Source organism: Streptomyces sp. JN8, from assembly GCF_055808075.1.
Genome location: NZ_CM147852.1, coordinates 3,478,622 through 3,533,827, shown reverse-complemented (window position 1 = coordinate 3,533,827; position 55,206 = coordinate 3,478,622). Strand labels below are relative to the sequence as shown.

General features: G+C 72.3%; 58 protein-coding genes (2 of these 58 only partly in view). 42 read left to right on the top strand and 16 right to left on the bottom strand.

From position 1 onward, the window contains the following. The 10 genes from secY to truA all read left to right on the top strand — a co-directional run. Positions 1-977: the 3' portion of a preprotein translocase subunit SecY gene (gene secY, locus ACY0MR_RS15255; protein WP_030318644.1), read on the top strand. It extends 343 nt beyond the left edge of the window; the window shows 977 of its 1,320 coding nt (coding positions 344-1,320); its start codon lies beyond the left edge, outside the window; its stop codon occupies positions 975-977. Beyond that, a complete protein-coding gene (locus tag ACY0MR_RS15250; RefSeq protein ID WP_055598862.1) occupies positions 977-1,624 on the top strand; it encodes an adenylate kinase in 648 nt (215 codons plus the stop codon). Before secY ends, ACY0MR_RS15250 begins: the two co-directional genes overlap by 1 nt. A gap of 95 nt (positions 1,625-1,719) precedes the next feature. Next, positions 1,720-2,571, top strand: coding sequence for a type I methionyl aminopeptidase (gene map / locus ACY0MR_RS15245; protein ID WP_030318640.1), 852 nt, complete (start codon positions 1,720-1,722; stop codon positions 2,569-2,571). Between the two features lie 226 nt (positions 2,572-2,797). Continuing rightward, positions 2,798-3,019, top strand: coding sequence for a translation initiation factor IF-1 (gene infA / locus ACY0MR_RS15240; protein WP_003956442.1), 222 nt, complete (start codon positions 2,798-2,800; stop codon positions 3,017-3,019). A gap of 62 nt (positions 3,020-3,081) precedes the next feature. Further along, entirely contained in the window at positions 3,082-3,195 is a 114-nt protein-coding gene (rpmJ, locus tag ACY0MR_RS15235; RefSeq protein ID WP_003956441.1) for a 50S ribosomal protein L36, read from the top strand. 190 nt (positions 3,196-3,385) lie between these two features. Next, positions 3,386-3,766 (top strand): 30S ribosomal protein S13, encoded by a 381-nt coding sequence (rpsM, locus tag ACY0MR_RS15230; RefSeq protein WP_015035595.1) that lies wholly within the window; start codon positions 3,386-3,388, stop codon positions 3,764-3,766. Between the two features lie 66 nt (positions 3,767-3,832). Then, positions 3,833-4,237, top strand: coding sequence for a 30S ribosomal protein S11 (rpsK, locus tag ACY0MR_RS15225; protein ID WP_003956432.1), 405 nt, complete (start codon positions 3,833-3,835; stop codon positions 4,235-4,237). Between the two features lie 127 nt (positions 4,238-4,364). Beyond that, positions 4,365-5,387, top strand: a complete 1,023-nt coding sequence (locus ACY0MR_RS15220) for a DNA-directed RNA polymerase subunit alpha (protein WP_024755423.1) — start codon at positions 4,365-4,367, stop codon at positions 5,385-5,387. 177 nt (positions 5,388-5,564) lie between these two features. Continuing rightward, positions 5,565-6,029, top strand: a complete 465-nt coding sequence (gene rplQ, locus ACY0MR_RS15215; RefSeq protein WP_015035596.1) for a 50S ribosomal protein L17 — start codon at positions 5,565-5,567, stop codon at positions 6,027-6,029. A 93-nt stretch (positions 6,030-6,122) separates the two neighbouring features. Next, a complete protein-coding gene (truA, locus tag ACY0MR_RS15210) occupies positions 6,123-6,980 on the top strand; it encodes a tRNA pseudouridine(38-40) synthase TruA (protein ID WP_473561179.1) in 858 nt (285 codons plus the stop codon). Here truA and ACY0MR_RS15205 read toward each other — a convergent pair. Further along, a complete protein-coding gene (locus ACY0MR_RS15205) occupies positions 6,951-7,985 on the bottom strand; it encodes a hypothetical protein (protein WP_473561177.1) in 1,035 nt (344 codons plus the stop codon). The genes truA and ACY0MR_RS15205 overlap by 30 nt on opposite strands. A 56-nt stretch (positions 7,986-8,041) precedes the next feature. Between ACY0MR_RS15205 and ACY0MR_RS15200 the strand changes: the two genes are divergently transcribed. From ACY0MR_RS15200 to glmM, 4 genes are all read left to right on the top strand, one after another. Beyond that, complete coding sequence (locus ACY0MR_RS15200) at positions 8,042-9,664, top strand: ABC-F family ATP-binding cassette domain-containing protein (protein ID WP_473561175.1); 1,623 nt, start codon at positions 8,042-8,044, stop codon at positions 9,662-9,664. Between the two features lie 256 nt (positions 9,665-9,920). Further along, positions 9,921-10,364: a 50S ribosomal protein L13 gene (gene rplM / locus ACY0MR_RS15195; RefSeq protein ID WP_055641831.1), complete on the top strand. Its 444-nt coding sequence runs from the start codon at positions 9,921-9,923 to the stop codon at positions 10,362-10,364. Between the two features lie 44 nt (positions 10,365-10,408). Further along, positions 10,409-10,921 carry a 30S ribosomal protein S9 gene (gene rpsI, locus ACY0MR_RS15190; RefSeq protein ID WP_015035601.1) on the top strand — a complete coding sequence of 171 codons (513 nt, stop codon included), beginning with the start codon at positions 10,409-10,411 and terminating at the stop codon, positions 10,919-10,921. A 120-nt stretch (positions 10,922-11,041) separates the two neighbouring features. Continuing rightward, entirely contained in the window at positions 11,042-12,400 is a 1,359-nt protein-coding gene (gene glmM / locus ACY0MR_RS15185; RefSeq protein ID WP_388792723.1) for a phosphoglucosamine mutase, read from the top strand. A 99-nt stretch (positions 12,401-12,499) separates the two neighbouring features. Here the strand turns inward: glmM and ACY0MR_RS15180 are convergent, their stop codons facing one another. Next, on the bottom strand, positions 12,500-13,462 hold the full coding sequence (locus ACY0MR_RS15180; RefSeq protein ID WP_388792725.1) for a DUF389 domain-containing protein: 963 nt from the start codon (positions 13,460-13,462) through the stop codon (positions 12,500-12,502). Positions 13,463-13,464: 2 nt separating this feature from the next. Then, on the bottom strand, positions 13,465-14,433 hold the full coding sequence (gene coaA / locus ACY0MR_RS15175; protein ID WP_361847329.1) for a type I pantothenate kinase: 969 nt from the start codon (positions 14,431-14,433) through the stop codon (positions 13,465-13,467). A gap of 205 nt (positions 14,434-14,638) precedes the next feature. On the opposite strand from coaA, the gene ACY0MR_RS15170 reads away from it, so the two are divergent. The 8 genes from ACY0MR_RS15170 to ACY0MR_RS15135 all read left to right on the top strand — a co-directional run bounded on the left by ACY0MR_RS15170 (position 14,639) and on the right by ACY0MR_RS15135 (position 23,039). Further along, positions 14,639-15,394: a hypothetical protein gene (locus ACY0MR_RS15170; RefSeq protein ID WP_473561171.1), complete on the top strand. Its 756-nt coding sequence runs from the start codon at positions 14,639-14,641 to the stop codon at positions 15,392-15,394. A 40-nt stretch (positions 15,395-15,434) separates the two neighbouring features. Continuing rightward, a complete protein-coding gene (glmS, locus tag ACY0MR_RS15165; RefSeq protein ID WP_361847323.1) occupies positions 15,435-17,282 on the top strand; it encodes a glutamine--fructose-6-phosphate transaminase (isomerizing) in 1,848 nt (615 codons plus the stop codon). Between the two features lie 7 nt (positions 17,283-17,289). Then, positions 17,290-17,658 (top strand): holo-ACP synthase, encoded by a 369-nt coding sequence (locus ACY0MR_RS15160; RefSeq protein WP_073910599.1) that lies wholly within the window; start codon positions 17,290-17,292, stop codon positions 17,656-17,658. A 222-nt stretch (positions 17,659-17,880) separates the two neighbouring features. Then, on the top strand, positions 17,881-19,335 hold the full coding sequence (locus ACY0MR_RS15155) for an NAD(P)H-hydrate dehydratase (protein ID WP_473561169.1): 1,455 nt from the start codon (positions 17,881-17,883) through the stop codon (positions 19,333-19,335). Between the two features lie 519 nt (positions 19,336-19,854). Continuing rightward, positions 19,855-21,003, top strand: coding sequence for an alanine racemase (gene alr, locus ACY0MR_RS15150; RefSeq protein ID WP_392861861.1), 1,149 nt, complete (start codon positions 19,855-19,857; stop codon positions 21,001-21,003). Between the two features lie 10 nt (positions 21,004-21,013). Next, on the top strand, positions 21,014-22,180 hold the full coding sequence (locus tag ACY0MR_RS15145; protein ID WP_388792734.1) for an alpha/beta fold hydrolase: 1,167 nt from the start codon (positions 21,014-21,016) through the stop codon (positions 22,178-22,180). A 33-nt stretch (positions 22,181-22,213) separates the two neighbouring features. Next, positions 22,214-22,714, top strand: coding sequence for a tRNA (adenosine(37)-N6)-threonylcarbamoyltransferase complex ATPase subunit type 1 TsaE (gene tsaE, locus ACY0MR_RS15140; protein WP_361857710.1), 501 nt, complete (start codon positions 22,214-22,216; stop codon positions 22,712-22,714). A gap of 133 nt (positions 22,715-22,847) precedes the next feature. Beyond that, positions 22,848-23,039: a hypothetical protein gene (locus ACY0MR_RS15135; RefSeq protein ID WP_361857713.1), complete on the top strand. Its 192-nt coding sequence runs from the start codon at positions 22,848-22,850 to the stop codon at positions 23,037-23,039. A gap of 127 nt (positions 23,040-23,166) precedes the next feature. Here ACY0MR_RS15135 and ACY0MR_RS15130 read toward each other — a convergent pair whose 3' ends face one another. Then, entirely contained in the window at positions 23,167-23,709 is a 543-nt protein-coding gene (locus tag ACY0MR_RS15130; protein WP_404079704.1) for a L,D-transpeptidase, read from the bottom strand. A gap of 120 nt (positions 23,710-23,829) precedes the next feature. Here ACY0MR_RS15130 and tsaB point away from each other — a divergent pair, with 120 nt between their 5' ends. The 8 genes from tsaB (at position 23,830) to ACY0MR_RS15090 (ending at position 29,748) form a co-directional block, all read left to right on the top strand. After that, a complete protein-coding gene (gene tsaB, locus ACY0MR_RS15125) occupies positions 23,830-24,486 on the top strand; it encodes a tRNA (adenosine(37)-N6)-threonylcarbamoyltransferase complex dimerization subunit type 1 TsaB (RefSeq protein ID WP_388792736.1) in 657 nt (218 codons plus the stop codon). A gap of 23 nt (positions 24,487-24,509) precedes the next feature. Next, entirely contained in the window at positions 24,510-24,980 is a 471-nt protein-coding gene (gene rimI / locus ACY0MR_RS15120) for a ribosomal protein S18-alanine N-acetyltransferase (RefSeq protein ID WP_361857736.1), read from the top strand. Continuing rightward, positions 24,970-26,073 carry a tRNA (adenosine(37)-N6)-threonylcarbamoyltransferase complex transferase subunit TsaD gene (gene tsaD, locus ACY0MR_RS15115; protein ID WP_388792738.1) on the top strand — a complete coding sequence of 368 codons (1,104 nt, stop codon included), beginning with the start codon at positions 24,970-24,972 and terminating at the stop codon, positions 26,071-26,073. Before rimI ends, tsaD begins: the two co-directional genes overlap by 11 nt. After that, a complete protein-coding gene (locus ACY0MR_RS15110) occupies positions 26,070-26,324 on the top strand; it encodes a hypothetical protein (protein WP_148005788.1) in 255 nt (84 codons plus the stop codon). Before tsaD ends, ACY0MR_RS15110 begins: the two co-directional genes overlap by 4 nt. A 146-nt stretch (positions 26,325-26,470) precedes the next feature. Beyond that, the gene (locus ACY0MR_RS15105; protein ID WP_388792742.1) at positions 26,471-27,313 is read left to right on the top strand and encodes a polysaccharide deacetylase family protein; all 843 of its coding nucleotides are present in this window, start codon (positions 26,471-26,473) and stop codon (positions 27,311-27,313) included. 126 nt (positions 27,314-27,439) lie between these two features. Beyond that, a complete protein-coding gene (locus ACY0MR_RS15100; RefSeq protein WP_361857727.1) occupies positions 27,440-27,805 on the top strand; it encodes a YciI family protein in 366 nt (121 codons plus the stop codon). A gap of 81 nt (positions 27,806-27,886) precedes the next feature. Continuing rightward, positions 27,887-29,092, top strand: coding sequence for an RNA polymerase sigma factor (locus tag ACY0MR_RS15095; RefSeq protein ID WP_473561796.1), 1,206 nt, complete (start codon positions 27,887-27,889; stop codon positions 29,090-29,092). A gap of 20 nt (positions 29,093-29,112) precedes the next feature. Further along, the gene (locus ACY0MR_RS15090) at positions 29,113-29,748 is read left to right on the top strand and encodes a hypothetical protein (protein WP_392861865.1); all 636 of its coding nucleotides are present in this window, start codon (positions 29,113-29,115) and stop codon (positions 29,746-29,748) included. Positions 29,749-29,900: 152 nt separating this feature from the next. On the opposite strand, the gene ACY0MR_RS15085 is transcribed toward ACY0MR_RS15090, so the two are convergent. After that, the gene (locus ACY0MR_RS15085) at positions 29,901-31,091 is read right to left on the bottom strand and encodes a THUMP-like domain-containing protein (RefSeq protein WP_473561164.1); all 1,191 of its coding nucleotides are present in this window, start codon (positions 31,089-31,091) and stop codon (positions 29,901-29,903) included. 129 nt (positions 31,092-31,220) lie between these two features. Here ACY0MR_RS15085 and ACY0MR_RS15080 point away from each other — a divergent pair, with 129 nt between their 5' ends. The 4 genes from ACY0MR_RS15080 to groL all read left to right on the top strand — a co-directional run bounded on the left by ACY0MR_RS15080 (position 31,221) and on the right by groL (position 34,625). Next, complete coding sequence (locus ACY0MR_RS15080; protein WP_473561162.1) at positions 31,221-32,147, top strand: polysaccharide deacetylase family protein; 927 nt, start codon at positions 31,221-31,223, stop codon at positions 32,145-32,147. Further along, complete coding sequence (locus tag ACY0MR_RS15075) at positions 32,144-32,344, top strand: hypothetical protein (protein ID WP_473561160.1); 201 nt, start codon at positions 32,144-32,146, stop codon at positions 32,342-32,344. Before ACY0MR_RS15080 ends, ACY0MR_RS15075 begins: the two co-directional genes overlap by 4 nt. Before the next feature lie 212 nt (positions 32,345-32,556). Continuing rightward, positions 32,557-32,865, top strand: coding sequence for a co-chaperone GroES (gene groES / locus ACY0MR_RS15070; protein WP_017239619.1), 309 nt, complete (start codon positions 32,557-32,559; stop codon positions 32,863-32,865). Positions 32,866-32,996: 131 nt separating this feature from the next. After that, the gene (gene groL, locus ACY0MR_RS15065) at positions 32,997-34,625 is read left to right on the top strand and encodes a chaperonin GroEL (RefSeq protein ID WP_361852075.1); all 1,629 of its coding nucleotides are present in this window, start codon (positions 32,997-32,999) and stop codon (positions 34,623-34,625) included. A 113-nt stretch (positions 34,626-34,738) separates the two neighbouring features. Here groL and ACY0MR_RS15060 read toward each other — a convergent pair whose 3' ends face one another. From ACY0MR_RS15060 to ACY0MR_RS15035, 6 genes are all read right to left on the bottom strand, one after another. After that, positions 34,739-35,437, bottom strand: coding sequence for an ester cyclase (locus ACY0MR_RS15060; protein ID WP_473561157.1), 699 nt, complete (start codon positions 35,435-35,437; stop codon positions 34,739-34,741). 74 nt (positions 35,438-35,511) lie between these two features. After that, entirely contained in the window at positions 35,512-36,534 is a 1,023-nt protein-coding gene (locus tag ACY0MR_RS15055) for a hydroxyacid dehydrogenase (protein ID WP_473561155.1), read from the bottom strand. Positions 36,535-36,551: 17 nt separating this feature from the next. After that, positions 36,552-37,409, bottom strand: coding sequence for a carbohydrate ABC transporter permease (locus ACY0MR_RS15050; RefSeq protein ID WP_392861872.1), 858 nt, complete (start codon positions 37,407-37,409; stop codon positions 36,552-36,554). After that, on the bottom strand, positions 37,406-38,305 hold the full coding sequence (locus tag ACY0MR_RS15045; protein WP_473561152.1) for a carbohydrate ABC transporter permease: 900 nt from the start codon (positions 38,303-38,305) through the stop codon (positions 37,406-37,408). Before ACY0MR_RS15045 ends, ACY0MR_RS15050 begins: the two co-directional genes overlap by 4 nt. A gap of 4 nt (positions 38,306-38,309) precedes the next feature. Continuing rightward, complete coding sequence (locus ACY0MR_RS15040) at positions 38,310-39,638, bottom strand: ABC transporter substrate-binding protein (protein WP_361852090.1); 1,329 nt, start codon at positions 39,636-39,638, stop codon at positions 38,310-38,312. Positions 39,639-39,759: 121 nt separating this feature from the next. Continuing rightward, on the bottom strand, positions 39,760-40,857 hold the full coding sequence (locus ACY0MR_RS15035; protein WP_404079405.1) for a substrate-binding domain-containing protein: 1,098 nt from the start codon (positions 40,855-40,857) through the stop codon (positions 39,760-39,762). Positions 40,858-41,066: 209 nt separating this feature from the next. On the opposite strand from ACY0MR_RS15035, the gene ACY0MR_RS15030 reads away from it, so the two are divergent. Continuing rightward, a complete protein-coding gene (locus ACY0MR_RS15030) occupies positions 41,067-42,881 on the top strand; it encodes a DUF2264 domain-containing protein (protein WP_473561150.1) in 1,815 nt (604 codons plus the stop codon). Between the two features lie 146 nt (positions 42,882-43,027). Here ACY0MR_RS15030 and ACY0MR_RS15025 read toward each other — a convergent pair whose 3' ends face one another. Both ACY0MR_RS15025 and ACY0MR_RS15020 read right to left on the bottom strand, forming a co-directional pair. Then, on the bottom strand, positions 43,028-43,801 hold the full coding sequence (locus tag ACY0MR_RS15025) for an SDR family NAD(P)-dependent oxidoreductase (protein ID WP_388792763.1): 774 nt from the start codon (positions 43,799-43,801) through the stop codon (positions 43,028-43,030). Between the two features lie 50 nt (positions 43,802-43,851). Further along, positions 43,852-44,526 carry an MOSC domain-containing protein gene (locus ACY0MR_RS15020; RefSeq protein WP_404079401.1) on the bottom strand — a complete coding sequence of 225 codons (675 nt, stop codon included), beginning with the start codon at positions 44,524-44,526 and terminating at the stop codon, positions 43,852-43,854. An 81-nt stretch (positions 44,527-44,607) separates the two neighbouring features. On the opposite strand from ACY0MR_RS15020, the gene ACY0MR_RS15015 reads away from it, so the two are divergent. Beyond that, the gene (locus ACY0MR_RS15015; RefSeq protein WP_388792767.1) at positions 44,608-45,525 is read left to right on the top strand and encodes a LysR family transcriptional regulator; all 918 of its coding nucleotides are present in this window, start codon (positions 44,608-44,610) and stop codon (positions 45,523-45,525) included. Between the two features lie 70 nt (positions 45,526-45,595). On the opposite strand, the gene ACY0MR_RS15010 is transcribed toward ACY0MR_RS15015, so the two are convergent. Then, positions 45,596-45,985 (bottom strand): WhiB family transcriptional regulator, encoded by a 390-nt coding sequence (locus tag ACY0MR_RS15010; protein WP_388792769.1) that lies wholly within the window; start codon positions 45,983-45,985, stop codon positions 45,596-45,598. Positions 45,986-46,414: 429 nt separating this feature from the next. Here ACY0MR_RS15010 and ACY0MR_RS15005 point away from each other — a divergent pair, with 429 nt between their 5' ends. From ACY0MR_RS15005 to ACY0MR_RS14990, 4 genes are all read left to right on the top strand, one after another. Further along, on the top strand, positions 46,415-47,026 hold the full coding sequence (locus ACY0MR_RS15005; RefSeq protein WP_003948568.1) for a response regulator transcription factor: 612 nt from the start codon (positions 46,415-46,417) through the stop codon (positions 47,024-47,026). A 243-nt stretch (positions 47,027-47,269) separates the two neighbouring features. Beyond that, positions 47,270-47,872, top strand: a complete 603-nt coding sequence (locus ACY0MR_RS15000) for a sigma-70 family RNA polymerase sigma factor (protein ID WP_030318557.1) — start codon at positions 47,270-47,272, stop codon at positions 47,870-47,872. A 171-nt stretch (positions 47,873-48,043) separates the two neighbouring features. Beyond that, positions 48,044-49,546 (top strand): IMP dehydrogenase, encoded by a 1,503-nt coding sequence (gene guaB, locus ACY0MR_RS14995; protein ID WP_388792772.1) that lies wholly within the window; start codon positions 48,044-48,046, stop codon positions 49,544-49,546. 106 nt (positions 49,547-49,652) lie between these two features. Continuing rightward, the gene (locus ACY0MR_RS14990; RefSeq protein WP_361852114.1) at positions 49,653-50,777 is read left to right on the top strand and encodes a GuaB3 family IMP dehydrogenase-related protein; all 1,125 of its coding nucleotides are present in this window, start codon (positions 49,653-49,655) and stop codon (positions 50,775-50,777) included. Positions 50,778-50,856: 79 nt separating this feature from the next. Here the strand turns inward: ACY0MR_RS14990 and ACY0MR_RS14985 are convergent, their stop codons facing one another. Together ACY0MR_RS14985 and ACY0MR_RS14980 are read right to left on the bottom strand one after the other, a co-directional pair. Beyond that, positions 50,857-51,390, bottom strand: coding sequence for a hypothetical protein (locus tag ACY0MR_RS14985; protein WP_473561145.1), 534 nt, complete (start codon positions 51,388-51,390; stop codon positions 50,857-50,859). A gap of 106 nt (positions 51,391-51,496) precedes the next feature. Beyond that, complete coding sequence (locus ACY0MR_RS14980; protein WP_473561143.1) at positions 51,497-52,738, bottom strand: nucleotide sugar dehydrogenase; 1,242 nt, start codon at positions 52,736-52,738, stop codon at positions 51,497-51,499. 272 nt (positions 52,739-53,010) lie between these two features. Here ACY0MR_RS14980 and ACY0MR_RS14975 point away from each other — a divergent pair, with 272 nt between their 5' ends. Both ACY0MR_RS14975 and ACY0MR_RS14970 read left to right on the top strand, forming a co-directional pair. Continuing rightward, positions 53,011-54,717 (top strand): glycerol-3-phosphate dehydrogenase/oxidase, encoded by a 1,707-nt coding sequence (locus tag ACY0MR_RS14975; RefSeq protein WP_388792776.1) that lies wholly within the window; start codon positions 53,011-53,013, stop codon positions 54,715-54,717. A gap of 231 nt (positions 54,718-54,948) precedes the next feature. Continuing rightward, positions 54,949-55,206, top strand: the 5' end (the start) of a protein-coding gene (locus tag ACY0MR_RS14970) for a serine/threonine-protein kinase (protein ID WP_473561141.1). Its footprint extends 2,193 nt past the window's final position; only the first 258 of its 2,451 coding nucleotides appear in the window; the start codon lies at positions 54,949-54,951; its stop codon lies beyond the right edge, outside the window.

Sequence of the window (55,206 nt, the reverse complement as noted above, 5' to 3'; positions counted from 1 at the left end):
CGCAGTACACCCGGTACCTGACGGTCGCCCTCGCCGTCCTGCAGGGCACCGGTCTCGTCGCCACCGCCAAGAGCGGTGCGCTGTTCAGTGGCTGCCGCGTCGCCGACCAGGTCGTGCCCGACCCGTCGATCTTCACGATCGCCACCATGGTCATCACGATGACCGCCGGCACCTGCATCGTCATGTGGCTCGGTGAGCTCATCACCGACCGTGGCATCGGCAACGGCATGTCGATCCTGATGTTCATCTCGATCGCCGCCGGCTTCCCGGGCGCCCTCTGGGCCATCAAGGAGAGCGGCAAGCTCGCCAAGGGCTGGATCGAGTTCGGCACCGTCATCCTCATCGGCTTCGTGATGGTGGCCCTCGTCGTCTTCGTCGAGCAGGCCCAGCGCCGCATCCCGGTGCAGTACGCGAAGCGCATGATCGGCCGGCGCTCCTACGGCGGTACGTCCACGTACATCCCGCTGAAGGTGAACCAGGCAGGTGTGATTCCTGTCATCTTCGCGTCGTCGCTGCTCTACATCCCGGCCTTGATCGCGCAGTTCTCGAACTCCACCGCAGGGTGGAAGACCTGGATCGAAGCCCACTTCGTCAAGGGTGACCACCCCTACTACATCGCGACGTACTTCCTCCTGATCGTGTTCTTCGCCTTCTTCTATGTGGCGATCTCGTTCAACCCCGAGGAAGTCGCGGACAACATGAAGAAGTATGGTGGCTTCATCCCGGGTATCCGGGCTGGTCGACCTACTGCCGAGTATCTGAGCTACGTGCTCAACCGGATCACTTGGCCGGGCTCGCTGTACTTGGGTCTGATCGCTCTTGTGCCGACGATGGCGTTGGCAGGCTTCGGTGGCGCCAATGCCAACTTCCCCTTCGGCGGGACGAGCATCCTCATCATCGTGGGTGTGGGGCTGGAGACCGTGAAGCAGATCGAGAGCCAGCTCCAGCAGCGCAATTACGAAGGGTTCCTCCGCTGATGCGAATCGTCCTCGTCGGACCGCCCGGTGCCGGCAAGGGAACGCAGGCCGCGTTCCTTGCCAAGAACCTGGACATCCCGCACATCTCCACGGGCGACCTGTTCCGCGCCAACATCTCCCAGGGCACGGAGCTCGGTCTCAAGGCCAAGGCGTTCATGGACGCCGGCGACCTGGTGCCCGACGAGGTGACCATCGGGATGGCCAAGGACCGGATGGAGCAGCCGGACGCCGTGAACGGCTTCCTGCTGGACGGGTTCCCCCGCAACGTGGCGCAGGCCGAGGCCCTGGACGTGGTCCTGAAGGCCGAGGACATGCAGCTCGACGCGGTGCTGGACCTGGAGGTCCCCGAGGACGAGGTCGTGAAGCGGATCGCGGGTCGCCGCATCTGCCGCAACGACAGCGCGCACGTCTTCCACGTGGAGTACAACGCTCCGAAGACCGAGGGTGTCTGCGACGCCTGCGGCGGCGAGCTGTACCAGCGCGCGGACGACTCCGAGGAGACGGTGCGCAAGCGCCTGGAGGTCTACCACACGCAGACCGAGCCGATCATCGACTACTACCGGGCGCAGAACCTGGTCGTGACGATCTCGGCGCTCGGCAAGGTGGACGAGGTCACCGCGAAGGCGATGGCCGCGCTCAAGAAGTAACCCCGGTTCGTCGATACGGCCGCGGTGCCCCTCAGGGGCGCCGCGGCCGTATCGTTGTTCTGTTCCCCGTACTCGATGGAAAGGCCGCGGCCACGATGGTGCAGATCAAGACCCCCGAGCAGATCGCGAAGATGCGCGAGGCGGGACTGGTCGTCGCCGCGATCCACGCGGCGACGCGTGAGGCCGCCGTGCCGGGCGCCACGACGAAGGACCTGGACGAGGTCGCGCGCAAGGTCATCGCCGACCACGGGGCGAAGTCGAACTTCCTCGGGTACGGCGGGTTCCCCGCGACGATCTGCACCTCGGTGAACGAGGTCGTCGTCCACGGCATCCCCGACGACAAGACCGTCCTCAAGGACGGCGACATCATCTCCATCGACGCCGGCGCCATCGTGGACGGCTGGCACGGTGACGCGGCCTACACGGCCTTCGTCGGCACCGGGCACGCGCCCGAGCTCGTCGAGCTCTCCCGGGTGACCGAGGAGTCCATGTGGGCCGGCATCGCCGCCATGCGGCTCGGCAACCGGCTGGTCGACATCTCGAAGGCGATCGAGACGTACATCAAGCGCCAGCCGCGTCCCGCCGTCGGCGACCACAGCCTGGGCCGCTACGGGATCATCGAGGACTACGGCGGCCACGGCATCGGCACCGAGATGCACATGGACCCGCACCTGCTGAACTACGTCTCCCGCAAGCGCGGCAAGGGCCCGAAGCTGGTCCCCGGCCTGTGCCTGGCGATCGAGCCGATGGTCTCCCTGGGCACCCCGCAGACGGAGGTCCTGAAGGACGACTGGACGGTCATCACGACGGACGGGACCTGGTCCTCGCACTGGGAGCACTCGATCGCGCTGACCGAGGAGGGCCCGCTGGTCCTCACGGCGGTCGACGGCGGCAAGGCCAAGCTGGCGGAGCTGGGCGTCACGGCGGCGCCGGACCCGCTGGCGTAGCGGACGCCGCTCCCGCCGGCGCGGCCCGACGACTCCGGTCGTCCAGGAGTACTCTTCGACATTTCTACGGCGTGGTGCCTTGCGTAAGGATCAGTCCGGGTGGGCAGACTTCCCGATTCGTCTTTTCCTGGGGCCTGACGTAGACTGATGCGTCGGCTCTCGTGTACCCGTGTGTCCGCATGCGGCGGCGAGAGTCGATCAAGGTAGCCGATTCGAAAGGCGAAGCGTGGCCAAGAAGCAAGGTGCCATCGAAATCGAGGGCACCGTGATCGAGTCCCTCCCGAACGCCATGTTCAAGGTGGAGCTCCAGAACGGTCACAAGGTCCTCGCGCACATCTCCGGCAAGATGCGGATGCACTACATCCGTATCCTTCCGGACGACCGGGTCGTCGTGGAGCTCTCTCCGTACGACCTGACGCGTGGCCGGATCGTCTACCGGTACAAGTAGATCTTGCCCGCACCCCGCCTTCGCGCGCGGGTGGTGGCACTGACCCGGAGAACCTCACACCCATGAAGGTCAAGCCGAGCGTCAAGAAGATCTGCGACAAGTGCAAGGTGATCCGCCGTCACGGCCGGGTCATGGTCATCTGCGACAACCTGCGCCACAAGCAGCGCCAGGGCTGACGCACGCCGACCGACCTGCATTTCGCAGTTCTTCGCGCGACGCATAGCAACACGTACATACGCAGAGCCCGTCGGGCCGTGTCCACACGGTTGACGGCACCTCCGGCGGGGGCCGGGGACCCGACCTGTACCTCATACGGCAGCCGGGAACGGTTCTGCAGCAGACCCCCGAGAACACAGGAGCCATTGAATGGCACGCGTTTCCGGTGTTGACATCCCGCGCGAAAAGCGTGTGGTGGTCGCACTCACCTACGTCTTCGGCATCGGGCGTACCCGGTCCGAGGAGATCCTCGCCGCGACCGGCGTGAACCCGTCCACCCGTGTCCGCGACCTTGCCGAGGAAGACCTCGTCAAGATCCGCGAGTACGTGGACGCCAACCTCCAGACCGAGGGTGACCTCCGCCGCGAGATCGCCGCCGACATCCGCCGCAAGGTCGAGATCGGCTGCTACCAGGGCCTTCGCCACCGTCGTGGCCTGCCCGTCCGCGGCCAGCGCACCAGCACGAACGCTCGTACCCGCAAGGGCCCGCGTCGCGCCATCGCCGGCAAGAAGAAGCCGGGCAAGAAGTAGTCCTCAGCGGACGCTTGACCAAGCGGTCTTCGCTGTAGGACCGACCACCTCCCGTAGGAGTTAGAGATGCCCCCCAAGGGTCGTCAGGGCGCTGCCAAGAAGGTGCGCCGCAAGGAAAAGAAGAACGTCGCTCACGGCCACGCGCACATCAAGAGCACGTTCAACAACACGATCGTCTCGATCACGGACCCCTCGGGCAACGTGATCTCCTGGGCCTCCGCCGGCCACGTCGGCTTCAAGGGCTCGCGCAAGTCCACCCCGTTCGCCGCGCAGATGGCCGCCGAGTCGGCCGCTCGCCGCGCGCAGGAGCACGGCATGCGCAAGGTCGACGTCTTCGTCAAGGGTCCGGGCTCCGGCCGCGAGACCGCGATCCGCTCCCTCCAGGCCACGGGCCTCGAGGTCGGTTCGATCCAGGACGTCACCCCCACGCCGCACAACGGCTGCCGTCCCCCCAAGCGCCGCCGCGTCTGACGCACGGCTGCTTGAGCCAGGACTTCGGGCGGTACGGCTCTTCGGACCGTGCCGCCCGTACCCTTGCAGTACGCAGCACTCCGTCGGGCGTCAAATAGTGGGCGTCCACGAATGAAGGATTGAACACATGCTTATCGCTCAGCGTCCTTCGCTGACCGAAGAGGTCGTCGACGAGTTCCGCTCCCGGTTCGTGATCGAGCCGCTGGAGCCGGGCTTCGGCTACACCCTCGGCAACTCCCTCCGCCGTACCCTCCTGTCCTCGATCCCGGGTGCCGCTGTCACCAGCATCCGCATCGACGGCGTCCTGCACGAGTTCACCACCGTGCCGGGCGTCAAGGAGGACGTGACCGACCTCATCCTCAACATCAAGCAGCTGGTCGTCTCCTCGGAGCACGACGAGCCGGTCGTGATGTACCTGCGCAAGCAGGGCCCGGGCCTGGTCACCGCCGCCGACATCGCGCCCCCGGCCGGTGTCGAGGTGCACAACCCCGACCTCGTCCTCGCCACGCTCAACGGCAAGGGCAAGCTGGAGATGGAGCTGACCGTCGAGCGCGGTCGCGGCTACGTCTCCGCCGTGCAGAACAAGCAGGCGGGCCAGGAGATCGGCCGCATCCCGGTCGACTCCATCTACTCCCCGGTGCTCAAGGTCACGTACAAGGTCGAGGCGACCCGTGTCGAGCAGCGCACCGACTTCGACAAGCTGATCGTCGACGTCGAGACCAAGCAGGCCATGCGCCCGCGCGACGCCATGGCGTCCGCCGGCAAGACCCTGGTCGAGCTGTTCGGTCTGGCGCGCGAGCTCAACATCGACGCCGAGGGCATCGACATGGGCCCGTCCCCCACGGACGCCGCCCTCGCCGCCGACCTGGCGCTGCCGATCGAGGAGCTCGAGCTCACCGTTCGTTCGTACAACTGCCTCAAGCGCGAGGGCATCCACTCCGTGGGTGAGCTCGTGGCGCGCTCCGAGGCCGACCTGCTCGACATCCGCAACTTCGGTGCGAAGTCGATCGACGAGGTCAAGGCGAAGCTGGCCGGTATGGGCCTCGCGCTGAAGGACTCGCCGCCCGGATTCGACCCGACCGCCGCGGCTGACGCCTTCGGCGCCGACGATGACGCGGATGCCGGGTTCGTGGAGACCGAGCAGTACTGAGAACTCGGGCCTCAGGGTCCGTACCCGGGTGCGGGAGCGCTGTGCTTGATCGCGCAGTTCCCCGCGCCCCTTCCGGGCGCCCCTTCGGGGCTGCCCGGATCTCCGACGGGTGACCGCCCGCTCGGACACTGACATCGGTACCTCATACGGCCGGTGCAGATCACAAGGAGAAACACCATGCCGCGTCCCGCGAAGGGTGCCCGCCTCGGCGGTTCCGCCGCGCACGAGAAGCTGCTCCTCGCCAACCTGGCGAAGTCGCTCTTCGAGCACGGCCGCATCACCACCACCGAGGCCAAGGCCCGTCGCCTGCGTCCGGTCGCCGAGCGCCTGATCACCAAGGCGAAGAAGGGCGACATCCACAACCGTCGCCTGGTGCTGCAGACGATCACCGACAAGGGCATCGTCCACACCCTCTTCACCGAGATCGCCCCGCGCTACTCCGAGCGCCCGGGTGGCTACACCCGCATCACCAAGATCGGCAACCGTCGTGGCGACAACGCCCCGATGGCCGTGATCGAGCTGGTCGAGGGCGAGATCGCCAAGAAGGCGACCGTCGCCGAGGCCGAGGCCGCCACCGTGCGCGCCGTCAAGGAGGCCGACGCGGCCGCCGAGGCTCCGGCCGAGGAGTCGAAGGACGCGTAAGCGTTCCGAGCGACTGTTCTCGTGTGCGGGCCCGTACCCCCTGGGGTGCGGGCCCGCCGCCGTGTTCCGACTGTTTCGAGAGGATGACTCCGCGTGAGCGATGACGTGCAGGACGGGTTCGTACGGGTGCGGCTTGACCTGTCGTACGACGGCAGGGACTTCTCCGGCTGGGCCAAGCAGTCCCAGGGGCAGCGGACCGTGCAGGGGGACATCGAGGCCGCGCTGCGGACCGTGACCCGCTCGTCGGAGACGTACGAGCTGACGGTGGCCGGCCGGACCGACTCGGGTGTGCACGCCCGCGGCCAGGTCGCGCACGTCGACCTGCCCGTCGAGCTGTGGGCCGAGCACCGCGACAAGCTGCTCAGGCGGCTCGCCGGGCGCCTCTCGCACGACGTCAGGGTCTGGTCCCTGACCGAGGCCCCCAGCGGCTTCAACGCCCGGTTCTCGGCGATCTGGCGCCGGTACGCCTACCGCGTCACCGACAACCCCGGTGGGGTCGACCCGCTGCAGCGGGGACACGTCCTCTGGCACGACTGGGCGCTCGACATGGACGCCATGAACGAGGCCGCCGCCGCGCTCGTCGGCGAGCACGACTTCGCCGCGTACTGCAAGCGCCGCGAGGGGGCCACCACCATCCGCACCCTCCAGGAGCTGCGGTGGGAGCGCCGCCCCGACGGGGTGATGGAGGCCACCGTCAAGGCGGACGCCTTCTGCCACAACATGGTCCGCTCGCTGGTCGGCGCCCTGCTCTTCGTCGGCGACGGGCACCGGCCCGTGGACTGGCCGGGCAAGGTGCTCGCGGCCGGCGTGCGGGACTCGGCCGTGCACGTCGTACGGCCGCACGGCCTCACCCTCGAAGAGGTCGGCTACCCGGCCGACGAGCTCCTGGCCGCCCGCAACCTGGAGGCCAGGAACAAGCGGTCACTCCCCGGGAGCGCCGGCTGCTGCTGAGGCCTGGGCGCGGCCGCGGGCGTAGATCTGGTTGAAGGCGAAGGTGCCCAGGTCGTCACTGGCCTGGAAGACCGGCTTGTCGGCCTTGGTGACCTTCCTGCCGTCGGAGAAGCCGGCCTGGGTGAAGTAGGCGTAGCGCCCGACCGAGTTCGAGCGGCGCAGGCAGACCGTGGCGCGGCAGAACTCGCGGACGCCCGACCCGGCCAGCGGGGCGATGCCGCCGGTGGCCTGGTTCTTCGCCTTCAGGGCGGCCGACTCCGAGGGGAAGACGGCGACGCCGACGGTGATCGCCACGCCGTCCCGCACGTAGGTCGCGCGGAGCACCCGCTGGCAGCCGTTCTTCTTGAGGACGGTGCCGAGGCCGCCCTGGGTGGCGGCCGCGCAGTCGGTCGTCGACGCGGTGGCGCCCTTGCCGTAGGGGCGCTTGTTCATCGTGAGCTTCTTGCCCGGGAAGAGGCCCTCCGCGGAGAGCGGGGCCTTGTCCTTCTTCGGGTCCGAGATGTAGTCCTTCGGGTTCGGCGGCGGAGGCGGCGCGACCGAGGAGAAGGTCGGCTCGGGGGTCGGTTCCGCGGTGGGGGAGACCGAGCCGGTCGGCACCCCGCCGTTCTTGGCCTCCTCGTTCTTCTTGCCGGAGGCCACCACGGCGGTGGCGACGATCGCGCCGACGACCAGGGCGGCGACCGCGCCGCCGCCGACGACCAGCCAGCGCTTGCGGCGGCTACGGGAGGCCGAGGCGTCGGCCAGGGCGCCCCAGTCGGGGGTCGTTCCGCCGCTCTGGGCGCCCGGGAAGGGGTCGGGCGCCGGGCCCTGGCCGGGCTGCTGCCCGTACCCCTGCGGCTGTCCCCAGCCCTGGCCGGGCTGCTGCCCGTACCCCTGCGGCTGTCCCCAGCCCTGGCCGGGCTGCTGCCCGTAGCCCTGCTGTCCGCCCTGCTGCGGCTGCTGCCCGTAGCCCTGCTGTCCGCCCTGCTGCGGCTGCTGCGGCCACTGCGGTCCCCCAAAGCTCATGCCGCGCATCCTAAACCGGTTGGGTCGAGGCGACGCGGGCGGTGACAATGCACCCCATGGGACATGTCGAGGCCGCGCATCTTGAGTACTACCTGCCCGACGGGAGGATCCTCCTCGGGGACGCCTCCTTCAGGGTCGGAGAGGGCGCCGTCGTCGCCCTCGTCGGGGCCAACGGCGCCGGGAAGACCACACTGCTCCGGCTGATCTCCGGGGAGCTCCAGCCGCACGGCGGCACCGTCAGGGTCAGCGGCGGCCTCGGGGTGATGCCGCAGTTCGTCGGCTCCGTGCGGGACGCGTCGACCGTGCGCGACCTGCTGGTCTCGGTGGCGCAGCCCCGGATCCGGGAGGCCGCGAAGGCCGTCGACGAGGCCGAGCACCTGATCATGACCGTCGACGACGAGGCCGCGCAGATGAAGTACGCGCAGGCCCTCAGCGACTGGGCCGAGGTGCAGGGGTACGAGGCCGAGACCCTCTGGGACATCTGCACCATGGCCGCGCTCGGCATGCCGTACGAGAAGGCGCAGTTCCGGGAGGTCCGGATGCTCTCCGGCGGTGAGCAGAAGCGGCTCGTCCTGGAGTCGCTGCTGCGCGGCTCCGACGAGGTGCTGCTCCTCGACGAGCCGGACAACTACCTCGACGTCCCCGGCAAGCGGTGGCTGGAGGAGCGGCTGCGGGAGACCCGCAAGACCGTCCTCTTCATCTCCCACGACCGGGAGCTGCTCTCCCGGGCCGCCCAGAAGATCGTCGCGGTCGAGCCCGGACCGGCCGGCTCGGACGTGTGGGTGCACGGCGGCGGCTTCGACACCTTCCACGAGGCGCGGCGCGAGCGGTTCGCGCGCTTCGAGGAGCTGAAGCGGCGCTGGGAGGAGAAGCACGCCCAGCTGAAGAAGCTCGTCGTGAACCTGCGGCAGGCGGCCGCGGTCAGCCACGACATGGCCTCGCGGTACGCGGCGGCGCAGACCCGGCTGCGGAAGTTCGAGGAGGCGGGACCGCCGCCGGAGCCGCCGCGGGAGCAGGAGATCACCATGCGGCTGCGCGGCGGCCGTACCGGCGTCCGGGCGGTGACCTGCGAGAACCTTGAGCTGACCGGGCTGATGAAGCCCTTCTCGCTGGAGATCTTCTACGGGGAGCGGGTCGGCGTCCTCGGCTCGAACGGCTCGGGCAAGTCGCACTTCCTGCGGCTGCTCGCGGGTGATCCGTCGGTCGCGCACACGGGCGACTGGAAGCTGGGCGCCCGGGTGGTCCCGGGGCACTTCGCCCAGACCCACGCGCATCCGGAGCTGGCCGGGCGGCCGCTGGTCGACATCCTGTGGACGGAGCACGCCAAGGACCGGGGCGGGGCGATGTCGATGCTGCGGCGGTACGAGCTGGAGCGGCAGGGCGACCAGTCGTTCGACAAGCTCTCGGGCGGGCAGCAGGCGCGGTTCCAGATCCTGCTCATGGAGCTGGCGGGCACGACGGCGCTGCTCCTGGACGAGCCGACGGACAACCTGGACCTGGAGTCGGCGGAGGCGCTGCAGGACGGCCTGGAGTCGTACGAGGGGACGGTGCTGGCGGTGACCCACGACCGCTGGTTCGCGAAGAGCTTCGACCGCTTCCTGGTCTTCGGCTCGGACGGCGTGGTGCGCGAGACGACGGAGCCGGTCTGGGACGAGCGGAGGGTCGACCGGGCGCGGTGACCTCGGGCGGTCGGCGTTCTGGGGCCCCCGGTGCGGGGGCCCCGGCGTTTTGACCCGTTGGGGGTGGCGCGGGTACTGTTGCCGTTTGTTATGCGTAGTGGCTTCGTCGTTGTCGGACGAACGGCCCTTACGCAGGTTCCCTGGAGCAGTTACCAGTGGCTCGCATACGGGCGGTGTCCCGGCAGTGCAGGCCCCAGCTGCATGATCGCTTCAGGTGTGTCTGGACTCCATCCACTGAAGAAGCGAAGGCTACGAAGTGCGTACGTACAGCCCCAAGCCCGGCGATGTCACTCGCCAGTGGCACATCATCGACGCGCAGGACATCGTCCTGGGCCGTCTGGCGACCACGGCTGCGAACCTCCTGCGAGGCAAGCACAAGCCCGTGTACGCGCCCCACATGGACATGGGCGACTTCGTCATCATCATCAACGCTGACAAGGTCCACCTGTCCGGCAACAAGAAGACCCAGAAGCTGGCGTACCGCCACTCCGGCTTCCCGGGTGGTCTGCGCTCCGTCCGTTACGACGAGCTGCTGGACAAGAACCCCGAGAAGGCCGTCGAGAAGGCCATCAAGGGCATGATCCCCAAGAACACCCTGGGCCGTCAGATGCTCTCGAAGCTGAAGGTCTACGCGGGCGAGAACCACCCGCACGCTGCTCAGCAGCCGGTCCCGTTCGAGATCACCCAGGTCGCGCAGTAGTTCCGGCCACACCCCCTAAGAACGAAAGAAATCTGAGGAGAATCGTGGCCGAGACCACCCCCGAGACCCCCGTCGACGAGTTCGAGGGCGTCGAGGAGTACACCACCGAGACCGAGCTCGTCGAGGGTGAGTACACCTCCGAGTCGCTCGCGTCCCGCTTCGGCGACCCGCAGCCGGCCGCCGGCCTGGGCCGTCGCAAGAACGCCATCGCCCGCGTCCGGATCGTTCCGGGCACCGGCAAGTGGAAGATCAACGGTCGCACCCTTGAGGACTACTTCCCCAACAAGGTGCACCAGCAGGAAGTCAACGAGCCCTTCAAGGTGCTCGAGCTCGACAACCGCTACGACGTCATCGCCCGCATCGCGGGTGGCGGTGTCTCCGGTCAGGCCGGCGCCCTGCGCCTCGGCGTGGCCCGTGCGCTGAACGAGGCGGACGTCGAGAACAACCGCCCGGCGCTGAAGAAGGCCGGCTTCCTCTCCCGCGACGACCGTGCGGTCGAGCGCAAGAAGGCCGGTCTCAAGAAGGCCCGTAAGGCTCCGCAGTACAGCAAGCGTTAATCGCCTGCTCGGTCTGCATGCGTACGCCCCGGCGGCACTGCCCGTGCCGTCGGGGCGTACGTTTTTTCATAACCCCCTTTTCTTTCATCAGCTTGGGCACGTATTTCTCGGAGGACAGCTGTGGGACGACTCTTCGGCACGGACGGCGTGCGCGGTGTGGCCAACGCGGACCTGACGGCGGAGCTCGCGCTCGGCCTGTCGGTCGCGGCGGCGCACGTGCTCGGCGAGGCGGGCACCTTCGAGGGCCATCGGCCCACCGCGGTGGTCGGCCGTGACCCCCGCGCGTCCGGAGAGTTCCTGGAGGCCGCCGTCGTGGCGGGCCTCGCCAGCGCCGGCGTGGACGTGCTGCGCGTCGGGGTGCTGCCGACCCCGGCCGTCGCGCACCTCACCGGTGTCCTCGGCGCCGACCTCGGCGTGATGCTCTCCGCCAGCCACAACGCCATGCCCGACAACGGCATCAAGTTCTTCGCCCGCGGCGGGCACAAGCTCGCCGACGAGCTGGAGGACAAGATCGAGGCCGTGTACGAGGAGCACCGCACGGGCGCCCCCTGGGAGCGTCCGACCGGTGCCGGCGTCGGCCGGGTCCGGGACTACGAGGAGGGCTTCGAGACCTACGTCGCCCACCTCATCGCCGTCCTCCCGAACCGTCTCGACGGCCTCAAGATCGTCCTCGACGAGGCCCACGGCGCCGCCGCCCGCGTCTCGCCCGCCGCCTTCGCCCGGGCGGGCGCCGAGGTCGTCACCATCGGTGCCGACCCAGACGGCCTCAACATCAACGACGGCTGCGGCTCCACCCACCTCGGGCTGCTCAAGGCCGCGGTCGTCGAGCACGGCGCCGACCTGGGCATCGCGCACGACGGCGACGCCGACCGCTGCCTCGCGGTGGACGCGGCGGGCAACGAGGTCGACGGCGACCAGATCCTCGCCGTGCTCGCGCTCGCGATGCGCGAGTCGGGCGCGCTGCGCGGGGACACCGTCGTGGCGACCGTGATGTCCAACCTGGGCTTCAAGCTCGCCATGGAGCGCGAGGGCCTGAACCTCGTGCAGACCGCGGTCGGCGACCGGTACGTCCTGGAGTCCATGAAGGAGCACGGCTTCGCGCTCGGCGGCGAGCAGTCGGGGCACGTGATCGTGCTCGACCACGCCACCACCGGTGACGGCACCCTCACCGGTCTCATGCTGGCCGCCCGGCTCGCCGCCACCGGCAAGTCGCTCGCGGACCTGGCCGGGGTGATGGAGCGGCTGCCGCAGATCCTCATCAACGTCCCCGACGTCGACAAGTCCCGGGTGAAGACCTCCGGCGACCTCGCCGCCGCGGTCACCTCCGCCGAGCAGGAGCTCGGCTCCACCGGCCGTGTCCTGCTCCGCCCCTCCGGCACCGAGCCGCTGGTCCGGGTCATGGTCGAGGCCGCGGACATCGAGCAGGCGCGCGCGGTCGCGCAGCGTCTCGCGGACGTCGTGAAGTCGGCGCTGGGCTAGCCTTCCTGAGGCATCGTCATGCAGGACGGGGCCCCCACCGCACGTCGGTGGGGGCCCTCGTTCGTCCCGCCGGCTTCCCGTCCCCCCGGACCCGGTCCGTCAGACGCGGGGAACCGTGCGGCGGCCCGCGCGGCGCCAGCGTCCGCGCTGGGTGCGCCAGAGGAGCTTCTGCGCGTAGAGGGTCAGGATCCCGGCCAGCATGATGCCGAGGAGGTTGAGCAGGAGCTGCTCGGTCGAGCCCCACATCTGGCCGAACTCGCCGTAGCTGAGGGCCACGGCCGCGTTCGCGCCCGCCGGGACCGTCGTGACCGAGATGGCCACGCCGACCAGGGCGCCGGACTTGGCGGAGGTCAGGGACAGGGTGCCGGCCACGCCCGCGAGCACCGCCACGACGAAGGAGAACGGGTCCGGCTGCCAGATGAAGCCGGTGTTGGGACGTTCGCCGTCGAGGAGGCTCTCGCTGAACAGGTCGAGTGCGTCCATGCCCAGACTGAACACCGTGGTCGCCGCGATCGCCGCCGCGAAGCCGACGAGCAGCGCCGTCAGCGAGCGGGCCGCCAGCCTCGGCTCGCGCCGCACCACCGCGGTGCAGACCCCGGCGAGCGGGCCGAACTCGGGGCCGACGGCCATGGCACCGACGATCAGGACGGCGTTGTCGAGGACGACACCGCAGGCCGCGATCATCGTGGCGAGGATCATGAACGCGCTGTACGTGATCGAGAGCGTCGACTCCTCGTGGGTCGCGCCCGTCAGCTGCTCCCAGATGACCGCGTCCGCCGGCTCCCCGGGGGCCTCCTTCTCGGCCCGGTCGGCGCGGGTGGAGAGGGAGAGGTCGATGTCCTCGACCGCGATGGAGCCGTCCTGGTCGATCTTCAGCGCGCGCAGGCCCTTGAGGAGTTCGTCGCCGGCCTCGCGGGCCACGTCGCACATGACGACGTCGCCCGCGGGGTCGCGGGCCGCGCCCGGCAGGACCACCACGTGGGTGGTGCCGACCGTCGACTCGATCACCTCGACCGCGGCCCGGGTGCGGTCGGGTGGAACGATCATCCGGAGATGCAGCATCCTCAGAGCTTACGGAGGCTCAGCCGCTGCACCTTGTGGTCGGGTCCCTTGCGGACGACGAGAGTCGCCCGGCCGCGGGTCGGGGCCACGTTCTCCAGGAGGTTCACCTTGTTGATGGTCCGCCACATGGTGCGCGCGTAGTCGAGGGCCTCCTCCTCGGAGACCTGCGTGTAGCGCTGGAAGTACGAGTCGGGGTTCTGGAAGGCGGTGTCGCGCAGCTTGCGGAAGCGGTTGAGGTACCAGCGCTCGATGTCCTCCGGGCGCGCGTCCACGTACACCGAGAAGTCGAAGTAGTCGGCGAGGCCGACGCGGGTGCGGCCGTCCTTCCCGGGCAGGGCCGGCTGGAGGACGTTCAGCCCCTCGACGATGAGGATGTCGGGGCGGCGGACGACGAGGCGCTCGCCCGGGACGCGGTCGTAGATGAGGTGCGAGTAGACCGGGGCGGTCACCTCGTCCTTGCCCGCCTTGATGTCCGCGACGAACCGGGTCAGGGCCCGGCGGTCGTAGGACTCCGGGAAGCCCTTCCGGGACATCAGGCCGCGGGCCTTGAGCTCCTCCATCGGGTAGAGGAAGGCGTCCGTGGTGACCAGCTCCACGCGCGGGTGCTCCGGCCAGCGCGCGAGGAGGGCCTGAAGGAGGCGGGAGACCGTCGACTTGCCGACGGCGACCGAGCCGGCGACTCCTATGACGAAGGGGGTGCCGCGCTGCTCGGCGCTCTCGCCGAGGAAGGTGTTCAGCGCGCCGCGCAGTCCGCTCGTGGCCTGCACGTAGAGGTTGAGCAGGCGGGAGAGGGGGAGGTAGATGTCCCGCACCTCGTCCAGGTCGATGACGTCACCGAAGCCGCGGAGCCGCTCGACCTCCTCGGCGGTGAGGGGGAGCGGGGTCTTGTCGCGCAGGGCGCTCCACTCGGCGCGGGTGAGGTCGACGTAGGGCGTCGTGCCGTTGGCGCTTCGTGGCGGCGAAGTGATCACCCCGCCATTGTCGGGGGTCGCACGGCTCCGTGGGCGGTGGACGGCCGTGGGGTGGGTCACGCAAAAGCGGTTGTCGTGCCGCCGTCGGGAGGCCATGCTGCTTGACGCCGCGTGGGCCGTCGATCGTCACGCGGGGGGAGCCGCCCGGGGGGCGGCACGACGAGAACACGAAGAGAAGCAGAGAGCCACCACCATGCGTACGTCCATGCGAAGCGCCGCCGTCGCGGCCACCGCCGTCTCCCTCGCCCTGCTCGTCACCGCCTGCGGTGGCGGGGAGAAGGGCGGCGAGACGGGGGACAAGGGCGCCACCGGTGCACCCGGTGCCTCCGCCACCAGCGCGCCCGCGGCCGAGGTGCTGTCGGCCGCCGAGCTGGACAAGCTGATCGTGGCGACCGCCGACGTCAAGGGCCACCAGGTGACGAAGACCGACGACGGGGACGTCGTCCCGGCGGCCTCGGTCACCGCAGACCAGGCGGCCTGCACGCCGATCGCCCACGCCATGTCCTTCATCTCGCCCGGCTCGCCCGCCGCGTCGGCGGGGCGCAAGGTCATCGAGGAGCCGAAGAAGGACGCGTCGGCCTCGCCCGAGGACGCGCTCCTCGGCGGCCTCGGCGGCCGCGTCACGGCGGTCACGCTCGGCTCGTACGACGGGCAGGGCGCGCAGGAGGCCTTCGCCTCGGTGAAGAAGGCCGGGGCGGAGTGCGCCGGCGGCTTCCAGGTCGTCCACCTCAAGGAGAAGACGAAGGTCGCCAAGGTCGCTCCGGAGACCGTCACGGCGGGTGAGGAGGCCGTGGCCTTCACCGTCACCTCCGACATGGAGGGGCAGCCGTTCGTCAGCAAGCTCGTCGTCTTCCGCCAGGGCAACACGCTCGCGTCGTTCTCGACGATCAGCCTCATCCCGGGCGGGGTCAAGGAGCTGCCGCAGGTTGTCATCGACGCGCAGGCGGCCAAGCTGTCCTGAACTGCGGCCCTTCGGGCGTCTTCGGCCGTAGGCTGCCGCCATGTGCGGAATCGTGGGATACGTCGGCGGGCAGTCGGCGCTTGATGTGGTGGTCGCGGGCCTCAAGCGGCTCGAATACCGGGGCTACGACTCGGCCGGTGTCGCGGTGCTCTCCGACGGAGGGCTGGCCGCGGCGAAGAAGGCGGGCAAGCTCGTCAACCTGGAGAAGGAGCTCGTGGACCGGCCGCTGGCCGGCGGGTCCGTGGGCATCGGACACACCCGCTGGGCCACGCATGGCGGGCCGACCGACGCCAACGCGCACCCCCATCTGGACAACGCCGGGCGCGTCGCCGTCGTTCACAACGGCATCATCGAGAACTTCGCCGCCCTCCGCGGCGAGCTGGCCGAGCGCGGCCACGACCTGCAGTCCGACACGGACACGGAGGTCGTGGCCCACCTCGTGGCCGAGGAGTTCTCCTCCGCCGGGGACCTCGCGGAGGCCATGCGGCTGGTGTGCCGGCGGCTCGACGGGGCGTTCACGCTGGTCGCGGTGCACGCCGACCAGCCGGACGTGGTCGTCGGAGCCCGCCGGAACTCGCCGCTCGTGGTCGGGGTCGGCGAGGGCGAGAACTTCCTCGCCTCCGACGTGTCCGCGTTCATCGCCCACACCCGCTCGGCCATCGAACTCGGTCAGGACCAGGTCGTCGAGCTGACCCGGGACGGGGTCACCGTCACCGACTTCGACGGGGCGCCCGCCGAGGTCCGCGCCTTCCACATCGACTGGGACGCCTCCGCCGCCGAGAAGGGCGGCTACGACTACTTCATGCTCAAGGAGATCGCCGAGCAGCCGAAGGCCGTCGCCGACACCCTCCTCGGCCGGATCGACGGGACGGGCCGGCTCACCCTCGACGAGGTGCGCATCCCCGACGCGGTGCTCCGCGAGGCAGACAAGATCGTCATCATCGCCTGCGGCACCGCCTTCCACGCCGGCCTCATCGCGAAGTACGCCATCGAGCACTGGACCCGCATCCCCTGCGAGGTCGAGCTCGCCAGCGAGTTCCGCTACCGGGACCCGATCCTCGGCCAGCGGACCCTCGTCATCGCGATCTCCCAGTCGGGCGAGACGATGGACACGCTGATGGCGCTGCGGCACGCGCGCGAGCAGGGCGCGAAGGTGCTCGCCGTCTGCAACACCAACGGGTCGACGATCCCGCGCGAGTCCGACGCCGTGCTCTACACCCATGCCGGGCCCGAGGTCGCGGTCGCCTCCACCAAGGCCTTCCTCACCCAGCTCGTCGCCTGCTACCTCCTCGCGCTCTACCTCGGGCAGGTGCGCGGCACCAAGTGGGGCGACGAGATCCACGCCGTGGTCCGCGAGCTCGCCCGGATCGGTGACGAGGTGGAGCGGGTCCTGGAGACCATGGAGCCCGTGCGGGCCCTCGCCCGCTCGCTCGCCCACAAGAACACCGTCCTGTTCCTCGGCCGGCACGTCGGGTACCCGGTCGCGCTGGAGGGCGCCCTGAAGCTCAAGGAACTGGCGTACATGCACGCCGAGGGCTTCGCCGCCGGAGAGCTCAAGCACGGGCCGATCGCGCTCATCGAGGAGGACATGCCCGTCGTCGTGGTCGTGCCCTCGCCGAAGGGCCGCTCGGTTCTGCACGACAAGATCGTCTCCAACATCCAGGAGATCCGGGCCCGCGGCGCCCGCACCATCGTGATCGCCGAGGAGGGCGACGAGGCGGTCGTCCCGTACGCCGACCACCTCGTCCGCATCCCCGCGACGCCTACGCTGCTCCAGCCGCTGGTCTCCACGGTGCCGCTCCAGGTCTTCGCCTGCGAGCTCGCCACCGCGCGGGGCAACGAGGTCGACCAGCCGCGCAACCTGGCGAAGTCCGTGACCGTGGAGTGAGTGGGAAATGATCATTGGGGTGGGGATCGACGTGGCGGAGATCGACCGGTTCGCCGCGTCGATCGAACGGACACCGGGGCTGCTCCAGCGCCTCTTCCTGGAGAGCGAGCTGCTGCTGCCCAGCGGGGAGCGGCGCGGACCCGCGTCGCTGGCGGTGCGGTTCGCGGCCAAGGAGGCCCTCGCCAAGGCGCTCGGCGCGCCGGGCGGGCTGCACTGGACGGACGCCGAGGTGTACGTCGAGGGCACCGGTCAGCCGCGCCTGCGGGTGACCGGGACGGTGGCGGCGCGGGCGGAGGAGCTGGGCGTGAAGCACTGGCACGTCTCGCTGAGCCATGACGCGGGGGTGGCGTCCGCGGTGGTGATCGCCGAGGCGTGAGCCGCGGTCGCGGAGGAGGACGTACGAGCTCGGGCCCGGCTGCCGTGAGGCGGCCGGGCCCGAGTCCGTGTGCGCGACTGCCAGGGCCGGCGTCGGGTTGAAGAGTGCCGCGCACTTAGGTAAGGCAAACCTAAGTTGGATTGGAGGGGGCGTCAACCCCTGGGCGCGGGCCGGGCGCGCGGGCGGCGGGCGGGCGTCCGGGCGCTGCGGCAGACTGCCCCCATGCGTACCGCTCACCGCGTGGAGACCGTACGGGCCGCCGAGGCCGCCCTCATGGCCCGACTCCCCGAAGGCGCGCTCATGCAGCGCGCCGCCGCCGGACTCGCCGCCGCCTGCTGCTCCCTCCTCGGGAGAGGGCGGGTGTACGGGGCGCGGGTCGTCCTCCTCGTGGGCAGCGGCGACAACGGCGGCGACGCCCTCCACGCCGGCGCCCGGCTCACCCGGCGCGGCGCCGGCGTCACCGCCGTCCTCCTCGGCGACCGCGCCCACGAGGGAGGGCTCGCGGCCCTGCGGGCGGCCGGGGGCCGGGTCGTGGACGGCGCCCACGACGACCCGTTCGAACCGCTGGCCGCCGCGGACCTCGTCCTCGACGGCATCACCGGCATCGGCGGCCGGGGCGGGCTGCGGCCCGACGCCGTGCCCGTCGCCCGCGCCGCGCGCGGCTCCGACGCCGTCGTCGTCGCCGTCGACCTGCCGAGCGGCGTCGACGCGGACACCGGCGAGGTGGCGGGGGAGGCCCTGCGGGCGGACGTGACGGTCACCTTCGGGACGTACAAGCCGGGCCTGCTCGTCGACCCGGCGCGGTCCTACGCGGGCGCGCTGCGCCTCGTCGACATCGGGCTCGGCGGCGAACTGCCCGGCGTGGCCGACCTGGAGGCGCTCCAGCACCAGGACGTGGCACGGCTGCTGCCCGTGCCGGGCGCCGAGAGCGACAAGTACCGGCGCGGGGTGCTCGGCGTCGTCGCCGGGTCGGCGCGCTACCCCGGGGCGGCGGTGCTCGCCGTCGAGGGGGCGCTGCGGGGCGGCGCCGGGGCCGTGCGGTACGTCGGCCCCGCGGCGGACGCGGTGATCGCGGCGCACCCGGAGACCCTGGTCCACCCGGGGCCGCCGGACCGCGCCGGGCGGGTGCAGGCCTGGGTGGTCGGGCCCGGACTCGGCGAGGACCCGGGCGTCGCCGAGGTCCTCGCCTCGGACGTGCCGGTGCTGGTGGACGCCGACGGGCTGCGGGGCCTGGACCCGGCGCTCGTCCGGGCCCGCAGCGCGCCGACCGTGCTCACCCCGCACGCGGGGGAGGCGGCGGCGCTGCTGGGCGCGACGCGGGAGGAGGTGGAGGCGGGGCGGCTCGCGGCGGTCCGGGAACTGGCGGCGCGGTTCGGGGCGACGGTGCTGCTCAAGGGGTCGACGACGCTGGTGTGCGGGGCGGGACCGGAGGCCGGCGCGGTGCGGGTGAACCCGACGGGGACGGGCTGGCTCGCGACGGCGGGCAGCGGGGACGTGCTGTCGGGGCTCGCGGGCTCGCTGCTCGCGGCGGGGCTGCGGCCGGTGGACGCCGCGTCGTGCGCGGCGTACCTGCACGGCCTGGCGGCCCGGCGGGCGTCGGACGGCGGCCCGGTGACGGCGGGCGAGGTCGCGGCGGCACTGGGGGCCGCGTGGCGGGACGTGACGGCGGGCTCGTAGCGCGCACGGGGCGCGAGCGGGGGCGGCGGAGGCCGGTCGGGCGGAGGCCGGTCGGCGGTGGTGCGGGCGTTGGCCGGGAGCAGCCGGGGGCGGCGGTGGCCGGTCGGGCGGAGGCCGGTCGGCGGTGGTGCGGGCGTCGGCAGGGAGCAGCCAGGGGCGGCGCCGGCGTGGCCGTCGGTGGGGAGCGCCCCCGGGGCGGCGCCGGCGTGGGCGGGTCGGTACGGCGGGGTGGCTCTGCGGGTCGCGCCGCCCGGTGCGGGTGGGTTCCGGCTTCCCGGGCCCACCGGGGCCGCGGGCCCGCCGTCTACGACCCGGCCGTGTTCCGGGCCCCCCGCCCCGGCGGCGGCCGGGGTCCTCCCCGGTGTCCTCGGGCTGCTCGCCACGCCCGGCGGCGGTCGCGGCCGCGTCGGTCCCGGGCGGTGGGGCGCCCGGGAACCCCGGGGGTGTGTTGCACAAGGGTGACCGGGTCTACATCAGGGGAAAGCGGCCCGGGAGCCGACACCTGAGAGACTGTGCGCGATGACTGAGACACCGCCGCCCCGCAGAGCCCGCGCCGAGATCGACCTCGGCGCACTGCGTGCCAACGTCCGCACGTTGCGCGCCCGCGTCGCCCCCCACGTCCGGATCATGGCCGTGGTGAAGGCCGACGCGTACGGACACGGCGCGGTGCGCTGTGCCCGCGCGGCCCTGGAGGCGGGCGCGGACTGGCTCGGCACGGCCACCCCGCACGAGGCCCTCGCGCTGCGCGCCGCCGGGATCACCGGCGTCCCCGTCATGTGCTGGCTCTGGACCCCCGGCGACCCGTGGGACCAGGGCATCGAGGCCGGTCTCGACATGTCCGTGAGCGGCATGTGGGCCCTGGAGGAGGTCGTCGAGGCGGCCAGGCGGACCGGCGGCACCGCGCGCATCCAGCTCAAGGCCGACACCGGGCTCGGCCGCAACGGCTGCCAGCCCGCCGACTGGCCCGAGCTGGTCGGGGCGGCCGTCGACGCGGAGGCCGAGGGGCTCGTCAAGGTCACCGGGCTCTGGTCCCACTTCGCCTGTGCGGACGAGCCGCACCACCCCTCCATCGCCGCGCAGCTCGACGTCTTCCGCACGATGCTCGACCACGCCGAGAAGGCCGGGGTCCGGCCCGAGGTCCGGCACATCGCCAACTCGCCAGCCACCCTGACCCTCCCCGAGTCCCACTTCGACCTGGTCCGCCCGGGCATCGCGCTGTACGGCGTCTCGCCGAGCCCGGAGCTCGGCACCTCCGCCGAGCTGGGGCTGCGGCCGGTGATGTCGCTCAAGGCGAGCGTCGCCCTGGTCAAGCAGGTCCCGGCCGGCCACGGCGTCAGCTACGGCCACCACTACGTGACCGGCGAGGAGACGACCCTCGGGCTGGTCCCCCTCGGCTACGCCGACGGCGTCCCTCGGCACGCCTCGGGCCGGGGCCCCGTCCTCGTCGACGGCACCGTCCGGACCGTCGCCGGCCGCGTCGCCATGGACCAGTTCGTCGTCGACCTGGGCGGGGAGGTGCCCGCGCCGGGCACCGAGGCCGTGCTGTTCGGCCCCGGCGACCGGGGCGAGCCGACCGCCGAGGACTGGGCGGTGGCCGCCGACACCATCGCGTACGAGATCGTCACCCGGATCGGCGCGCGCGTCCCGCGCGTGTACCTGGGCGAGTAGAGGGGGGTCCATGGGCGAGTCCAGCAGCACCGGCACGTGGCGCCGCGCCGGATTCGCCGGCGCCGCGATAGGCGTCCTGGCGGCGGGAGCCGCCGCCGGGGTGGCCGTCGAGCGGCTCACCGTCGGCCGTTCGGTGCGGCAGAAGGCGCGGCTCGCCCTGGACTCCACCGGCCCGTACGGCGGGCTGCGCGGGACCCCCGGCCGGGCCCTCGCCGACGACTCGACCGTCCTGTACTACGAGGTCGACGAGGTGGCGCCGGACACCCCGCCCGCCCGCCGGCGGCGGCTGTTCGGGCGCAAGGAGCCCGCCCCCGTCACGGTCGTCTTCAGCCACGGCTACTGCCTGAACCAGGACTCCTGGCACTTCCAGCGGGCCGCGCTGCGCGGTCTCGTCCGCACCGTCCACTGGGACCAGCGCAGCCACGGCCGCTCGGGCCAGGGCGTCGCCCAGTCGGGTGCCGACGCGGTGCCCGTCGCCATCGACCAGCTGGGCCGCGACCTCAAGGCGGTGCTCGACGCCGCCGCGCCCGAGGGCCCGCTGGTCCTCGTGGGGCACTCGATGGGCGGCATGACGATCATGGCGCTCGCGGACCGCTTCCCGGAGTTCGTCCGCGACCGGGTCGTCGGCGTCGCCTTCGTCGGCACGTCCGCCGGGAAGCTGGGCGAGGTCTCGTACGGCCTCCCGATCGCCGGCGTCAACGCCGTCCGGCGGGTGCTGCCGGGTGTGCTGCGGGCGCTCGGCTCGCAGGCCGAGCTGGTCGAGCGGGGCCGGCGGGCGACCGCGGACCTGTTCGCCGGGCTGATCAAGAAGTACTCGTTCGCCTCGAAGGACGTGGATCCCGCCGTCGCCCGCTTCGCCGAGCGGATGATCGAGTCCACGCCCATCGACGTCGTCGCCGCCTTCTACCCGGCCTTCGCCGAGCACGACAAGGCGGCCGCCCTGCCCGTTCTCGGCGGCGTCCCGGTGCTCGCGCTCGCCGGCGACCACGACCTGGTCACCCCCAGCTCCCACACCGAGGCCATCGCCGACCTGCTCCCGGACGCGGAGCTGGTCATCGTCCCCGACGGCGGCCACCTGGTGATGCTGGAGCACCCGGAGGCGGTCACGGACCGGCTCGCCGACCTGCTGGTCCGGGCGGGAGCCGTCCCCGAGGCGGCGGCCCGGCCGTCGCGGTGAGGCGGCGGACCCGCAACGGCTAAGTTGGCGGGTATGGAAGCAGCGCACCCGCCCGTCTCCGGCGCGACCCTCGCCATCGACTCCCCCCAGCAGATGCAGGAGCTCGGCCGCCGTCTCGCGAAGGTCCTCCGTCCCGGGGACCTCGTCATGCTCACCGGTGAACTCGGCGCCGGGAAGACCACCCTCACCCGGGGCCTCGGCGAGGGCCTCGGCGTGCGGGGCGCCGTCACCTCCCCGACCTTCGTGATCGCCCGCGTCCACCCGTCCCTGGTCGGCGGGCCGGCCCTGGTGCACGTCGACGCGTACCGCCTCGGCGGCGGTCTCGACGAGATGGAGGACCTCGACCTGGACGTCTCGCTGCCCGAGTCGGTCGTGGTGGTCGAGTGGGGCGACGGGAAGGTCGAGGAGCTCACGGACGACCGGCTGCACCTGCTGATCCACCGGGTGACCGGCGACACCGACGACGACCGGCGCACGGTCGAGCTCCGCGGGATCGGCGCGCGCTGGGCGGACGAGGACCTGGGCCTGCTCTGACCGGCGGTACGCCGGGGCCACGGTCGTACGTAGTTTCCGACAACGTGTCGGGAAGGTGTTGCGTCGTTCGCACGTGCCGTGGTGACATGGATGCACGAGCTGGTTAGGTGAACCTAACCTACGGGAGGCATGCATGGCGACGCCGAAGCGCGCGGAACCCGTCCGGGACCACGTCTCGATGAGTGAGCTGCTGGCATCCTGCGCGGCGGCCCGCGCCGTGTCGACCCCGCCGGGCCGGTGTCCCGACCGGGCGGACGAGGAGCGCGGGCCGAGGCCCGGGCAGGTCGAGCGGATCACGCGGGTCGTGCGCGGCAGAGCGGCGTAGGGCCCGTCCGGCGGTCCGGCGCGGACGGGGTGATGCCGACCGGGCCGACCCGTCGTGGCCGGCCGGCCGTCGTGGTCCGCCGACCGTCGTGGCCGCCGGTGCGGGCGCGTGCGGTCCTGGGCCGTCGCTACGGGACGACGACGACCTTCGCGCCGATCACCGCGAAGGTCCACAGCGCGTCCCCGTCGGCCCGCTTCATGCGGATGCCGCCGGTCTTGCGCGCCGGGTCCGGGCTCGGCGTGGAGCCGTCGACCGCGGCGCTGAAGCCGATCGCCACGTCCTGGGCCGTGGTGAACCGCACCACGTGCTCGATCTGCACGCCGTCCGAGCCGCGGACCGAGCCCGAGCGGGAGGTCACGCTGTAGGAGCCGGGCGCCGGGTCCACCGTGCTCGGCATCACCGGGAACGTCCGGCCGGCCTTGCCGTCCGCGGCGACGATCCAGACCCGGCGGTCGCCGAGGGAGTACACGACGCGCTCGCCGCTGCCGGAGGCCGCGGGCACCGCCAGGGGGTTCTTCGCCGGCTGCTTCGGGCCGCCGCTCGGGGAGACCGAGGGGGCGGAGGTGCCGGGGCTACGGGGCGCGGCCGAGACGTCGGCCGGGGCGTTCGCCGAGGCCTGGTAGGCCAGGAAGCAGACCGCGGCGACGGCCGCCGCCGTGAGCCCGGCCACGAATCCCGAGCTGCTCCGTGCCACCGTGCCCACCTCTCGTACGAACGTATCGAAGGGTGACGGTAGCAGCAGGGCGAGCGAGGGGCGGGGCAGCGTGCCCGGGAGCCGTAGGCTGTTCGCGTGCTGTTGCTCGCCATGGATACCGCCACCCCCGCCGTCACCGTCGCCCTCCACGACGGCGAGGCCGTCGTCGCCTCGTCGCAGCAGGTCGACGCCCGCCGCCACGGGGAGCTGCTGCTCCCCGCCGTCGACCGGGTCCTCAAGGAGGCCGGGCTCAAGCTCGACGCGGTCACCGGGATCGTCGTCGGCGTCGGCCCCGGCCCGTACACCGGTCTGCGGGTCGGACTCGTCACGGCCGCGACCTTCTCCTCCGCGCTCGGCGTGCCGGTGCACGGCCTGTGCACCCTCGACGGCCTCGCGTACGCCTCCGGGATCGACGAGCCCTTCGCCGTCGCCACGGACGCGCGCCGCAAGGAGGTCTACTGGGCGCGGTACGACGACTCCCGTACGCGCGTGACGGACGCGGCCGTCGACCGGCCCGCCGAGATCGCCGAGCGGCTCGCCGGGCTCCCCGTCGTCGGCGCGGGCGCCCGCCTCTACCCCGAGGCCTTCCCCGACGCCCGCGACCCCGAGCACCAGTCGGCGGCCGCGCTCGCCGCGCTCGCCGCGGAACGGCTCGCGTCCGGCGACGGCGGCTTCCTCGACCCGCTGCCGATGTACCTGCGCCGGCCCGACGCGCAGGTGCCGAAGAACTACAAGGTGGTCACTCCCCAGTGACCGGCGCCGTGGAACTGCGCGAGATGCGCTGGTGGGACATCGCACCGGTGCTGGCCCTGGAGGACGAGCTGTTCCCCGAGGACGCCTGGTCGGCGGGGATGTTCTGGTCCGAGCTCGCGCACGCGCGCGGGCCGCGGGCCACCCGCCGCTACCTCGTGGCGGAGACCGCGGACGGCGGGATCGTCGGGTACGCCGGACTCGCCGCGGCCGGAGGGCTCGGCGACGTCCAGACCATCGCCGTCGCCCGCGACCAGTGGGGCACGGGACTCGGCGCCCGGCTCCTCGCCGACCTGCTCCACCACGCCACCGCCTTCGAGTGCGAAGAGGTGCTCCTCGAAGTGCGCGTGGACAACACCCGGGCCCAGAAGCTCTACGAGCGCTTCGGCTTCGAGCCCATCGGTTTCCGGCGCGGCTACTACCAGCCCGGGAACGTCGACGCGCTCGTGATGCGACTGACCGTTCAAGGAACTGAGACTGATTCTGATGGCTGCTGACGAACCGCTCGTACTCGGCATCGAGACCTCCTGCGACGAGACCGGCGTCGGCATCGTCCACGGGACCACGCTCCTCGCGGACGCCGTCGCGTCCAGCGTCGACACCCACGCCCGCTTCGGCGGGGTCGTGCCCGAGATCGCCTCCCGCGCCCACCTGGAGGCGATGGTCCCGACGATCGAGCGCGCCCTGAAGACGGCCGGGATCTCCGCGAAGGACCTCGACGGCATCGCCGTCACGGCCGGCCCCGGCCTCGCGGGCGCGCTGCTCGTCGGCGTGTCGGCGGCCAAGGCCTACGCGTACGCCCTCGGCAAGCCGCTCTACGGCGTCAACCACCTCGCCTCGCACATCTGCGTCGACCAGCTGGAGCACGGGAGGCTGCCGGAGCCGACGATGGCCCTCCTCGTCTCCGGAGGGCACTCCTCGCTGCTGCTCTCCTCCGACATCACCTCCGACGTGCGCCCGATGGGCGCCACCATCGACGACGCGGCGGGCGAGGCCTTCGACAAGATCGCCCGCGTCCTCGACCTCGGCTTCCCCGGCGGCCCGGTCATCGACCGGCTCGCCAAGGAGGGCGACCCGGCCGCGATCGCGTTCCCGCGCGGTCTGAGCGGCTCGCGGGACCCGGCGTACGACTTCTCCTTCTCCGGCCTCAAGACCGCCGTGGCCCGCTGGATCGAGGCCAAGCGGGCGGCCGGCGAGGAGGTGCCGGTGCGGGACGTCGCCGCGTCCTTCCAGGAGGCGGTCGTGGACGTCCTCACCCGCAAGGCCGTCCGGGCCTGCAAGGACGAGGGCGTCGACCACCTGATGATCGGCGGCGGCGTCGCCGCCAACTCGCGGCTCCGGGCCCTGGCCCAGGAGCGCTGCGAGCGGGCCGGGATCCGGCTCCGGGTGCCCCGGCCCGGACTGTGCACGGACAACGGCGCGATGGTCGCGGCCCTGGGCTCCGAGATGGTCTCCCGCAACCGGCCCGCCTCCGACCTGGAGCTGTCGGCGGACTCGTCGCTGCCGGTGACGGACCCGCACGTGCCGGGCGCGCACGGCCACTCCCACGACCACGTGCACGAGGTCAGCAAGGAGAACCTGTACTCATGAGGCTCACCCTCATGTGGGAGGCGCGGGCGGCGCAGGGCCGGGGCGCCGAGCTCCTGGAGTGGGCCCGGGCGCGGGTCCTGGCCCGTGAGCCGGTCCGCCGGGAGGTCCTCCGGGCCCCGCAGGACCGGGTCCTCGTCCTCACCTGGTGGGAGGCGGAGACCTTCGACGCCGAACTGCCCGAGCTGCCGGAGCCGGACGCGGAGCTGATCACCCGACCGGTGCACCGCTGGCGCTTCGAGTCGGTCGAGTAGCCGACGGGGCGACGCCTGACCGGACGTCCGGCCGGGCGACATCCGGGCGGACATCAGGCCGGGCGACATCCTTGCGGACGTCCGGGCGGGCGACACCCGACCGAAAATAGAGCAACCTTTCGAGCGGTTCGGGCATCCCACAGCGCGTGAAGAAGACGATCGCGCTGTGGGCGGCCCTGACCGCCGCCGCCCTCCTGGTGACCGGCTGCGCGGCGGAGGAGCCCCGGGCCGCCGTGCCCGCGGGGACGACCCCGCCCGCGGCCGAGCCGTCCGCCGGGCACAAGGCACCCCAGGCCGCGGGCGGCACGGCCGCCGCCTACCGGAAGTGGGGCCTCAAGCCCCTCGCCGCCCCGCCCGCCCCGCCGAAGGTCAAGCCGGTGGTCCGGAAGCCGGGCGGCCCGGTGCCCGTCATCAGCGAGATACCCACCACCGAGAAGATCGTCTTCATCACGATCGACGACGGCGCGGAGAAGGACCCCGCGTTCGTCCGGATGATGCGGGACCTCAAGGTCCCGGTCACGATGTTCCTCACCGACGCGGCCGTCCGCACCGACTACGGGTACTTCGCCCCGCTCGTCGCCCAGGGCCACGGGCTCGCCAACCACACCCTCACCCACCCGAACCTGCGCACCCTCTCCCCGGACGCCCAGCGCCGGGAGATCTGCGGCCAGCAGAAGAGGCTCGCGGAGCGGTACGGCACGACCCCCCGCCTCTTCCGCCCGCCCTACGGCAACTGGAACGAGGCCACGCGGACGGCGGCCGGCACCTGCGGCGTCGACGCGATCGTGCTGTGGCGCGAGTCCATGCAGATCAAGAACATGCAGTACCAGCGGGGCGACCGGAAGCTGCACCCCGGCGACATCGTCCTGGCCCACTTCCGGGGCCCGTCCGAGCTCAAGGGCCGGACGATGACGGAGATGACGGCGACGATGCTGCGCCGCATCCAGGAGCAGGGCTTCACCGTGGCGCGCCTGGAGGACTACGTCTAGGAAGTCCGGGACGTCCGGGGCGTCGAGGAAAAAGAATCCCGCGGGTCGTCGATGCGGCGCGTTCCCGTTCGACGTATGTGTGGAAGGCGGGGAACGGCCCCGCCACCGCGTCATCGAGGAGTCGTCATGCCCCGCTTCCTGTCCCTCGTCCGCATCGAGGAGAACACCATCGACATGGAGAGCGCCGACCCCGGCTTCGAGGAGCGGATGGGCGCCCTCTTCGAGGAGATCACCAAGGCCGGCGCCATGGTCGACACCGCCGGGCTGAGGCCGACCGCCGAGTCCACCCGGATCACCTGGTCGGACGGGCGGCTGTCGTTCACCGACGGGCCGTTCACCGAGACCAAGGAGGTCGTCGGCGGCTACGCCATGCTGCAGTGCAAGGACATGGCCGAGGCCGTCGAGTGGGGGAAGCGGTTCCTCGCCGTGCACCCGCCGCACTGGAAGGTCGGTCTGGAGGTCCGCGAGGTCGAGGAGATGCCGGAGGGCTGACCGGTTCCGCGGCCGTCCTGTGCTGTCATGTGAGGCGTGACGGCACAGACGGTCGAGGAGACGCTGGAGACGGTCTTCCGGATGGAGTCGGCGCGGATCATCGCCACCGTGGCGCGGATCGTCCGCGACGTCGGCATCGCCGAGGAGATCGCCCAGGACGCGCTCGTCGCCGCCCTGGAGCAGTGGCCGCGGACGGGCGTGCCGGAGCGCCCGGGAGCCTGGCTGACGGCCGCGGCCAAGCACCGGGCCGTCGACCTCGTGCGGCGCCGCGAGACCTACGCGCGCAAGCTCGCCGAGGTGGGCCGGACCCTCGTGGAGGAGACGTACGACCCCGAGCCCCCCGAGCCCGGGGACATCGACGACGACGTGCTGCGGCTGATCTTCACCGCCTGCCACCCGGTGCTCTCGGCCGAGGCCCGCGCCGCCCTCACCCTGCGGCTCGTCGGCGGGCTCCGCACCGACGAGATCGCCCGTGCCTTCCTGGTGCGGGAGGCGACCGTCGCGGCGCGGATCACCCGCGCCAAGCGGGCGCTCGCGAAGGCGGGCGTGGAGTTCGAGGTGCCCCACGGCGCGGACCGGGCGGCCCGGCTCGGCTCCGTCCTGGAGGTCGTCTACCTGATCTTCAACGAGGGGTACGCGGCGACCGCGGGCGACGACCTGCTGCGGCCGGGCCTCTGCGAGGACGCGCTGCGCCTCGCCCGCGTCCTCGCCGCGCTCGTCCCCGAGGAGGGCGAGGCCCAGGGGCTCGTCGCCCTGCTGGAGCTCCAGGCCTCCCGGACGGCGGCGAGGACGGGGGCGGACGGGCGGCCCGTCCTGCTCGCCGACCAGGACCGGCGGCGCTGGAACCGGCTCCTGATCCGGCGCGGGTACGCGGCGCTCGAACGGGCCGGGGACGGGCGCTCGTACGGTCCGTACGCCCTCCAGGCGGCGATCGCCGCCCTGCACGCCCGGGCCGCCTCGTCCGAGGAGACGGACTGGGTGACGATCGCCGCGCTGTACGGGAGGCTGGGCGCCCTGACCCCCTCGCCGGTCGTCGAGCTGAACCGCGCGGTCGCCGTCTCGATGGCCGAGGGGCCCGCGGCGGCCCTGCCGATCGTCGACGCCCTGGCCGCCGAACCGGACCTGGCCCGCTACCACCTGCTGCCGAGCGTCCGCGGCGACCTGCTGGCCCGTCTCGGGCGGACGGCGGAGGCGCGGGCGGAGTTCGAGCGGGCGGCGAACCTCACCCGCAACGAGAGCGAACGGGCGCTGCTGCGGGGGAAGATGCGGGAGTTGGACCCGAGGTGACGGGCCCTTAGGGTTTTGGCATGTCCCCGCGAAGCCCGTTGCCCCCGCCGCCCCCGCCCGCCGAGCTCCGGAGCTGGCCCGACCGGGAGGCGCGGCTCGCCGACCGGGCGCGGGCCCTGGACGAGCTCGGGCGCCGGCTGCTCGGCGGCGGCCGGCTCGCGATGTTCCTGCTCGGGTTCCTGCTGCTCCACCTGGGCTGGGGGCTGGTCGGCGTCCTGGTCATCGCGATCGGACGGCCCGACGGCGACCTGGTGATGGTGCTGACCGGGCTCGTCACCGCGGTCCTCGGCATCGGCGCCCTGGTCCCGGCCGTGTGGCTGACGGTGGCCGGTCTGCGGCGCGACCGGACGGTCCGCGGACTCCTCGTGCAGTGGGCGGCCCTGGACCGGCACGGGCCGACGGACGCCCGGCTGCGGGCCCCCGTCCTCTCGGCCTGCTGGGTGCTGCTGTCGTTCGTGATGGCCGGGATCGGACTCTGGATGGGCTTCGCGGTCCCGGCCGGCGTCTCCCGTCACGACGGCTACGGCCTGGTCGTCTACGGCATGGGCGTCGCCATGATCTTCTGGGTGACCGGTCTGACGGGTCTGGTGAAGGCCGTCGGCCACTACCGCTTCGCGGTCCGGCTGACGGGCCGCGGCCCGTCAGCGGCCTCGTGAGCTCCGGGAACGCGGCGGCCTCGTGAGCGCGGCGGGCACGGCGGCCTCGTGACCGCCGCGCGCCGAGGAGCGCGGGCCGAGGAGCGCGGGCCGACGGACGGCCCTGAGCGCCGCGCGCCGACGGGCGCGCGGAGGAGGCCTCGGCGGGCGGGTCAGCGGCCGGTGTCCGCCGGGCGGCCGATCAGCATGGTCGGGGCGCCGGCGACCCGGGTCAGCAGGACGGTCGCCGCGTTCGGGCCCTTCGGCTTCACCCTGCGGCGGATCTCCTCGGGCTCGACGGCCGAGCCGCGCTTCTTCACCGTGAGGGTGCCGACCTCGCGCTCCCTCAGCAGCGCCTTCAGCCGCTTCAGGTTGAAGGGCAGTTCGTCGGTGATCTCGTACGCGGCGGCGTACGGCGTCGGGACCAGTGCGTCCGCCGTGACGTACGCGATCGTCTCGTCGACGAGGCCGCCGTCCAGCTCCTCCGCCAGCTCGGCGACCAGGTGCGCGCGGATGACCGCGCCGTCCGGCTCGTAGAGGTAGCGGCCGACGGGGCGGACCGCCGGGTCGGGGAGGCCGCGGCCGGTGAGTCCGGCCCCGGAGGGGAGCAGGGTGGCGCGCCGGGCGCCGGGCGCGGTGCCGAACCAGAGGACCGCCTCCTTGACGTCGCCGCCGTCCGAGATCCACTCGGCCTCGGCCTCCTCGGGGACGGCCTCGTGCGGGATGCCCGGGGCCACCTTGAGCGCCGCGTACGGGGCCCTGCGGGCCGCCCCGACGGCCCAGGAGAGCGGCGGCGAGTACGCCTCGGGGTCGAAGATCCGCCCCCGGCCCCCGCGCCGGGCCGGGTCGACGAAGACCGCGTCGTACCCGGTGGTGTCGATCTCGGCCACGTCCGCGCAGCGGACCTCGACGAGGTCCGAGAGGCCGAGCGCCTCGGCGTTGGCGCGGGCGACCTCCGCCGTCAGCGGGTCGCGGTCCACGGCCAGGACGGAGATCCCGGCGCGCGCCAGCGCGACGGCGTCGCCGCCGATCCCGGAGCAGAGGTCGGCGACGCTCCGGATGCCCAGCGCCTTCATCCGGGCGGCGCGGTACGTGCCGACCGAGGCGCGCGTCGACTGCTCGACGCCGTTCGGCGTGAAGTACATCCGGAACGCGTCCGGTGCGCCGAACTTCGCCACGGCCCGCTGCCGCAGCCGCGCCTGCCCGACCGCGGCCGTGACCAGCTCGGCCGGGTGGTCCCGGCGCAGCCGGGAGACGACCGCCAGCTCCTGGGCGGGGTCGTGGTCGCGCAGGGCGTCGAGGAGGGCCTGCCCCTCGGGGGTGAGCAGCGGGGCGAAGGAGGCGAGGTCGGTCACCCGTCCCATTGTGGGCCCTCCGGTGCTGTGGGCCGGCCGGGGGACCGGGGGCGCGTACGGCGGTGTCGTACCCCGTGCGGGGCGTCCGCGCTGACAGGATGCGGCGCCATACGACTCGTACGACAAAAGGAATAAAAGATGGCACATGGTGTGCACGGTTCCTCCAGGGTGCTCGGCGCCGCCCTCGTCGTCGCAGCCCTCGCCTCCGCCGCCTCCGGCTGCGCCGACAGCGCGGGGCCGGAACGCACCGCACCCGCCCCCGCCGCCGGCCAGCAGGCGCCGGGCCAGGCGCAGGGGGCGGCCGGCGCGCTCAACGCGTACGTCGAGAAGATCCGCGCCCAGCGCACCGCCCGGCTGGCCGCCGCGAAGAAGTGGGGCCTCGCCAAGCCCCCGCTCGAAGCCCCGGCGCCGCCCGCCACCAAGCCGGTGATCACCACCCGCAAGGGCTTCGAGACGGACGGCGAGGGCCTGCCGCCCGTCTTCACCACCGTCCCGACCAAGCAGCGGGTCGTCTTCCTGACCATCGACGACGGCGCGGAGAAGGACCCCGAGCTGCTGCGGATGATGAAGGAGCTGCGGATCCCCTACAGCGCCTTCCTCAGCGACTACGTCGTCAAGGACGACTACGGCTACTTCGCGCGGATGCAGACGTCGCAGGAGGGCGGGGTGTCCCTGCACAACCACACCCTCAACCACCGCTACCTGCCGGGACTCTCGTACACGCAGCAGAAGCGCGAGATCTGCGGCATGCAGGACGTCATCGAGAAACGATTCGGCAAGCGGCCGCCGCTCTTCCGCCCGCCCTACGGCAACTACAACGAGGACACCCTGCGCGCCGCCAAGACCTGCGGCGTCAAGGCCGTCCCGCTGTGGGCGGCCGAGGCCTTCCCCGACCACATGGAGTGGCGCGAGTGGGACCGCGACCTGCACCCCGGCGACATCGTCCTCACCCACTTCCGGGGCAAGGAGGACTGGAAGGGCAGCATGGCCGACATGGTCCGCCGGGTGATGAACGTGATCACGGCCAAGGGGTACGCGGTCGCCCGGCTCGAGGACTACGTGTGAGCCGACGCCGGGCGCCCGCCCTCCTGGCCGCGCTGCTCGTGCTGGGGCTGGCCGGCTGCGCCTCCACCGTGGACCCGATCGAGCGCCTCGGCCGGAAGGCGGTGGAGCGCGTCGGCCCCCGCGGCGCCGAGCCCGCGCCGCCGGCCGGCCGGGCCCCGGCGGAGCTGCCGCGGGCGCAGGGAGCACCGGGCCGCTGAGGCCCGCAGACCGCCCCGGCGGAACCGCCACGGGTGATGAATTGGCACTCCGCTTGACCGAGTGCTAATCGCGGTCATAGTCTCGGCCCTGGCACTCACCACTGGAGAGTGCCAACTGAGCGACTGGCAGGTCCGGCACCCGCGACGACGGATCCACCTGGTCGCCCCCTCAGACAGTTGACCCCGAGATCTCCGAAGGGGGAGGTCGGATCGTGACGACCACCAGCTCCAAGGTTGCCATCAAGCCGCTCGAGGACCGCATCGTGGTCCAGCCGCTCGACGCCGAGCAGACCACCGCCTCTGGCCTGGTCATCCCGGACACCGCCAAGGAGAAGCCCCAGGAGGGCGTCGTCCTGGCCGTGGGCCCGGGCCGCTTCGAGAACGGCGAGCGTCTGCCGCTCGACGTCAAGACCGGCGACATCGTGCTGTACAGCAAGTACGGCGGCACCGAGGTGAAGTACAACGGCGAGGAGTACCTCGTCCTCTCGGCTCGCGACGTGCTCGCGATCGTCGAGAAGTAATTCACCGACGTACCGAAGCACCGAAGTACCGAGCACCCAGCAGATGCTCAGAGCTGCGCCCCGAGGCCCCTTCCAGGCGCCCCGGGGCGCGGTTCGTTCCACCCCGATTCCGAGAGGGCTGAACCGCTCCCATGGCGAAGATCCTGAAGTTCGACGAGGACGCCCGTCGCGCCCTTGAGCGCGGCGTCAACAAGCTGGCCGACACGGTGAAGGTGACGATCGGCCCCAAGGGCCGCAACGTCGTCATCGACAAGAAGTTCGGCGCCCCCACCATCACCAACGACGGTGTCACGATCGCCCGCGAGGTCGAGATCGAGGACCCGTACGAGAACCTCGGCGCCCAGCTGGTGAAGGAGGTGGCGACCAAGACCAACGACATCGCGGGTGACGGCACCACCACCGCCACCGTGCTCGCCCAGGCCCTGGTCCGCGAGGGTCTGCGCAACGTCGCCGCCGGCGCCTCCCCGGCCGCCCTGAAGAAGGGCATCGACGCCGCGGTCAAGGCCGTCTCCGACGAGCTGCTCGCCACCGCGCGCCCGATCGAGGACAAGTCCGACATCGCCGCCGTCGCCGCGCTCTCCGCGCAGGACCAGCAGGTCGGCGAGCTCATCGCCGAGGCGATGGACAAGGTCGGCAAGGACGGCGTCATCACCGTCGAGGAGTCCAACACCTTCGGCCTGGAGCTCGACTTCACCGAGGGCATGGCCTTCGACAAGGGCTACCTGTCCCCGTACATGGTGACCGACCAGGAGCGCATGGAGGCCGTCCTCGACGACCCGTACATCCTGATCAACCAGGGCAAGATCTCCTCGATCCAGGACCTGCTGCCCATCCTGGAGAAGGTCATCCAGGCCGGTGGCGGCAAGCCGCTCCTGATCATCGCCGAGGACGTCGAGGGCGAGGCCCTGTCGACCCTGGTCGTGAACAAGATCCGCGGCACGTTCAACGCCGTGGCCGTCAAGGCCCCCGGCTTCGGCGACCGCCGCAAGGCCATGCTCGGCGACATCGCCACCCTCACCGGTGCGACCGTCATCGCCGAGGAGGTCGGCCTCAAGCTCGACCAGGCCGGTCTGGACGTGCTCGGCACCGCCCGCCGCGTCACCATCACCAAGGACGACACCACGATCGTCGACGGTGGCGGCGACTCCTCCGAGGTCCAGGGCCGCGTCAACCAGATCAAGGCCGAGATCGAGGCCACGGACTCCGACTGGGACCGCGAGAAGCTCCAGGAGCGCCTCGCGAAGCTGGCCGGCGGCGTGTGCGTGATCAAGGTCGGCGCCGCCACCGAGGTGGAGCTCAAGGAGAAGAAGCACCGCCTTGAGGACGCCATCTCGGCGACCCGCGCCGCGGTCGAGGAGGGCATCGTCTCCGGCGGTGGCTCCGCGCTCGTCCACGCCGTCAAGGTCCTGGAGGGCAACCTCGACAAGACCGGCGACGAGGCCACGGGTGTCGCGGTCGTCCGCCGCGCCGCCGTCGAGCCGCTGCGCTGGATCGCCGAGAACGCCGGCCTCGAGGGCTACGTCATCACCTCGAAGGTGGCGGAGCTCGACAAGGGCCAGGGCTTCAACGCCGCGACCGGCGAGTACGGCGACCTGGTCAAGGCCGGCGTCATCGACCCGGTGAAGGTGACGCGCTCCGCGCTGGAGAACGCCGCCTCGATCGCCTCCCTCCTCCTCACCACCGAGACCCTCGTGGTGGAGAAGAAGGAAGAGGAGCCGGCGGACCACGGTCACGGCCACGGTCACGGCCACTCGCACTGACGCGTGACGTAACCGAGCACCGAGGCCCGGTGCCCCCGTCGCGGGGGCACCGGGCCTCGGCCGTTCCCGGCCCCGTCCTCCGGGGCCGGGCCTCGTCCGGCGGCTCGCGGCGCTCAGCCCTCCACGGCGCCGAGCTGTCCCATCAGCCCGAGCAGGTCGTACTGCCACCAGCCCTCGACGATCTTCCCGTCGTCCCGGAAGCGGTGCACGACCGTGCCGGACATGGTCACCTCCATGCCGGACGGCTGCAGCCCCATGAAGTCCCCGGAGTGGGTGCCCCGCCAGGTCCAGCGGGTGCAGACCCGGTCGCCCTCGGCGATCTGGTCGGCGACGGTGAAGGCGAAGTCGAAGCCGCCCCGCCACATCTCCACCTCGCGCCGGACCGCGTCCATCCCGATGACGTCCTGCTCGTTGGTCGGGTCGTGGTCGTGGTACCCCTCGGCCAGCACCTCGTCGAGCAGGGCGAGTTCCGGCTCCACGGCGAACATCTCCAGCAGGCGCCGGGCGTTGTTCTTGTACATCGCCTCGTCCCGGACCACGTCCAGGTCCGTGAAGGTGGGCATCTCGTCGCAGAGCGCCACCATCTCCCGGAAGATCCGGTCGGTCTCGGGGAGCTGCGAGTTCCGCATCGCCACGTCGTACGACGGGAACTCGACGATCTCCACGATGTGCGAGCCGTCCGACCGGTCCTTCCCCACCATGCTGTGGGTCGCCGTCCGTTTCCCCTCGGTCTGCTCGACCCACTGATCCATGAGCCGGTTCAGGTCGTCCGCCCGACTCGTCTTGCAGTCGATGATCTGTACGAACGTCATGGCGCCTCCCGACCGCGGTGGGATCCTTCCAGTCTAGGTGCGGTGCCTGCGGCGGGCAGGGGGAGCCGGCGCGGCTATGCCGAGTGCCGGAGGTCGGCGGCCCGCACCTCCTCCGCGAACGGCTCGCCGCGGACGTACCGCGCGACCTCCTCCAGCGCCTGGTCCGTCATGCGGTGCAGTTCGTTGCCCAGGGAGCCCGCGACATGCGGGGTGAGGAGGACGTTCGGGAGGGTGTAGAGCGGGGAGTCCGGGGGCGGGAGCTCCGGGTCCGTGACGTCCAGGGTCGCGTGGAGGCGGCCCGAGAGCAGGTGGGGGAGGAGGGCCCGCTCGTCGATCAGGGAGCCGCGGGACGTGTTGACCAGGGTCGTCCCGTCGCGCATCGCCGCGAGCTGGCGCGCGCCGATCATGCCGCGGGTGGCGGGGAGCTGCGGCGCGTGGACCGAGACGACCGTGCTCCGGGCGCACAGCTCGTCGAGGTCGGCCACGAGCTCCGTGCCCGGGGGCGGGACGTCGACGTACGGGTCGTACAGGAGGATCTCGATGTCGAAGGGGCGCAGCAGGTCGATCACCCGGCGGCCGATGCGGGACGCGCCCACGATGCCGACCGTGCGGCGGTAGTTGCCCCAGCCCGCGGACTCGGCGAGCCAGGCGTGCTCGGTGCGGAGTTCGGCGTACCGCTGGGCGGAGCCGAGGACCCGCTTCCCGGCGAAGAGGATCGCGGCGAGCGTGTACTCGGCGACCGGCAGCGCGTTGGCCGCGGCGGCCGAGGTGACGCGCAGGCCGCGGTCCCAGCAGGCCTCGGTGATGTGGTGCTTCACCGAGCCGGCCGCGTGGACCACGACCCGCAGGCGCGGTGCGCGGTCCAGGACGTCGGGGGTCAGGGGGGTCGCCCCCCAGCAGGTGAGGAGGACCTCGGCCTCGGCGAGGGCGGCGGAGGTCCGGGGGTCACGGGACGTCAGGTCGTGGGCGACCAGGTGCGGGTCGGTGCGGGTGAGGGCGGCGAGGCGGGTGCGGTGCGAATCGGTGAGGAGGCGTTCGGCTACCCCCTCGCCCATCGCGAGCAGCAGCGCGGGACGGCGGTCGGTGGTCGGGTGCATCGGGGTACCGGGGCTCCTCACTTGACGCTGCCGGCCGTCAGACCGGCCTTCCAGTGGCGCTGGAGGGAGACGAAGGCGACGACGAGGGGCAGGACGGCGAGCAGCGAGCCGGTGACGACGAGGGGGTAGAAGTCGGGTTCGGCGTGGGCGTTGCTGTTCCACGCGTACAGACCGAGGCTCAGCGGGTAGAGCCGCTGGTCCGAGAGCATCACGAGGGGGAGGAAGAAGTTGTTCCAGACGGCGGTGAACTGGAAGAGGAAGACGGTCACGAAGCCGGGCATCACCATGCGCAGGCCGATGGACCAGAAGACGCGCAGCTCGCCCGCCCCGTCGATGCGGGCCGCCTCCAGGGCCTCGTCGGGGATGTAGCCGGCGCAGAAGACCCGGGAGAGGTAGACGCCGAAGGGGTTGACGAGGACGGGGATCAGCACGGCCCAGTAGGTGTTGACGACGCCGATCTCGCTGGCGAGGAGGTACATGGGGAGGGCGAGCGCGGTGGTGGGGACGAGGACGCCCAGGAGGACGAGCCCGAAGAGCTTCTCCTTGCCGCGGAAGTCGTAGACGTGGAAGGCGTATCCGGCGGCGACGCTGACGAAGGAGCAGGCGAGGGCGCCGAGTCCGGCGTAGAGGAGGCTGTTGGCGTACCAGTGGAAGTAGATGCCGTCGTTGTACTCGGCGAGCCGTTCGAGGTTGCCGCCGAGGTCGAAGCCCTCGAAGGAGAAGGCGTTTCCGGCGAGCAGGCCGCCGGCGTCCTTGGTGGCGGCGGTCAGCAGCCAGACCAGCGGGAAGAGCATGTAGACGACGGCGAGGACGAGGGCGCCGTTGACGGCCGCCCGGGAGAGCCAGACGGAGCCGGAGCGGGGTCGGCCGGTCATGCCGTGCGCTCCTTCCCCGCCTTGCGGCGGCCGGTCGTCCGCGTCACCGCGAACGACAGCAGGGCCGCCGTCAGGGCGAGGAGGACGGACGCCGCGGCGGCGAGTCCGTAGTCGTTGCGGTCGAAGGCCGCGGTGTAGGCGTACATGTTCGGCGTCCAGGTGGAGGTGACGGCGGAGCCCGTGCCCTTGTTGAGGATGAGCGGCTCGGTGAAGAGCTGGAGGGAGCCGATGATCGTGAAGAGGGCGACCATGGCGAGCGAGGCCTTGACGAGCGGGATCTTGACGGAGAAGGCGATGCGCCAGGCTCCGGCCCCGTCGACGGTGGCCGCTTCGAGGACGGACCGGTCGATGGCCTGGAGGGCCGCGTAGAAGATGACCATGTTGTAGCCGAGCCACTCCCACAGCGCGATGTTCACGACGGAGGGCAGGGCGCCCTCGGGGGAGAAGAAGTCGAAGCCGACGCCGCCGGCCTCCATGGCCTGGACGACGGGGCTGAGCTGGGGCGTGTACAGGTAGACCCAGATCAGCGCGGCGATGATGCCGGGGACGGCGTGCGGCAGGAAGAGCGCGAGCTGGAAGAAGCGGCGGGCGCGGGCGAGGGCCGAGTCGAGCAGGAGGGCGAGGCCGAGGGCTCCGGCGAGCAGCAGCGGGATATAGAGCAGGCAGTAGCCGATCAGGACGCCGAAGCCCTCGCGGAAGGCCCGGTCACCCAGCGCCGCGGTGTAGTTGTCGAGGCCGGTGAAGACGGTCTCGGTGCCGCCGAAGCCCAGTCCGGACTGCTTCTCGGTGAAGAGGCTGAGCCAGACCGCGTATCCGATCGGCACCACCATCACCGCGAGGAACAGCAGGAAGAAGGGCGTCAGCAGGATCGTGGCGGCGCGGGTGCGGGCCTTCATCCGGTCAGCCCTCGACCTTCAGGCCGCGCTTGGTGAGTTCGGCGACGGTGGCGTCGTGGCCGGCCTTGACGGCGTCGGTGATGCCGGGGCCGCCCTGGGCGATCTTGCCGAAGTGGTCCTTGATGGCGGTGTTGGTGGTGCCGGTGGTCGGGCCCCAGGCCCAGTTCGGGCTGATGGAGGAGCCCGCGGCTTCGAAGAGGGCGTAGATGTCCTGGCCGCCGTAGTAGCGCGCGTCGAAGGCCTTCTTGGCGACGGGGCGGAGCGCGGTGGCCGCGGGGAAGGCGGAGGAGGTGCCGGAGGCGATGCGGGCCTTGACGCCCTCCTCGGTGGTGGACATCCACTCGGCGAAGGCGACGGCCGCGGCCTTCTGCCGGCTGTCCTTGGTCACGGCGAAGGAGGTGCCGCCGAGCATGCCGCTGGCGGGCTTGCCGTCCCAGCTGGGCATCGGGGCGACGGCCCACTTGCCGTCCTGCTCGGGCAGGGTGCCCTTGAGGACGCCCGCGCCCCAGGAGGCGCCGAGGTAGCCGATGGTGGTGCCGTTCTTGAGGGAGCCGGTCCACTCGGGGCTGAAGGAGGCGTTCTTGTGGACGAGTCCGGCGTCGAGGAGTCCCTGCCAGTAGCCGGCGACCCTGGTGGTGGCCGGGTCGGTGGTGTCGATCTTCCAGGTGTCGTTCTCGGCCTTGAACCACTGGGCGCCGGCCTGCCAGGCCATGGCCTCGAAGGTGGTCGGGTCGTCGGGGAAGAAGGTGGCGATGCGGGCCTTGGCGTCGGCTTTCTTGACCTGCTCGGCGGCCTTCCTGAACTCGTCCCAGGTGGTGGGGACCTGGACCTTGTACTTCGCGAAGAGGTCCTTGCGGTAGAAGAAGGCCTGCGGGGCGGCGTCGAAGGGGACGGCCCAGGACTTCCCGCCGAGGGTGGTGAGTTCGACGGTCTGCGGGAGGAGCCCTGCGCGGTCGGCCTCGGTGAACTCGCCGCCGATGTCCTGGAGGGCGCCGGAGCTCACGAACTCGGGGAGCGAGGAGTACTCGATGGAGACGAGGTCGGGGGCGTTGCCGGCCTTCACCGCGTTGGAGATCTTGGCGTAGCCGCCGGCGGTGCCGGAGGGGATCTCCTCGAACTTCACGCGGATGTCGGTGTGGGAGGCGTTGAAGGCGTCGACGACGTCCTTGGAGCCCTTGGCCCAGCCCCAGAAGGTGAGGGTCACGGGTCCGCCGGGCTTGCCGGCCGTGCTGTTCGCCGGGTCGTCACCGCTGCCGCCGCAGGCCGTGAGGACGGCGAGGGCGGTGGCGGTGCCGGCTATGACGCGGGACGTTCTGCTCCAACTACGGGTCACGGCACGACTCCTGAAGGGGCGGCGGGGAGGTTGTGGCCGTGATCCTGTGACCGTTCATGACCGAAGTCAAGAGCGAAAGATTGATTGATCGAAAAAAGATCAGATCGAACGGGGTCGGGACTCAGTCGGTCGGCGCCGCGCCCGCCCCGCACGAGTCCCGGACCCGCAGCCTCGGCAGCAGCCCCAGGTGGCGCCGTGCCGCGTCCTCCTCGGGCCCCTCGGTCAGCCGCTCCACCAGGAGTTCCGCCGCGTGCCGTCCCACCTGCCGCTTCGGCGGCGCGACCGCGGTCAGCGGGGTGTCGGCGAGCGCGGCGACCTCGTCGTCGTACGCGATCAGGGCCAGGTCCTGGGGCACCCGGACGCCCAGCTCGGCGAGCCGCTGCACGATCTCGATCGCGTCCACGTCGTTGTGCACCAGCGCCGCGCCCGCCAGCCCCGAGTCGACCGCCTCGTGCAGTGCCCGCACCGCCCGCTCGAAGCCCTCGGGGTCGGCCTCCGCCGGTACGGAGTCGATGACCGGGCGCGGCTCGGCGAGGCCCAGGGCGTCCAGCGCCTCGGCGTAGCCGGCGCGCACCGCGAGCGCCGTCGGCGAGTCCCGGCGGGCCACCAGGAGCGGGGTCGCGTGCCCGAGGGAGAGCAGGTGGCGCAGGGCGAGCAGGACGCCGTGGGCGTGGTCGGACGCGACCCGGTCGAGGCCGTCGAGCGGGCTGCCGGGCTCGGCCCGGCGCTCCAGGAGCACGGTCGGCACGGGGAGTTCGGCGAGCCAGTCCCCGTACGCGCGCTGGTCCTCGGGGCCCCGCCAGCCGGGGGCGACGAGGACGCCCTCGGCGCCGGCCGCGAGCAGGCCCTCGGTGCGCGCCCGGTCCTCCTCCGGCCGGTAGTCCGAGACGCGCAGCACGAGCCGGGCGCCGGCGCGGGCGGCCGCCTCGTGCGCACCCCGGATGACCTCGGCGAAGTAGTACGTGGCGGAGGGGGCGAGGAGGCCGAGGACCAGGCCCTCGCCGGTCCGTCCGCCGCCCGCGGCGCCCCGCCGCTCGGGCCAGGACACCTGGCCGTGGACCCGGTCGAGCAGGCCGCGGCCGGCCAGGAGTTCGACGTCCCGGCGGGCGGTGACGGGGGAGACCCCCAGCCGCTCGGCCAGTTCGGCGACGCGGGCGGTGCCGCGCTCGCGCACCAGGGCCAGCAGTCGGTCGTGTCGTTCGGCAGCACTCTCGCGCACGGCGCAGTTCCCCCTCGCGGTGGTGGTGGTTCCCCGACCTTAGATCACAGGCGGCCCCTGAATGATCGAACGGAAGGAAATTCGATCATTCGCTCCGGATCCCTTGACGTTCGATCGGAGTCTGTCCAGGATTCCCGGCGACGCCGTCGTCACCGCGGGAAGCCCGGAAACGTACCCGGGCGAGCCTCCGGGGAGCCACAGGGAGCATCATGCCCACGCCGCCCGAGAACCGTGAGCTCAGCCCGTACACCGGCTGGACCCGTGCCCACTGGGAGACCGCGGCCGACCGCCTCCTTCTGGCGGTACGCCCGTTCGCCTCCCCCCGGCACGGCCTGATCGACCTGCCCGGCCCCCGCCCCAGCTGGTCCGGGGCCCGCTCCGACGGCCTGGAGGGCTGGGCCCGCACCTTCCTCCTCGCCGCGCTCCGGGTCGCGGGCGCACGCGGCGAGGACCCGCACGGACACCTCGCCCGGTACGCGGAAGGGCTCGCCGCCGGGACCGAGAAGCCCGGACACGCGGACGAGGACTCCTGGCCCCGCACCACCGACACCCGCCAGGCGGTCGTGGAGGCCGCCTCGGTCGCCCTCGGCCTCCGGCTCACCCGCCCGTGGCTCTGGGACCGGCTCGACGACCGCACCCGGGACCGGGTCGCCGACTGGCTCCGCCCCGCCCTCGGACCGTCCCCCGTCGACAACAACTGGTGGCTGTTCGGCCTCACCGTCGCCGGCTTCCTCCGGGACGCCGGCGTCGACACCGACCGGGCCGCCGCCACCGTCGACCGCTCCCTCGCCCGCATCGAGGAGTGGTACCTCGGCGACGGCTGGTACAGCGACGGCGACAACCGCGCCTTCGACCACTACAACGCCTGGGCCCTGCACTTCTACCCGGTCCTGCACGCCCACCTGGCCGGGGACCGGGAGCTCCTCGACCGGTACGGCCCCCGCCTCCGCGCCCACCTCGCCGACTACGTCCACCTCTTCGACGCCGACGGCGCGCCCCTGCCGTACGGCCGTTCCCTCATCTACCGCTTCGCCGCGGCCGCCGCCCCCTGGCTGGGCGCCCTCACCGGCCACACCCCGCTCACCCCGGGCGCCACCCGCCGCCTCGCCTCCGGCACCCTGCGGCACTTCCTCGACCGCGGCGCCGCCGACCCCGACGGGCTGCTCACCCTCGGCTGGCACCGCCCGTACGCGCCCCTGGTCCAGGAGTACTCGGGCCCCGGCTCGCCGTACTGGGCGTCCAAGGGGTTCCTCGGCCTCCTCCTGCCCGCGGACCACCCCGCCTGGGTCGACCCCGAGGAGGCCCTGCCCGCCGAACGGGGCGACACCGTACGTCCCTTCGCCCCGGCCGGGCTGCTCGTCCAGACCACCGCCGCCGACGGACTCGTCCGCCTCCACAACCACGGCAGCAACCACGTGCACAGCGCCGCAGGCGGCGAGGACGACCCCGGCTACGCCCGCCTCGCCTACGCGACCCGCACGGGACCGACCGCCGCACCGGCCCCCGCCGACAACCACTTCGCGCTGCTCGTCGGAGGGACGCCCACCACCCGGGGACCCGCCGCCCCCGCCGGCACCGGCCCCGGCTGGGCCGCCTCCCGGCACACCCCGTGCCCCGGCGTCCGGGTCGTCTCCGCGACCCTCGCCCACGGGCGGGCCGAGGTCCGCGCCCACCTGGTCCTCGGCGCCCCGGAGGGGACGCCCGTGCGGCAGACCGGCTGGGCCGTCACCCCCGGCGGACCGCACGCCCAACTGCACCCGGTGCACGGCTACCGGCGGGACGGAGGGCCCGCCGAACTCCCCGCGGGGGAGACCCTCCAGGGCCCCGGCAGCCGGATCCTCGTCCTGCACGGCACCACGAGCGGTCCGGCCGCGCTCTTCGTCGCGCTCGCCTCGCTCACCGCCGAGCCCGCCCCGGCGCCCGTCGCGGACCTCGCGGCCGTCCGGATCGCCGGCCGCGCCCTGCACGTCACCTGGCGGGACGGCGGCACCGCGCGGCTGGACCTCGACGAACTCGCCGGGTGAGCGGGCGGGGGTGACGGCGGGGCGAACGGGCCGAGAGCCGGACCGGGCGCGAGGTCGGGCGAACGGGCCGGGCGTGAGGCCCGGGCGAACCGATCGGGCGCGAGGTCGGGGCGGACGGCTCCGGGCGAACCGGACGGGTGCCCGGGCTACTTCGGGCCGTACTTGCGGCCCGCCCTGGAGGAGACGCCGCCGAGGAGCCCGCGCGGGGCCAGCTTCACCACGCCCATGAGGGCCTTGTAACGGGGATCGGGGATCGACAGGGTCCGGCCCCGGTCCAGGTCCGCGAGCGCCGCCGTCACCAGCTTGTCCGCGTCGAGCCACATCCAGCCCGGGATGTTGTCCGTCCCCATCCCGGCCCGCTCGTGGAACTCGGTCCGCACGAAGCCCGGGCAGAGCGCCATCAGCCGCACGCCGCTGCCCGCCAGGTCCCGCGCGGCGCCCTGGGTGAACTGCACGACCCAGGCCTTCGACGCCCCGTACGTGCCGCGCGGCACGAACGCCGCCACCGAGGCGACGTTGACCACGGAGCCCCGACGGCGCTCCCGCATCGGGGCGGCCGCCGCCGAGGTCAGCCGCAGCACCGCCTCGCAGTGCACCGTGAGCATCTTCAGCTCGTCGGCCATGGACACCTCCAGGAAGCGCCCCTTGTTGCCGAAGCCGGCGTTGTTCACGAGCATGTCCACCGGCTGTTTCGGGTCCGAGAGCCGGGCCTCGACGGCGGCGATGCCCTTCTCCTCGGCGAGGTCCGCGGCGAGCACCTCGGCCTCGATGCCGTGGCGGTCGTGCAGCTCCGTCGCCTGCTCCCGGAGCCGCTTCACGTCCCGGGCCACGAGCACGACGTCGTGGCCGTCGGCCGCGAGCCTCCGTGCGAAAGCGGCCCCGATGCCCGCGGTGGCCCCCGTAATCAGTGCAGTCGTCATACGGGCACGGTAGTGCCCGTCCGAGGGCCCTCTTGTCCGCGTACCGCCGACTACGTGCGCGCGTACTTCTCCGTGTACTGGCGTGCGAGCTCCAGCAGTCCGGACTCCATCCACTCGGCGGCGGCCAACGTCCGCGGCAGCAGGGCGCGTTCGGTGGTCGCGGCGCGGTGGAGCAGTGCGACGGTGATGTCGTGGTCGGGCCGGTGGACGACCGTGACCGGGTCTCCGGCGCGGATCTCGCCCGGCACGATCACCCGCAGCAGCGCGCCGGGACCGGCGTCGGACTGCGTGAACCGCTTGACCCAGCCCTTCTCCTCAAGGAAGCCGGCGAACGTGCGGCAGGGGATGCGGCCGCCGGTGACCTCCAGGACGACCTCCCCGCCGATCCGCCAGCGCTCGCCGATCAGGGCGCCGTTCACGTCGACGCCGCGCGTCGTGAGGTTCTCGCCGAAGCAGCCGTTGGCGAGCGGGCGGCCGAGCTCCCGCTCCCAGCGGTCCAGGTCCTCGCGGGCGAAGGCGTACGCGGCCCGGTCGTCGCCGCCGTGGAAGCGGAGGTCGCAGACGGTGTCCCCGGCGAGTCCGCTCCGGCCGACGCCCGGCGCCCCGGGCGCCTCGATCCGGACCGGCCCCTCGACGGGGCGCTTGTCGATCGCGGTCAGGCCGGTGGCCGACTCGGTGTAGTCCACGGCCCGGGCGCGGCCCACATTCACACTCAGCAAGGTCATGAAGGCACTTTACGGGCACCCATCTCAAAGCGGCACGCTGAAAAGCGGGCTCCCATCCAAGAGCCGCTTATGCTGGATCCCATGATCGAGGCTCGTCATCTCCGCGTCCTGCGTGCCGTCGCCGCCACCGGCTCGTTCTCGGCCGCCGCGCGCGAACTGGGCTGCACCCAGCCCGCCGTCAGCCAGCAGATGAAGGCCCTCGAAGGCTCGGCCGGCACGCCGCTGCTCATCCGCACCGGCCGCGAGATGCGCCTCACCGAGGCGGGTGAGGTCCTGGTCCGCCACGCCTCCGGCATCCTCGCCGGGCTCACCGCGGCCGAGGAGGAGGTCGCCGCGATCGCCGGGCTCCGCGCGGGCCGGGTCCGGCTGGTCTCCTTCCCGAGCGGCAGCTCCACGCTCGTCCCCACCGCGCTCGCCGCGCTGCGGGCCGCGCACCCCGGCACCCGCGTCTCGCTGGTCGAGGCCGAACCGCCGCGGTCGATCGAGATGCTGCGCGAGGGCGACTGCGACGTGGCCCTCGCCTTCCGCTACGGCGCGGGCTCGGGCGGCCGGCCGGCCGACGGCCAGGGGGAGTGGGACGACCTGGTCGTCCGCCCGATCCTGGCCGACCGTCTGGTGGGCCTGGTCCCCGAGGGGCACCGGCTCGCCGGGGCGGGCTCCGTGGGCATGGCCGAGCTGGCCGACGAGTCCTGGATCGCGGGCTGCCCGCGGTGCCGCCGGCAGCTCGTGGACGTGTGCGAGGAGGCGGGCTTCACCCCCCGCATCGACTTCGCCACCGACGACTACCCGGCGGTGGTGGGCCTGGTCGGCGCCGGGCTCGGCGTGGCGGTCCTGCCCGAGCTGGCCATCGAGTCGGTACGCCCCAGGGGGGCGCGGACCGTGGTCGTGGAGCCCGCCGTGGAGCGGGAGATCGTGGCCCTGACCCTGCCCGACCTGGCGCAGGTCCCGGCCGTCGCCGCCACCCTGGACGAGCTGACCCGGGCCGCCACGCGCGCGTAGGCACGCGCGTGGGCACGGCTCCGGTCCTGTCGGGTGCTCGGGTTCGTCGCTTAGCTGAGGAAACGTTCCTTCACATGCGCTCCCCCATCGGCCGGCCGGTCGCCGTCGCCGATGTCGTCATGGATGTCACGGACGCCGCGGACGCGACCGGCGCCGTCGCCGGCGCCGCTGTGATCAGGCGGTTGCGCGCGCGTCCCATGAGCTCTTCGCGTTCGTCCTCGGTGAGGCCGCCCCATACGCCGTAGGGCTCCCGGACGGCGAGTGCGTGTGCCGCGCACTCCGCGCGTACCGGGCACCGCATGCAGACCTCTTTCGCCGAGTTCTCACGCGCACTCCGTGCCGCGCCGCGCTCTCCCTCGGGGTGGAAGAACAGGGAGCTGTCGACGCCGCGGCAGGCCGCGAGCAGTTGCCAGTCCCACAGATCGGCGTTGGGTCCGGGAAGGCGGGAGAAATCTGCCATTGCGCTTGTCCCCTTGAAACCGTGTCGAACGGATTGGTGGGCGGGTGGATGGCTGATGGCGGGGTCCTCGGCCCCGTGGGTCCGGGTCGGTACACCTACTGTCTAAGTAGATGTAAATATGACTCATTGCGAATCTAGCCACAGACACCGCGAAAAGGGAAGAAATCCCGCTAAATGGGGCATAGCTTTCGATGGTGGACAGAAGGGTCGCGTCGCTCTCCTCCGCGCACGACCCCTCACGTAGAGTGCCGAAGGGTGCCGTCCGACCCGTAACTCTTTCGAGTGACCGTCGTTGAGAGTGCGGAGGCGGTTGAAGGAACAAGCGATCGGGCAGGTGTCCGAGAGCGTCAATCGCACAGGTGACGATTACGTACAGCCCTGGAGGCTCAAGGTGACGCGCTACAGCTGCGAGAGCCGCGGAGGTCAGGCATGACATCCGTTCTCGTCTGCGACGACTCCCCGCTCGCCCGAGAGGCGCTCCGCCGCGCGGTCGCGACCGTGCCCGGCGTCGAGCGCGTGACGACCGCGGCCAACGGCGAGGAAGTCCTCCGCCGCTGGGGCGCGGACCGCTCGGACCTGATTCTGATGGACGTACGCATGCCCGGTCTGGGCGGCGTGGAGACCGTCCGCCGGCTGCTCTCCGCGGACCCCGGCGCCCGCATCATCATGCTGACGGTCGCCGAGGACCTCGACGGCGTCGCCCTCGCGGTCGCCGCCGGCGCCCGCGGGTACCTGCACAAGGACGCCTCGCGCGCCGAACTGCGGGCCACCGTCACCCAGGCCCTCGCCGACCCGACCTGGCGGCTCGCCCCCCGACGCCTCCGTTCGGCCGAGATGGGCGCCGCGCCCACCCTCACCGCGCGCGAGATCCAGGTGCTGGAGGGCATGAGCCACGGCCGCTCCAACGCCGAGATCGGACGCGAGCTCTTCCTCTCCGAGGACACCGTCAAGACCCATGCCCGGCGGCTCTTCAAGAAGCTGGGCGCCTCGGACCGGGCGCACGCGGTCGCCCTCGGATTCCGCTGGGGCCTGGTCCGCTGAATCGCAGGTCGCCGGCCACCTCCCCGTCCCCGTCCGCGTGCGTCGCGGGGTGGACGGGGCGGGCTTGTGTCACTTCCCGGCGCGATGCCGCATCCTTGAGATGTGGAGTTCCTCGGGGACGAGTCGATCGAGCGGGAGGGGAGGGCGCGGGAGATGAGTTCCGGCGCACCTGCTCATAACGCTTCGGTGCACAACTATGGACGCGGTGCCACGAACGCCGAGGCGTCGGGGCACCATGGAGCGATGCGCGACGACGAGACCGTGGGGTCCCCCATGCCTGCCGGGCAGGGGGAGATCGGCGCGCTCGTGCACCGGGCGGTCGAGGGCGACGCGCAGGCGACCCACGACCTCCTCGCGCGCGTGCATCCGCTCGCGCTGCGCTACTGCCGCACCCGCCTCAACCGGCTGCCGGGCGACGCCCGGCACTTCGTCGAGGACCTGGCCCAAGAGGTCTGCGTGGCCGTCCTGATGGCGCTCCCGCGCTACAAGGACACGGGCAGGCCCTTCGAGGCCTTCGTCTTCGCCATCGCCGGGCACAAGGTCGCCGACCTCCAGCGGGCCGCCATGCGGCACCCGGGGTCCACGGCCGTCCCCTCCGACGAGATGCCCGAGCGGCCCGACGACTCCCTCGGCCCGGAGGAGCGCGCGCTCCTCAGCGACGACGCCGAGTGGGCCAAGAAGCTGCTCGCCAACCTCCCGGAGAACCAGCGCGAACTGCTCGTGCTGCGCGTCGCGGTGGGGCTCACCGCCGAGGAGACCGGGCAGATGCTCGGCATGTCCCCGGGAGCCGTTCGGGTCGCCCAGCACCGCGCGCTCAGCCGGCTGCGGGCGCTCGCGGAGCAGTAGTCCACGACGGTCGCCGGTGGCCGGTCCGTAAGCGTTGCCGGGGGCTTTCGGCCCTTTCGTACACGTGGGAACGTCCAAAGCTCGCGGCTGATCTTGATCGTGGAATGAGACACCGCTCCGGCCCGTTAGCATGGACATCCGCACCGATCAAGGCCATTTGGGGAAGGTGTCATGACTGCACACGTCGACGGAGTGCCCGAGAAATTCGCGACACTCGGGCTGACCTACGACGACGTCCTGCTCCTGCCGGGCGCGTCCGACATGGCGCCCGACCAGATCGACACCGCCTCGTACATCTCGAAGAACGTGCGGGTGAACATCCCGCTCCTCTCCGCCGCGATGGACAAGGTCACCGAGTCCCGCATGGCGATCGCCATGGCGCGGCAGGGTGGTGTCGGCGTGCTGCACCGCAACCTCTCCATCGCCGACCAGGCCAACCAGGTCGACCTCGTGAAGCGCTCCGAGTCCGGCATGGTCAGCGACCCGATCACGGTGCACCCCGACGCCACGCTCGCCGAGGCCGACGCGATCTGCGCCAAGTTCCGCATCAGCGGCGTCCCGGTGACCGACCCGGCCGGCCGGCTCCTCGGCATCGTCACCAACCGCGACATGGCCTTCGAGACCGACCGCAGCCGCCAGGTGCGCGAGGTCATGACCCCGATGCCGCTGGTCACCGGCCACGTCGGCATCTCCGGCGTGGACGCCATGGAGCTGCTGCGCCGCCACAAGATCGAGAAGCTGCCCCTGGTCGACGAGGGCGGCATCCTCAAGGGCCTCATCACGGTCAAGGACTTCGTCAAGGCGGAGAAGTACCCGAACGCCGCGAAGGACAAGGAGGGCCGGCTGCTCGTCGGCGCCGCCGTCGGTGTCGCCGGCGACGCGTACGAGCGCGCCCAGGCCCTGATCGAGGCCGGTGTCGACTTCATCGTCGTCGACACCGCCCACGGCCACTCCCGGCTGGTCGGCGACATGGTCGCCAAGATCAAGTCGAACTCCTCCGTCGACGTCATCGGCGGCAACATCGCCACCCGCGACGGCGCCCAGGCGCTCATCGACTCCGGTGTCGACGGCATCAAGGTGGGCGTCGGCCCCGGCTCCATCTGCACCACCCGCGTCGTCGCCGGCATCGGCGTCCCGCAGGTCACCGCGATCTACGAGGCCTCCCTCGCCGCCAAGGCGGCCGGCGTCCCGGTGATCGGCGACGGCGGTCTGCAGTACTCCGGCGACATCGCCAAGGCGCTCGTCGCCGGCGCGGACACCGTGATGCTCGGCTCGCTGCTCGCGGGCTGCGAGGAGTCCCCGGGCGAGCTGCTCTTCATCAACGGCAAGCAGTTCAAGTCGTACCGCGGCATGGGCTCGCTCGGCGCCATGCAGTCCCGCGGCGAGCAGCGCTCCTTCTCCAAGGACCGCTACTTCCAGGAGGGCGTCGCCTCCGACGAGAAGCTCGTGCCCGAGGGCATCGAGGGCCAGGTGCCCTACCGCGGCCCGCTCGCCGCGGTCGTGCACCAGCTGGTCGGCGGTCTGCGCCAGTCGATGTTCTACGTCGGCGGCCGCACGGTTCCGGAGCTCCAGGAGAACGGCCGCTTCGTCCGGATCACGTCCGCGGGCCTCAAGGAGAGCCACCCGCACGACATCCAGATGACGGTCGAGGCGCCGAACTACAGCAGGAAGTAACACAGCGCGACGCGTGGGGGCGGTTCCGGCATGTGGCCGGAGCCGCCCCCCACGCTTGTGTCGGGGATACTGGTAGGCGCAGACGTAGAGGGAAAGGCCACACATCGTGACTGAGATCGAGATCGGGCGCGGCAAGCGCGGCCGCAGGGCGTACGCGTTCGACGACATCGCCGTCGTCCCGAGCCGGCGCACCCGGGACCCGAAGGAGGTCTCGATCGCCTGGCAGATCGACGCCTACCGCTTCGAGCTCCCCTTCCTGGCCGCGCCCATGGACTCGGTCGTGTCGCCGCAGACCGCGATCCGCATCGGAGAGCTGGGCGGTCTCGGCGTCCTCAACCTGGAGGGTCTCTGGACCCGGCACGAGGACCCGCAGCCGCTGCTCGACGAGATCGCCGAGCTGGACGAGGCGACCGCCACCCGTCGTCTGCAGGAGATCTACGCGGCCCCGATCAAGGAAGAGCTGATCGGCCTGCGCATCAAGGAGGTGCGCGACTCCGGTGTCGTCACCGCCGCCGCGCTGTCCCCGCAGCGGACCGCCCAGTTCTCCAAGGCCGTCGTCGACGCCGGCGTGGACATCTTCGTGATCCGCGGCACCACGGTCTCCGCCGAGCACGTCTCGGGCGCGGCCGAGCCGCTGAACCTGAAGCAGTTCATCTACGAGCTCGACGTCCCGGTCATCGTCGGCGGCTGCGCCACGTACACCGCGGCCCTGCACCTGATGCGCACCGGTGCCGCGGGTGTCCTCGTCGGCTTCGGCGGCGGCGCGGCGCACACCACGCGCAACGTGCTGGGCATCCAGGTCCCGATGGCGACCGCGGTCGCCGACGTGGCCGCGGCCCGCCGCGACTACATGGACGAGTCGGGCGGCCGGTACGTGCACGTCATCGCCGACGGCGGGGTCGGCTGGTCCGGCGACCTGCCGAAGGCGATCGCCTGCGGCGCCGACGCGGTCATGATGGGCTCCCCGCTGGCCCGCGCCACGGACGCGCCCGGCAAGGGCCACCACTGGGGCATGGAGGCCGTCCACGAGGACGTGCCGCGCGGCAAGCTGGTCGACCTGGGCATCGTGGGCACCACCGAGGAGATCCTCGCCGGTCCGTCGCACATCCCGGACGGCTCGATGAACTTCTTCGGCGCCCTGCGCCGCGCGATGGCCACCACGGGCTACAGCGAGCTCAAGGAGTTCCAGCGCGTCGAGGTCACGGTCGCGGACTCGCAGCACCGGCGCTGACCGCCGCACGCACGGGAAGGGGCCCCGCACCGGGTGGTGCGGGGCCCCTTCCGCGTCCGGACGCGAGCGGTCGCGCGGGTCAGGCGGAGACCTTCCTGGTGAGGGCGAAGCCCTCGTATCCGGCGATGCCGTAGAAGAGCAGGTCCATCGCCCCGAGCTCGGCCTTCCACGCGGTGAAGAGGTCGGAGAAGTGCGTGGTGAGCATCTCGGTCGTGGTCGGGGCCCGGTACGGCGTGGCCAGCTCGGCCCACCAGCTGATCATCATGGCGTAGCCGAGGAGCTGGCCCGCGAAGACGCCGAGCAGGGCGAGCAGCACGCCCGCGAACGGCAGGGCCGGGTGGGAGCCGCCCACCTTGCCGAGGGCGAGGCCGACCAGGGCGCCGACGGCGAGCGCGAGGATGCCGAGCTGGGTGTAGCTGCCGTCCTCCTCGGCCATGGCGCGCATGAGGAAGCCGAGGACGAGCGCGCCGAAGGCGGCGGCCGCGACGCCGGCGAGCAGGCCGAGGCGGGGGTTGCTGCGGGCCGGGGCCGGCGGCGGGGCCGGCGTGTACGGGCCGGGCGCGGCGCCGTCGGCGAACGGGTTGCCGGACGGCGGCGGAACGGGCTGGCTCATGCGGTGGATCCCCCCGGGGACGTGGACGCACGGGTGTGCGAACGAGAGCCCGGAGAGTAGCAGCCGGCTGTGACGGTGTCTCAGGGTTTACGGGTGCCGTGCCTGGTCAGAGGCGGTGTGCCGCACCGCCGGGGGTGGCGCCGCGGGTGTCGAGGAGGAGCTGGGCCTTCACCGCGAGCCCCTGGAGGTCGTACGTGCGGTGGTGCTGGAGCAGCACCGTCAGGTCGGCGTGGGCGGCGGCCTCGTACAGCGAGTCCGCGCGGGGGACGGGGAGTTCGCGGACGCGCCAGTCGGGGACGTGCGGGTCGTGGTAGCTGACGGTGGCGCCGAGGTCCATCAGCCGGCGGGCGATCTCGTCGGCGGGGGAGCCCTGGCGGTCCGGCAGGTCGGGCTTGTACGTGATGCCGAGCAGCAGGACCCGGGCGCCGCGGGCCGACTTGCCGTGCTCGTTGAGGAGGGTGGCGGCGCGCTGGACGACGTACTGCGGCATGCGTTCGTTGACCTGGCCGGCGAGTTCGACGAGGCGCAGCGGCCGGTGGCCGCCGACCGTGTCGACGGGGACGCCGTGGCCGCCGACGCCGGGGCCGGGCCGGAAGGCCTGGAAGCCGAAGGGCTTGGTCTCCGCGCAGCGGATGACGTCCCACAGGTCGACGCCGAGTTCGTGGCAGAGCACCGCCATCTCGTTGACCAGGGCGATGTTGACGTGCCGGAAGTTGGTCTCCAGGAGCTTGACCGTCTCCGCCTCGCGGGGGCCACGCGCTCGTACCACCTTGTCGGTGAGCCGGCCGTAGAAGGCGGCCGCCGCCTCCGTGCAGGCCGGGGTGAGGCCGCCGATGACCTTGGGCGTGCTGGCGAAGCCGTGCGTGCGGCTGCCGGGGTCGAGGCGGCCGGGGGAGTAGGCGAGGTGGAAGTCGCGTCCGGCGCGCAGGCCCGAGCCCGCTTCGAGGAGCTCGCGGAGCAGGCCCTCGGTCGTGCCCGGGGGGACGGGGGATTCGAGGATGACGGTGGTGTGGGGGCGCAGCCGGGCGGCGAGGGCGCGGGCCGCGTCGGCGACCCCGGTGAGGTCGAGGGCGTGGTCGGGTCCGGGCGGGGTAGGGGCGCAGAGGACGGCGGTGCGGACCCGGCCGAGTGCGGCGGGGTCGGCGGTCGGCCGGAAGCCCCCCGAGAGCATCCGGCGGATCTCCGGGACGGTGAGCGAGCCGTCGACGGGGGAGCGTCCGGCGGCGAGTTCGGCGACGGAGCGCGGATCGGTGTCGTAGCCGACGGTGCCGATGCCTGCGGAGGTGGCGGCCTGGGCCAGGGGGAGTCCGTGGTGGCCGAGGCCGATGACGGCGAGATCAGCGGGCATGGGGGGTGGGCCGTCCTTCCCGGTAGCCGGAGGGAGCGCGACGCGCAAGCCCGGTGGACAGAACGGGTCGAGCGCAATGTCAGACTAGGCGTAAATATGACCGATATGCCGCATTGGGAGGCCGAAGGTCGCCGAGTGTTATCCACAGGTCGGTGGCGAGGCGGTGGCTGAAGTCGCCGGGGAGGGACAGAATCGAGCTGTGAGCCGGACCACGGGGCCCGGTTCGCGTGCCCAGGTGACGGGGAACGACGGGGGACGACGGGAGGCAAGCCGTGAGGACAGCGACACTGGGACCCGCCGAGCGCGCCGAGGCGCTCGCGGCCATGGCCGAGCGCGAGCTGGACGTGCTGGTGGTCGGCGCCGGGGTGGTCGGCGCCGGGACGGCGCTGGACGCCGTCACGAGAGGCCTCTCCACCGGCATCGTCGAGGCCCGCGACTGGGCCTCCGGCACCTCCAGCCGGTCCAGCAAGCTCATCCACGGCGGCCTGCGCTACCTGGAGATGCTGGACTTCGCCCTGGTCCGGGAGGCGCTCAAGGAACGCGGACTGCTCCTGGAGCGGCTGGCGCCCCACCTGGTGAAGCCGGTCCCCTTCCTCTACCCGCTCCAGCACAAGGGCTGGGAGCGGTTCTACGCCGGCTCGGGCGTCGCGCTGTACGACGCGATGTCGCTCTCCTCCGGCCACGGCCGGGGCCTGCCCGTCCACCGGCACCTGTCCCGGCGGGGCGCGCTGCGGGTCGCCCCCTGCCTCAGGAAGGACGCGCTCGTCGGCGCCCTCCAGTACTACGACGCCCAGATGGACGACGCCCGCTTCGTCACCACGCTCGTGCGCACCGCCGCGTCGTACGGCGCCCTGGCCGCGAGCCGGGCCCGCGTCACCGGCTTCCTGCGCGAGGGCGCCCGGGTCGTCGGCGCCCGCGTCGAGGACGTCGAGGCCGGTGCGGAGTACGAGATCCGGGCCAAGCAGATCGTCAACGCCACCGGGGTGTGGACCGACGACACCCAGGCCCTGATCGGCGAGCGCGGCCAGTTCCACGTCCGCGCCTCCAAGGGCATCCACCTCGTCGTCCCCAAGGACCGCATCCACTCCTCCACCGGGCTCATCCTGCGCACCGAGAAGTCCGTGCTCTTCGTGATCCCCTGGGGCCGGCACTGGATCGTCGGCACCACCGACACCGAGTGGGACCTCGACAAGGCCCATCCCGCCGCGTCCAGCGCGGACATCGACTACCTCCTGGAGCACGTGAACACCGTGCTCGCCACCGCCCTCACCCGGGACGACGTCGAGGGCGTCTACGCGGGACTGCGCCCCCTGCTGGCCGGCGAGTCCGACGCCACCAGCAAGCTGTCCCGCGAGCACACCGTCGCCCACCCGGTGCCCGGACTCGTCGTGGTCGCCGGCGGCAAGTACACGACGTACCGCGTCATGGCCAAGGACGCCGTCGACGAGGCCGTCCACGGCCTCGACCAGCGGGTCGCCCCCTGCGTCACGGAGGACATCCCGCTGCTCGGCGCCGAGGGCTACCGGGCCCTGTGGAACGCGCGGGCCAGGATCGCCGCGCGCACCGGCCTCCACGTCGTCCGCGTCGAGCATCTCCTGAACCGGTACGGCTCCCTGACGGAGCAGGTCCTCGACCTCATCGCCGCGGATCCCTCCCTCGCCGAACCGCTGCCGGCCGCCGACGACTACCTACGGGCCGAGATCGTCTACGCGGCCTCCCACGAGGGCGCCCGCCATCTCGACGACGTCCTCACCCGGCGCACCAGGATCTCCATCGAGACCTTCGACCGGGGGACGCTCAGCGCCCGCGAGTGCGCGGAGCTCATGGCGCCGGTGCTCGGCTGGGACGAGCACCAGATCGAGAAGGAGATCGAGCACTACGAGAAGCGCGTCGAGGCGGAGCGGGAGTCGCAGCGGCAGCCCGACGACCTGACGGCGGACGCCGCCCGGCTCGGCGCTCCGGACATCGTGCCGATCTGACGGGACGCCGGCGGGACGCGCGTCGGCCGCCCGTTCCGCCGAAGAGGGACCGGGTCGCCCGCCGCGGGTGGGAACCTGGGGGGTGTGCGGGGGCGTCGTCATCCCGGAGTACGGACCCGGGGACGCCACCCGTCCTGAGGTGAGGGACAATGGCCTCTCTTCCAGGGCGGGTTACCGCATCGCGCGGGAAGCGGCAGACGCGGCGAAGATCAGGGATCGCAGAGGGGACGCATGTCGGAGGCGGAGCAGTCGCGGGACACGGCGAAGGACCCCGGGCGGGACGCCGCCGCGGGGGCCGCGACCGACGGCGACCGAGGGGTGGTCCCGGCCGCGCGTGAGCCGGAGCGGGACGACGCGACGGACACACAGGACGCGAAGAACGCGCAGGTCGAGCGGGGTGCGGAGGAGGCCGGGCAGTCGGCTGCGTCCTCCGGGTCCTCCACGCCGACCGCGGAACCCGCCGAGCCGGCGACGTCCGCGGACCCGGCG

Bases quoted from the DNA above. Each gene is read 5' to 3' on its own strand.
- ACY0MR_RS15050 (WP_392861872.1), bottom strand. From the start codon at position 37,409: ATGACCGGCCGACCCCGCTCCGGCTCCGTCTGGCTCTCCCGGGCGGCC.
- ACY0MR_RS15030 (WP_473561150.1), top strand. From the start codon at position 41,067: ATGCCCACGCCGCCCGAGAACCGTGAGCTCAGCCCGTACACCGGCTGG.
- ACY0MR_RS15160 (WP_073910599.1), top strand. From the start codon at position 17,290: ATGATCATTGGGGTGGGGATCGACGTGGCGGAGATCGACCGGTTCGCC.
- guaB (WP_388792772.1), top strand. From the start codon at position 48,044: ATGACTGCACACGTCGACGGAGTGCCCGAGAAATTCGCGACACTCGGG.
- ACY0MR_RS15045 (WP_473561152.1), bottom strand. From the start codon at position 38,305: ATGAAGGCCCGCACCCGCGCCGCCACGATCCTGCTGACGCCCTTCTTC.
- ACY0MR_RS15080 (WP_473561162.1), top strand. From the start codon at position 31,221: ATGGCACATGGTGTGCACGGTTCCTCCAGGGTGCTCGGCGCCGCCCTC.
- ACY0MR_RS15145 (WP_388792734.1), top strand. From the start codon at position 21,014: ATGGGCGAGTCCAGCAGCACCGGCACGTGGCGCCGCGCCGGATTCGCC.
- groL (WP_361852075.1), top strand. From the start codon at position 32,997: ATGGCGAAGATCCTGAAGTTCGACGAGGACGCCCGTCGCGCCCTTGAG.
- ACY0MR_RS15090 (WP_392861865.1), top strand. From the start codon at position 29,113: ATGTCCCCGCGAAGCCCGTTGCCCCCGCCGCCCCCGCCCGCCGAGCTC.
- ACY0MR_RS15220 (WP_024755423.1), top strand. From the start codon at position 4,365: ATGCTTATCGCTCAGCGTCCTTCGCTGACCGAAGAGGTCGTCGACGAG.
- ACY0MR_RS15095 (WP_473561796.1), top strand. From the start codon at position 27,887: ATGGAGTCGGCGCGGATCATCGCCACCGTGGCGCGGATCGTCCGCGAC.
- rpsM (WP_015035595.1), top strand. From the start codon at position 3,386: ATGGCACGCGTTTCCGGTGTTGACATCCCGCGCGAAAAGCGTGTGGTG.
- ACY0MR_RS15200 (WP_473561175.1), top strand. From the start codon at position 8,042: ATGGGACATGTCGAGGCCGCGCATCTTGAGTACTACCTGCCCGACGGG.
- ACY0MR_RS15020 (WP_404079401.1), bottom strand. From the start codon at position 44,526: ATGACCTTGCTGAGTGTGAATGTGGGCCGCGCCCGGGCCGTGGACTAC.
- tsaE (WP_361857710.1), top strand. From the start codon at position 22,214: ATGGAAGCAGCGCACCCGCCCGTCTCCGGCGCGACCCTCGCCATCGAC.
- rpsK (WP_003956432.1), top strand. From the start codon at position 3,833: ATGCCCCCCAAGGGTCGTCAGGGCGCTGCCAAGAAGGTGCGCCGCAAG.
- ACY0MR_RS15060 (WP_473561157.1), bottom strand. From the start codon at position 35,437: ATGACGTTCGTACAGATCATCGACTGCAAGACGAGTCGGGCGGACGAC.
- ACY0MR_RS14985 (WP_473561145.1), bottom strand. From the start codon at position 51,390: ATGAGCCAGCCCGTTCCGCCGCCGTCCGGCAACCCGTTCGCCGACGGC.
- glmS (WP_361847323.1), top strand. From the start codon at position 15,435: ATGTGCGGAATCGTGGGATACGTCGGCGGGCAGTCGGCGCTTGATGTG.
- ACY0MR_RS15135 (WP_361857713.1), top strand. From the start codon at position 22,848: ATGGCGACGCCGAAGCGCGCGGAACCCGTCCGGGACCACGTCTCGATG.
- ACY0MR_RS15085 (WP_473561164.1), bottom strand. From the start codon at position 31,091: ATGGGACGGGTGACCGACCTCGCCTCCTTCGCCCCGCTGCTCACCCCC.
- ACY0MR_RS15000 (WP_030318557.1), top strand. From the start codon at position 47,270: ATGCGCGACGACGAGACCGTGGGGTCCCCCATGCCTGCCGGGCAGGGG.
- rimI (WP_361857736.1), top strand. From the start codon at position 24,510: ATGCGCTGGTGGGACATCGCACCGGTGCTGGCCCTGGAGGACGAGCTG.
- ACY0MR_RS15025 (WP_388792763.1), bottom strand. From the start codon at position 43,801: ATGACGACTGCACTGATTACGGGGGCCACCGCGGGCATCGGGGCCGCT.
- tsaD (WP_388792738.1), top strand. From the start codon at position 24,970: ATGGCTGCTGACGAACCGCTCGTACTCGGCATCGAGACCTCCTGCGAC.
- rpmJ (WP_003956441.1), top strand. From the start codon at position 3,082: ATGAAGGTCAAGCCGAGCGTCAAGAAGATCTGCGACAAGTGCAAGGTG.
- alr (WP_392861861.1), top strand. From the start codon at position 19,855: ATGACTGAGACACCGCCGCCCCGCAGAGCCCGCGCCGAGATCGACCTC.
- ACY0MR_RS15110 (WP_148005788.1), top strand. From the start codon at position 26,070: ATGAGGCTCACCCTCATGTGGGAGGCGCGGGCGGCGCAGGGCCGGGGC.
- ACY0MR_RS15180 (WP_388792725.1), bottom strand. From the start codon at position 13,462: ATGCTGCATCTCCGGATGATCGTTCCACCCGACCGCACCCGGGCCGCG.
- ACY0MR_RS15005 (WP_003948568.1), top strand. From the start codon at position 46,415: ATGACATCCGTTCTCGTCTGCGACGACTCCCCGCTCGCCCGAGAGGCG.
- ACY0MR_RS15015 (WP_388792767.1), top strand. From the start codon at position 44,608: ATGATCGAGGCTCGTCATCTCCGCGTCCTGCGTGCCGTCGCCGCCACC.
- ACY0MR_RS15055 (WP_473561155.1), bottom strand. From the start codon at position 36,534: ATGCACCCGACCACCGACCGCCGTCCCGCGCTGCTGCTCGCGATGGGC.
- ACY0MR_RS15155 (WP_473561169.1), top strand. From the start codon at position 17,881: ATGCGTACCGCTCACCGCGTGGAGACCGTACGGGCCGCCGAGGCCGCC.
- ACY0MR_RS15205 (WP_473561177.1), bottom strand. From the start codon at position 7,985: ATGAGCTTTGGGGGACCGCAGTGGCCGCAGCAGCCGCAGCAGGGCGGA.
- ACY0MR_RS14980 (WP_473561143.1), bottom strand. From the start codon at position 52,738: ATGCCCGCTGATCTCGCCGTCATCGGCCTCGGCCACCACGGACTCCCC.
- rplQ (WP_015035596.1), top strand. From the start codon at position 5,565: ATGCCGCGTCCCGCGAAGGGTGCCCGCCTCGGCGGTTCCGCCGCGCAC.
- ACY0MR_RS15170 (WP_473561171.1), top strand. From the start codon at position 14,639: ATGCGAAGCGCCGCCGTCGCGGCCACCGCCGTCTCCCTCGCCCTGCTC.
- map (WP_030318640.1), top strand. From the start codon at position 1,720: ATGGTGCAGATCAAGACCCCCGAGCAGATCGCGAAGATGCGCGAGGCG.
- ACY0MR_RS15010 (WP_388792769.1), bottom strand. From the start codon at position 45,985: ATGGCAGATTTCTCCCGCCTTCCCGGACCCAACGCCGATCTGTGGGAC.
- ACY0MR_RS15100 (WP_361857727.1), top strand. From the start codon at position 27,440: ATGCCCCGCTTCCTGTCCCTCGTCCGCATCGAGGAGAACACCATCGAC.
- ACY0MR_RS15250 (WP_055598862.1), top strand. From the start codon at position 977: ATGCGAATCGTCCTCGTCGGACCGCCCGGTGCCGGCAAGGGAACGCAG.